Genomic DNA, 40,550 nt, shown 5'->3' on the forward strand with positions numbered 1-40,550 from the left:
AGTGTGATTGGTATAACGCCTAACTATGAGTCGATGTAAAGGTTAACCCGGATGACCGTCTTTTCTTGGCGTCGCTAGCATTTTAGCGAATTTTAATAGATACATACCAAAGCTAATCATCCATAACACAGTCGCCACATCAAGCAGTTGCATCATGTATTGTGGGAATAGACCGACGCCAACACTTCTTACTAACGCTGATAAAATCAAAGAGATAAAGGCAATGCGCATTTGCGGGCCTTCATAAATATTACGTCCAGTATGGCCCATAGTTACGCGAGTGATCATCGCTAAGATCAAACCCGCCAAAGCGCCAATGGCAAATAGATGCAGTGAAGTGTGTGCCAACCACGCGTTTGTGGTCAAGCCTTTAAGTAGCAAGTAGGCTGGGATACAAGCATAAGATGCGTGCAGAGACCATACTAGAGGCTCACCAAAGGTGGTCCATGGTTTCCAGCGCAATACTTTAATCAGTTGGAATACACCTGCCCAGATAAACAATGGCGTTTCTAATTGGCTCAGTGTCAGCGGGAAGAAGCTCAATATAAAGAGCAGAACAAGTGGCAGGTTACCGGCTAATTCAACCCATAGAATAGGGGTTGGTTTTTCAAACTTCATACGAAGTGAAGTAAAGAACGGAATTACACGTCCACCCATTACCGATAGCAGTAACATAAACCACCACAACATGGCTTGCCATACTGCGCTAGAGGTAAATGGTGCTACACCTTTAATGGTTGCGTAGCTGGCAAAGTTTGCCACTATAGCCAGTAGAAATAGCGGTACAAAAAATAGGTTTCTCCAACCTTTTGATTTAAATACGCGAATAGCCACTTCATAAGCTACAGCCAATAAGAACAAGCTCTCAATAATCGAGATCACCCACAGTGGTGTCGCAGTCCAAAATAGGATGCGTGGCGCCAGCCACAAAGCCACAATCAAGCCTAAACGTGAACCTTTGGTACCATTTACTCCAGTCCAGTTTTGTACTGCAGTCAGCACAAAGCCCGCTACGATTGCCATTGAGAATCCGAACAGCATTTCATGAGCGTGCCACCAAAGGGCAGGAGCGGCTAGTGCGTCAGGTTGACCATTTTGATAGGCGTAGATCCAAACTGGGATGGCAATAAAAGCGTATAACGCGCCTAATAGGAAAAATGGACGAAACCCTAGTCTTAGCAATGGTGTGATTGCTTCTTCTTTTGCTTTGTCGGTAATGTTTAACATGCTAAAACCTTAAAGATGTAAATTAGATGCAACTTTAAAATACAGAGGCTGATAATGCAAGTATAGTTAGGTTTTATCTGAGAGGTGTTTTATAAGAAAGGGCGCTGTCTAGTGAGCAATTAATTCGTCGTATTGTTGGTTTTCTACTTTAAAAACAATGTATTACTGTTGGTTGGTTGGTTTTTCCTATTATATGCAACCGCCGAAGAAATGTATGTTTTCATAAATTCAACCAATTACACTCATTTTCCTCAAGCAATCAAACTCAGGTGCAATTGGCATTTATAGGGTAGGTGGTCGAACTTCTTATTAAGCGCGGAGCGGGTCTTGGCAATGTCCTTTGGTGCGATAGACTGTTGTTGGTCTAGGTGCATATCGATATCAATGCGCAGCTCTCCGCCGACTTTGGTGACTGCAGCAACCGTAAGATCAACATCGCCATCGGCGGGTAAATCCGTGACGCATTGATGCACTTGCGAACATAATTTATGGTCAGCGGTCATATTTAGCAGTTCAGATAGGGCTTGTTTAAGCATCATAGCCGGAACTTTTAAAAAATAACCAGCCATTAACAGCATCATTGCAGGGTCGGCATACACCGCATAGGCCGCAAAAGGTGTTTTGAGCAATAGCCATGCACTAATAAAGCCGACTAACACTGCAATACTGATTAAGGTGTCCATTTGCCATTGTTTTACTTCAGCGGCAATAAGTCCTGAGCCAATGCGCTCATTCTTACGAGCAATAAGCGCCCAACCAAAGGCGCAACCAATCACATTGATAAGGCCAAATAGGGTTGCGACAAAAGTATTGATTTCATGGCCGCCACTTAATAGATCGTCAATAGCGGAATAGATGGAAATACACACTAACGCCAAAATGACGGTGGCTTTAATGGCAATAACAATAGGCTCAAGAGCGGCTAGACCGTGCGGAAAACGTGTTGATGAAGGGCGAGCGATTAAGGTGGCGGCAAGCAGTGACAATAAAGTTAACACTAGGCTAATTAAAGAATAAGCCCCATCAAAGATGATAACCATTGAGCCAACCCAACTACCAAGAGCAATACCACCAATGGCAAACCCTAGAGTTAACAAGGCTGAATAGATTAAAATATCACGCTCAGAGGACGTTTCCCTACCACTCATAACAAACCTTTCTACAAATTAGTTATTTGCATTGTTCGTTAGCATGCTGAGTTTTTCAACGCACGAATACTGTTTAACAGCATTGAAAGAGGCTGACAATAAAATAACCTGTTAAATATCAGTGTTTTATTTTATTTTTTAAGTGTCAATAATATTGACACTCACTGCTGTAGTTAGAAATCAAACAGATAATCACTGAGTTTATCGCACAGCCATACCATACCTGGGTGTGCTTCCATGCCAGATGAGGTAAACATGCAAAATTCTTCTTGGGTGAGGCCGTAAGTGTGTTTAATAACGGATAAGGTTTCGTTTCTAAGTAGATGACGAATTAACGGCTCAGGTAATACGCCCCATGCTGCTTCGGTGCGTATCGTGCTTAGAATGTAGTCAAAGCTAGAAAAGCCAATGTGTTTAAGGGAAAACGGCAGTAATTCGGGGTTATCTTTCTCGTTTAGGTAGGCCAACGTCACTTGCATGGCATTGCGCAGTTGTTCATCGGACACTCGGCGTAACTGACCTAAAGGGTGATCCGCATTACACACCGACATCATGCGTATCTTGCCAATCGGAGTAAATTCGATTCTGGGGTCATCGACACGTTCATAATCGATACCAAAGGCAAAATCGACCTGTTTGGTTTCAACCAAGTTTGATAGATCGCCACTAGATGCCAACACCGTATTGAAGGTGGTGGCAGGGTATTTGTTATTTAAACGGTGTGATAGCTCTTGCCATGTGGCATCGGGTATAGCGTCATCTCTAGCAATCCAAACCTCGGCGGTAAAATCTCCGCGAATATGTTGGCAGGTTTGTTTAATGCGTGAGGCGGTCACTAACATCGATTCGCAATCTTTGAATATCGCCTTGCCGGCTTCAGAGAGTTCAAGGTTATTGCCACTGCGAATAAATAGCGCAGTCTCAAGCTCTTTCTCTAAGGCTTTGATTGCCATACTGAGCTTAGTACGGTTACAGTTTAATTGTCTGGCGGCTTCGGATACAGAGCCGTGTTGCGCGACCTGAACAAAGGCATCAATATGAGAAAGATTCATTGGATCTCTTTTGCAAATATGTAAATATCCAAACTACCTGATTGGATGCTGAAAAATCAAGCAAGGCATGATCTAAAGCTGATATCTCCTTGTATTAAAGGTAATTTGGTATCTTTTTTTATCAAGATTTGCTTTACTCAGCTTAAGAAACAGTTTTAAGGATGGATAGTCACATGGTGCACAATTGGGATGATTATGCTACTGAGTGGGAAGCAAACCCAGCAACCACTCAATTTTCAGACCTAGTATTTGCTGAACTGCAAGCGCTTCATTCATTGAAGGGCGCTAATGTATTAGATTTTGGTTGTGGTACTGGCTTGTTGAGTCAACAAATGGCTCCTTTGGTGCGCAGCATTGTTGCTCTTGATGCTTCAGAAGCGATGATTGAGGAGTTGGATAAAAAGACCTTGGCTAATGTAGAGCCAGTGGTTGATTACTTAACTCGTGGTTTAGTGGCACAACATCCAGCCTTTAGAAAACAATTTGATCTTGTTGTTGCTTCATCCGTATGTGGCTTTGTGGCAAGTTTTCAAGAAACGGCAACCATTATTCATTCCCTATTAGATGAGCAGGGTATTTTTGTTCATTGGGACTGGTTAAGTGAGGATGGTAGCGACGGTTTAACTCAAGAATCGGCGCACACTATGCTGCATAGCGCAGGCTTCAACGATATCGAAATTTCAATCCCATTTGAGATTACACTGGCTGACGGCACATCAAAACCAGTATTAATGGGTGTGGCGTATAAGTAACCAGATAACTTTAGGGCTTGGGCTTGTATCTTTTCATTAAAAAAGAGCAAGTCCTAAGGGTTTAACCAAGCATTCGATCTTTTTTTGAACTATTCAAATTTATATGCGGTGATTATGTATATCGTATATAAAAATATCCTACTCCAAAAATACCTATTTTCGCTCAATTAAAGTTAACTTTTTATCGTGATTATTCTTGGTGTTTCTAGCCGAAATATTGCAGCCTTATTCTAGATAATAGCAACTGATTTCTATCTTAAAATTATTTTTCTGATTTCTCATTACTTCTATTAATCCGCCAAATAAAGGTAACGGCCTTAATAATTAAAGTAACAAATGCTGCATAACATACATAATGTGTGATCTATGCACGCTTTTTATTTGGTTTATTAAAGAAACGTTACTACGCTTTTACAAAAGGCAATCTGTAATTCTGACCATTATATAGCGCATTGTTTTATATATTGACTAAAAATCAAAGGAGGGGAAAGGGTATTTATCTTCTGCAGTAAATTGCTGAAAGCAAATGAGCGGTTAGCAATTTTCATATAATCATAAATAAATCGATTAAGATTTTCGATATTAACAGTGTTTTAAAACAACTTACAAAACTATACATACTTTTATACACATATCTTTATACACATATTTTTATACACATAGGTAAACGGAAAGACATTATGAAAAAGACAGTATTAGCAAGTGTAATTGCAGGTATCGCATTTAGCGGTCAGACTTTCGCTGTAGAGTTGTATAATAATAGCGGTACTACTTTCTCCTTAGGCGGACACGTTTCTGTTGGTTTAGGTAATCCAGATTCAAATGATGATGCATATATTACCGATGATGATTTAGTCATTGAGTCTTTGTCACCTCGTATCAACTTTAATGCAACTCAAGACCTTGGTGGAGGCTTTACCGCTGACGCAAAGGGTGAGTGGGCTTTGAATATGCTTGAAGGTGGTGGTGAATCATTTAAAACTCGTTTGGGTTACATCGGTGTCACACACGAAATGTGGGGTCGAGTGGTAGGTGGTACGCAATGGTCACCATACTATGACGTGGGTGGTATTGCGGATATGCCAATCGCGTTTGCCAATGACTTCTTATATGTTGATGGCGGTAATCTAGGTACGGCTCGTGCTGAAAGAATGCTCTCGTATCGTAAAGGCTTAGACTTTGATTCATTTGGCTTAGACTTTGGTTTAGGTTGGCAGGGGCAAAATGGCAACTACGGCGATCGTGCTCAGGTAACGGTGTCGGCTAATTTCAGCAAGTTTATGGTCGGTTATGGTTTCACCACTGGCTCTAAAACAGGCCAAGACGATGCAATGGCAAACCTATTGTCGGCTAAATACGGCAGCTACGGCGACGGTCTGTACGTAGCGGGTGTATATGAAATGGGCAGTAAGTTCTATGGTGATTTTGATACAACCAATATCGAAGCCATCGTTGCTTATGCATTGGCAAACAGCCTTAACTTCTCTGTTAACTATGAGAGCATTGAAGATGACGACAACAACGAAACTCAGTTGAGTCAGATGGCGTTGCAGGTTGAATATGACTTTACGCCAACATTTGTCGGCTACGCTGCTTATCAAATTGATTTGGGCGATGATATCTCAAGCGATGATGATCGCTACGCACTAGGTGTTCGTTACTATCTATAATTCTTTTTCTTAGAACATCTTTTGTCACCCCCATCAAAGCAGAGCTATTATTAGCTCTGCTTTTCTATTTGATACCAATAATTCGCTGGGCAGACAGCCAATTTTGATTGGGGGTTTTGTGTAAACTTGCTACAATTCGTGCCCTTATCTTTTTGTTCAAATTGACTCAACTTACAGAAGACCCCAATGACTACTGAAATCTACAAAGAATTTATGTTTGAAGCGGCCCACAAATTACCTCACGTACCTGATGGGCACAAATGTGGACGTTTACACGGACATTCATTTTTAGTTCGCCTTTATTTAAAAGGGGAAGTGGATCAACATACAGGTTGGATTATTGATTTCGGGGATGTAAAACAGAGCTTTAAACCGATTTATGACCGTCTTGACCATCATTACCTAAATGATATTGAAGGGTTAGAAAACCCAACCAGTGAAGTGCTGGCAAAATGGGTCTTTGAGCAAACTAAACCATTATTGCCGCTTTTGAGCAAAGTAGAAATCAAAGAAACGTGCACTGCTGGTTGCATTTACACGGGCGAATAACGTGTTAAAAATTAACGAGATCTTTGAAACTATCCAAGGTGAAGGCTTCTTTACCGGTGTGCCGTCTATTTTTATTCGCTTGCAAGGTTGCCCTGTAGGCTGTGCTTGGTGTGACACTAAGCAAACTTGGGATGTACTGGAAGAGAAACAAACTGATTTTGGAACCATTATTGCTAAATCGGGCGATGATGAGTTTTGGTGCCAGCAGTCAGAACAAGATTTAGTAACTTATTGTTTGGCAAATTATAGTGCCAAACATGTAGTTATTACCGGTGGCGAGCCGTGTCAGTATGACTTGTTGCCCCTCACCACTAAATTAGAAGAACACGGGTTTCGTTGCCAAATTGAAACCAGTGGCACCTTTGCCATTCAAGCAACTGCAAATACTTGGGTGACGGTTTCGCCGAAAATTGGCATGAAAGGTAAATTACCTATTCAAGCTAGTGCGATGGCGAGAGCCAATGAAGTAAAACACCCAGTGGGCACGCAATCGGATATTGAAGATTTAAAAGCGCTATTGGCAAGCAGTCAGTTACAGCCCAATACTGAGATTTTGTTGCAACCAATTAGCCAAAAACCGAGAGCAACTAAATTGTGCATCGATACCTGTATTGCCAATAATTGGCGTTTATCGGTACAAACGCATAAGTATTTGAATATCGCTTAGCTAAAGCTTAAAGTCGTAAAATATATAAAGAAACAGGGGTCTAAGCTAAGCTTTAGAACCCTGTTTTTGTTTTCAATGTATACAATACAGTATCGTGCTTACCAATTTCTATATCCGCAAGTATCTATGTGAAAACGTACCCCAGAATAGAGTCCCATTCCCATATCATTCTTTTTACCTTCACTTTTGTAGATCCCCCACAACTTTTTATGTAGCTCTTCACGACTGATATCGTTGATCGGCACCAGATCGAGAGCGCAGAAGCTCAAGTGCTTACTCTTGGTCGCCCCGCCAGAAGTTTGGTTGTAATACTGAGTTCTATCGCCAGAAACCGGCACCAGAGGCCCTAATACAGGCTCGACATGTTGCTGGATAAACTTCACAGTGCGCACCATATTCGGTACTAGCTTACGATCTGGGATGTTAAAGACGGCGGTTCCGTTCATGGCCCAGTTAGTGCCTTGTAAGAGAATAAGGTGCATGGGCATGGTTTTTAGTGGGACTTCGGTAATGCCGGCATCTTTAAGTTGTTGGGCAATTTCTTTTACCCTATCTTCGGCGCGATTCATTAACATCCAGCCTCTAAAGGCGGCGCGAGTGGGCACTTTATATCCTTTCACACTTATGACTAAGTCATTGTATTCTAGTTCATTTTCCGATTCGTACAGCTTAAGATAATCATTGGAATAAACACTAAAACTAAGGGCACAAAATAACAGGCAGACAAGACGAATCATGATACTTCTCCTTTGTATCTAGTGTTTGGAGTATAGACGGAAATAAGAATTTTGATCTAACTCACGAATTAAATAACGCACTACACATTGCTTAAATAACAGCAGGGGATTTAAAACAGAATGCACTAGATTTACTAATGTATTTATCGATGTATTGACTTAAGCATTTATCAATAAAGGCAAATTCAATGTCCGAACATATTTTGTATCGCGCAGGTTATAAGTATCAATTAGCCGAGCAGTTTGTGATTAAATTAGAGATATTTCCGTCGCAAGCCATAGAGATGGAATTTATTAGTTTAAACCTAGATGGATGACTAACTATTCGTTCAGGATATGCTTGGGATGGTCCGTCTGGGCCTGTAGTTGATACCACGCAAAATATGCGAGCATCATTAGTGCATGATGCGCTTTATCAGTTGTTACGCTGTGAATATTTGCCAGCAACCGCCAAAGATGCAGCGGATAAAATATTTGAGCAGTTATGTATTAATGACGGCGTAAATGAGTTTACCGCGCATATGTATTATTTGGGCTTAAAGTTGGGAGGCAAACCTGCCAGCGATCCCAGAAATCAAAAACCAAGGTTAAAAGCGCCGTGGCGTTAATAAACATACTTTGAGTTATCTCCCGCCGGTCAATAAAACCCAAATTCAGATAATAAGTGCGGTGATAGTTACGTTTTTTGGTGGCTAGAGAGAATTTAGCCAGTGACATTATTATCTGAATTGTAGGTGTTGCTATGCACAGTGTCACTATAGATGAGATAATATAAAGACAAATGTGCTAACTAAGCCCTCTTCTCATACTTTATAGACAAAAACGAATGAGCCATTTCCACCCTATACAATCATTCATCCACCCTATGAATAATGAATTTAGGATGATTTTCGCTATGGCATGCATCTTGTAGGGTATAGTAACTGGCTGAAAACAGCTTAAGTTGTAAAAGGTGTTTTATGTTGAACCCAATTACTTTGAATCAGAACTCTGCGCAGGCGACGGATGTTATCTTACATGCGTTTGATTGGCCTTATAAAACGATTGCAGAGCGTGCCGAGCACATTAGTCAGCTTGGCTACAAAACGGTGTTAGTGTCTCCACCGATGAAATCCTTGAAGCACAAAACAGGTACAGCATGGTGGCAACGCTATCAGCCTCAAGATTATCGAATCATTGATAACGAACTGGGCAATACTCTAGATTTTCGCTCTATGATGACTTGCTTAAATGAACAGGGCATCCGCGTGTATGTGGATGTGGTGTTTAATCACATGGCCAATGAGGCTTATCTGCGCTCGGATTTACAATATCCGAGTCAGAAAGAGTTGCAAGCGTATGCCGATGATCCTGAATATTATGAATCGTTAAGATTGTTTGGCGATCTTAGCCGTCCGCTGTTCACGGAAAACGACTTTGTAGAAGCGTTTGGCATAAAAGATTGGCGCGACAAATGGCAAGTGCAAAATGGCCGAATCACTGGAGGGCCGCACGATGCAGGCTTGCCGACGCTGCGTGATTGCGAACATGTGATTGAGCAGCAGCGCGCCTATTTACTGGCTATGAAAGAGATGGGCGTAAAAGGCTTTCGCATTGATGCGGCCAAGCATATTTCTATTGAGCAATTGCGCAAGGTGTGGACTAAAGAAATCACCGAAGGGGTGCACATTTTTGGTGAAATCATCACCGATGGCGGTGCAACTAAACAAGAGTATGAGCTTTTCCTTAAGCCTTATTTAAATAAGACTCGCTTAGGGGCATATGATTTTCCGCTGTTTAATACTGTTCACCAAGCCTTACAGGGGCAAGGGCGCATGTCGGCGTTAATTGACCCGTATAACGTGGGTGAAGCGTTAAAACGTCAGCGTGCTATTACCTTTGTGATTACCCATGACATCCCTAATAACGATGTGTTTCAAGGGCTGATCATGGCTGAGGAATATGAGTGGCTAGGGTATTGCTACATATTGTGCCGCGATGGCGGGGTGCCTTTGGTGTATACCGACCTTGATACTAGCGGAATAAATGATAGCAGTGGTCATCCGCGCTGGATGAATGCATGGCAAGACCCCAGAATGAAAACCCTGATTGATTTTCACAATCATGTGCACAGCTTACCGATGACAGTGCTAGAGGTAAGCGACGAACATATTGTGTTTAGCCGTGCAGAAAACGGCTTAGTGGCAATTAATAAGTCAGATGTTGCGATTAACGTACGCATTCGTTGGCAGAAAGCGATGTTTGATTTAGTCGAACAACAAGCGCTTTATCCAGAAGATGGCAGGCTTGAATTTACGGTGCCCGAGAAAGGGTATCGCTGTTTAGTTGGCGATGGCATAGAGTAAAAAATGCGGGTGAATGGCATTCATTCACCCGCATATTTTACTTATTCTTGCGTGACCGATTCTCATTTTGTACAGAGCGAATCATTTTGCCCAACTGCTTATCTTGCGAACGAAGCTGAGCCAGAGAAGCACTGTTGCGCGCTTGTTCACGTTGCAATTTTAAGTAGTTGTTAAGTCTCCTTTCATCTAATTGATCCGCTTGTAGCGCTTTTTGAATGGCGCAACCGGGTTCATTTTGATGAGAGCAGTCAGAAAAACGGCATTGCGTGGCAAGCTCTTCAATTTCAGCAAAAGTTTCACTGAGCCCTTGACTGACGTTCGCCAGTTGCAGCTCACGCATCCCTGGGGTGTCTAATAACACGCCGCCACTTGGCATAGTGTGGATCGTACGCCCAGTGGTGGTGTGGCGTCCCTTACTGTCGTCTTCTCGAATTGCGCCCGTTTGTTGCGTCTGTTCTTGCAGCAGTGTATTCACCAGTGTTGATTTACCTACCCCTGACGAGCCCAAAAACGCCACGGTTTTTCCCGTTTTACACCAAGGGGTGAGAGCCTTAACGCTGTCGTAATCGAGCGCATTTACCGTTTCGATGAGCAGCATAGGATCAAGCGACTGCACTTGCTGTTTTAAGCTCTGCGCATCTGGGCAAAGATCGGCTTTAGTCAATACAATCACTGCTTCAACTTGCGCTTCGTTGGTGAGAGCTAAATAACGCTCCACTCGGCTCAAATTAAAATCATCGTTGAGTGACATGACGATAAAAACGGTGTCGATGTTCGCAGCAATTTTTTGCTCTGCTAATTTCGAGCCTGCTGCTTTACGAGAAAACAGCGAGCTTCGCTCAAGACAGCGCTGAAACTGCAATTGGTGATCAAGGAGTACCCAATCACCCACTGTCATAGCGGGCAGTGAGTCGTGCATAGGCAGTGAGACTTCTTCACTCTCGGTTAATAGTTGATAACCGGAGCGGTGGTGCGCGCTAACTCTGGCAACAATAGCCTGTTCATAATCATCCAGCGTTAATTGTTGCTGGAAAAAGGGTTGCCAGCCAAGATGTTGTAAATTCATTAGTGTTTCATCATTTTCATTTTTTTAACCGGTACAGATAGGTTCAGCGTACGTCCGCTATCAAAGGTTAATGTAAGAGGGATCACCATACCTTCTTTTAAAGGCTCTGTGATATCAAATAGCATAATGTGCAAGCTGTGCGGCTTTAATACCGTTTCAGTTTTGGCAGGCAATGCAATGCGTTCTAATTGGCGCATTTTCATTACTCCATCTTGCATCGCATGGGTATGCAGTTCAGTGATCTTAGCCGCAGGAGTGCTAGCAGAAACTAACGCGCGGTCTTCACTGCTCGGGTTGTCAATTTTTAAGAAAATTGCGCTGGTGGTTGATGTTGGCGGCGTTTCTTTAACAAATGCATCCGAGACGGTAATTGCATTGTGCGCGTAAACCAGTGGCGAAAGTAGTAACAAAATAAGGGTCGAAATTCGTGCGATCATGCTGGTGTCTCCGTAGTGATGTCGTTGATAGCTTTAATCAGTGGCGCAGGGGTAAGAGTGTGCGGAACCTTGAGTATTTCTGTGCCGTCAGGAGCCAGAAAGTAAAAATAAGAACTGTGGTCTACGGTGTATTCCAGCGCCGAGTTTTCTAGTTCTGTTTTGATATGGATTACGCCATATTTTATGGCTAAAGCATCAAGGATGTCAGGTTCAGCTCGATAGCCTTCAAAGCTGTTATGGAAATATTGGGCGTATTGAGCCACGTCATCACCAGAATCACGATCAGGATCTAAGGTAATTAAAATAGGGCGAATTTTGTGGCGCGTTTCTTCGGAGACTTGATTCAGTGCCGCGCTGAGCATAGCCAATGAAGTAGGGCAAACGTCAGGGCAGCGAGTAAAACCAAAATACACCACGTTAATGCGCGGATCATTGGCATTAAACAATGGCATTTGCTGATTGTCTTTTCCGGTGACTATCGGGTTATTGGCTTGCTCGCGAATGAGTTGTTGCTGCTGTTGAGTTTGCGCATCAAGGTAGCTTTTTACGCCAAAACCGAGTGCGGCGGCGATAATTAGGGTCAGAACCCAATTTCTACTCATCTTTGCATCCTTACTGAGATGGGAAGTTGTTCGGTTTTAGATTGAATAGAGCCAATCCACGTCATGGCATCACTGTGACAAACCGGCAGTAGTAAAGTACCCACAAAATGACCATTTCCTTGGTTGGTGAGGACAAATTTTGCCACCCCCATCGACATTTCTTTGCCCTCTAATTCAACCCATAATTGAGGTTCATTATTGGCAGGCCAAGTCACTTCAATATCAGTTGGTTGCATTGGGGAAACCACATCTTTAGCAAGGACAATGTTTACATCATCAATAGTACAAGCAGTGGTAGAAAGTGGGCAGGTTTGACTGAGTTCAATGGATGCGTTATCCGCATTCATTGATTGGATAGTGCGATAAATATCTTGAGAAAAAAAGCCTAGTCCGAGCGCGCAAAGCACCGCTAGGCCTTTTAATAATTTATTCATTACTTGTCTTCGGCAAATTTCTCCAACGCCAATACTAAACCAATTGCAATGCACATCATGACAATTGCTAAGACAAGTTGTGACGAAGTCCCCGTTATCGACTCAAAACTGTGAGGCATGAGGTTTTTTTGTAACAAAGGCACTTGTTCGCCACTGGAGTTGACGCGCCAGCTAAGCGTTTGTTTCCAAGGCCAAATTTTTGGCAGTGTACCGACCATTAAACCCACTAAGAACATTAAGGTAATGTCTCTAAAGCGTTGTAATAGCCAAGAAAGCAGATGTGAAAAGCTCAGCAAACCACACAAACAACCGCCAATAAACAGCACCAAAAAGCCCATGTCTAGGCTTTTTAATGCGCCGAGAACAGGGCTATACATGCCAATTAACAGCAAAATAAAACTGCCTGAAATGCCCGGTAAGATCATCGCACAAATAGCAATCGCGCCGGATAGCACAATGTTGATGGCGGTCGGTTCAAGATGCAGTGGGTTTAATACTGTCATGGCATACGCCAAGCCCACGCCCAATGCAAAGCCAATCCAACGAGTCCATGCAAAGGACTTTATCTGACGCATAATGTGCCAAACCGAGACTAAAATAAGGCCGAAGAAAAATGACCACAGCGGTACCGGATGGGTAACCAGCAACCAAGAGATAAGTTTGGCTAGGGTTAGCAGGCTGGTAAGAATACCAGCGAATAAAGAGATCAAAAATAAGCCGTTAATATGCGCAAAAGCGCCTTTAATTCCCTTTGTGCGCAATACGCCAATCAGCGAAGGATTCACGCGTCGGATACTTTCTAGCAAGGTGTCGTAGATACCGGTAATAAAGGCAACCGTACCACCAGACACACCAGGTACAACATCGGCTGCACCCATAGCCAATCCTTTCAGGAAATTGGTGAAGTAATTCATAAAGTTATTTTATACAACTGAGTCTATTAATGGCTCCATTGTAAGGGAAAGGAGAAAGAGGGGGAAGAGCGGAAGTTTATAGCGCTAGGGCTATTTTATGGGCTAATCATAAAACCTATAGAGATTGATAATATTCTCTATCTACTTTTGGCATCATTTCGACATAAAATGGGCGTAAATTAACCGCAGAATTAATATTATGGAGACCCAATGCTGTCATCTTTACCCCCTTTATTAGCACTGTCGATGGCGATTGTTTTGGAAGTCATTGCCACGTCTTTATTACCAAAAACCAATCAGTTTACCTCATTACCTGCCACCCTAACGGTATTGGCAAGTTACGGCTGTGCCTTTTATTTGTTGTCTTTGACCGTCAAAAGCATGTCACTGGGCGTTGCGTACGCGATTTGGTGTGGCTCAGGCATGGTATTGGTGGCCTCTATCGCATGGATGTTTTACGGGCAAAAATTAGATATTTATGCCGTGGTGGGTATTGGCTTCATTTTAACGGGAACCGTGATCATTAATGTGTTCTCTAACTCGGTAACTCATTGATAAAACGATTTTTTAAGTGCTAGCAATGGCGACTTTGCCTTGCTAGAGACACCTTCCTTATTTAGTGTCATTCATTTTTCTGTCATTAAAGTGGCAAATTTATGCAACCTAATTGAAGTAATTTCTTCTTTTATTTCGATTAGGTAAAGCTATGTTACCTCCATTGCGCGCTCTGGTCGCATTTGATGCGGTTGCCCGTCTTGGCTCTATTGGCGCGGCTGCTCGTGAACTTTGCGTTACTCAAGCCGCCGTCAGTCAGCAACTTAAAAGTTTAGAAGCCTTTCTAGATACAACCTTATTTGAACGCAGTTCAAAAGGGGTAAAGCTGACCTCATCGGCGCAGCAATATCAGCCGATTGTGTCGGGATCGCTTGCTCATCTCAAATTACAAACTCAAATACTGTTTGGCGAAAAAGAAACTGATGTCCTGAGTTTGCGCGTCAACCATACCTTTTGTCACAGCTGGCTACTGCCTCGCTTATCTTCTTTTTATAAAAAGTATCCGTTTATTCGCTTAGACATTCAGCAAGTTGACTGGCCTTCAACAACGCCTTGCCAGAGCGTCGATATTGAATTGACCAATGGCAAAGTCGAAAGCGAAGACACCCATTGCGAGCGCTTGTTTCAAGAGCATTGGCAGTTGGTGTGCAGTCCTGCTTTTAAAGCGCAACATCAGCAGCAGTTGAGTCAGCATGACTTTTCCTCACTAGCCACCGTGCAGGTGAAGGGCTATCGAGAAAACTGGCTGCAATGGCTAAGCCACAATCAATTTGAAATGACGATGCCGAAGGTTCTGTTAGAGGTGAGCAATTCCCTACATGCCTTAGAAGCGGTCAAGCACGGCATTGGCATGTTGTTGGTGCGCTCGCTGGTGGTGTCGCAATTGCTGGATAAAGGCGAGCTCGTACTGGCCTGCGATTCAAGTATGCCGGCTGAGTCTGCCCACTACTTAATCACCAAAAACCGCCGTAATGCCAAAGTGAATTTCTTCTGTGATTGGCTGTATCACCAAATGCAAGAGGGAGAAGCCGAGTAAAGATTTTCTTATGGATACCCATAAAAAAAATGAAAGGCGCTTCTACGAAGTTGTCATAAACAAAATGTAATTTGTACCCATACGAAACAAGAACGAGGTCACCATGAGTGCTTTCTCTGAACCACTGAAAAATCGCTTAAAGGTGCTGTTATTTACCGCGCCATTGCTGGTGCCATTGTTTACTTTTTGGCTGATGCCATTTGGGTATTCAATTTACATCAGCTTCACCGATTGGGACTACATTTCGCCAGACTATTCATTCATTGGTTTAGAAAACTATGAGTACATGGTTGAGGATTTTGAATTTGTGCAAGCGGCGCTGAATACCTTTTGGTTTTCCCTTGGTGTCGTGATTCCGACCATCATCTTAGGTTTGGTTTTTGCGCTGTTACTACACAAAAATTTTCACGGTAGTCAGTTTTATCGTGCGGTGATCTTTTCTCCTTGGATCACGCCAACTGTGGCGGTGTCGATTGTTTGGTCATGGGTGTTTGAAACCAAATCAGGGCTGGCAAATCATCTTTTAGAGTCGATGGGTTTTAGCGCTATTCCGTGGTTGGAAAACGGCAATATAGCGTTGGTGGCGGTCATTATCGTGACAGTGTGGCAGGCGATAGGTTGGACCATGCTGTTCTATATCAGCGCTCTGAACAAGATCCCGCACTCTTTATATGAAGCGTCGTTGATTGATGGATGCAGCAGCTTGACGCGTTTTTTAAAAATCACGCTGCCACTGATATCACCGACCACGTTCTTTTTGGTGGTGGTCAATATCATCACTGCTATGCAGGCGTTCGATCAGTTTCAAATACTGACTCAAGGCGGGCCGGGCGGAGAAACCAGAACACTGCTGTATTTGTTCTATCAACAAGCGTTTGAGCGATATGAAATGGGGCCTGCGGCGGCAACATCATTAGTCATCTTCTTGATTACCGGATTACTGGCACTGGCGAATACCTATATCGGTAAACGCTGGGTGTATTACTAAACAATTTTTGAGGACGAAATTATGAGCACGCAAGTGTTAGAGGCAAGTGAAGAGCTCCGTCACATCGCACTCAACAAAAGAATAAAGTCGTTATGGATGGGTACAACTCAAGGGTGGGCATTGCAGGCACAGCGTCTGTCGTTTCTGGCGTTAGCCAAGCATCTGTTCTTGTTGGTATGCGGAACCATTATGGTGTTCCCGTTTTTGTGGATGCTATCGGGTTCGTTAAAAACCAATGACGAAATCTTTGCCAATCCGTTGGATTTAATTCCGGCGCAGTTTCGCTGGGAAACCTTTGTCGAGACGTTCCATAGTGCGCCGTTTGGTTTGTATATTTTTAACAGTTTTAGCGTGGCGCTGTTCACCACTTTATTGGTGATTGTTAACTCAGCGATGTTTGCCTATGCGCTGACACAGCTAAAGTTTCGCAGCAAAACCGTGCTCTATTTTGTGGTGATGGGCTGTTACATGTTGCCTGGCGCAGTGACTTACATTCCGTCGTACATCACCTTGGCAAAATTGGGTTTGATTGATTCGCACTTGGGCTTGATTGCCTCTAACGCCGCCTCAGTATTTGGCGTGTTTTATCTACGACAAGTGTTTATCAAAGTTCATCCGTCTTTAATCGAGGCGGCAAGAATTGATGGTGCAGGTGAGCTTAAAATTTTATGGGCAATCATCTTACCGCAATGTAAAGCGGCAGTGGCAACGCTGTTTCTGATCACTTTTATTACTAACTACAACAGTTATATGTGGCCAAGCTTGGTGATTACCTCTCAGGAATTAAACCTGATTGCCACCGGGATTCGTCACTACTTTATTGCCGAGGGTAACTACGGCTTGAACTGGTCGCAAATTATGGCCGCCAGCACCATAGCCGTATTGCCTTTGTTAATTTTATTCGTCATTTGTCAAAAGACGATTCTTTCAGGTATCGCCGATAACGGCGTAAAAGAGTAAATAGAAATGAAACTAAAAACCTTAGCACTCGTGTGCGCAAGCGCAGCAACCGTTGCAATGTTTTCTAGCAATGTTCTGGCTGCTACAGAAGTTAACTTCTGGTACTCAGGTGGTACTAAACCACAGAAGATGATGAATGAGTTAATTGCAGAGTTTAATGCCAGCCAAGACCAGTATGTGGTTAAAGGGGCGTTGCAGGGTAACTATTCAGAAACGTACCAAAAACTACAAGCAGGTTTAGCCTCTAAAACGGCGCCAGAGTTAGTACTGCTAGATTCAGGTCGAGCGGTAGCAATGCATAACCGTGGTTTGAGCCGAGATTTGACCAGCTTTATGGACGCGGAATTTAATTTCTCTGACTTCATTGGCGCATTTAAAGATCAAGTTACCGCAGAAGATGGCTCTGTGATTGGTTTGCCTGCATACGGCACTACACAAGTGTTTTACTACAACAAGCAAGTATTGGCTGATAACGGTTTTACTGAAAAAGACCTAAGCACATGGCAGGGCGTGGCAAAAGTGGCAGAAAAAGTTACTCAACGTGATGCGAAAGGCGATGTGACGTTTTACGGCTGGGAGCCAATGTGGGGCGCTGATAACCTAATTGATGCTGCATTTTCAAACGGTGCGAAAATCATTAGTGACGATGGCAAAACCGTTTTGATTGATTCTGCGCAGTGGGTTGAAGTGTGGGATAGCTTCCGTAAATGGATTCATGACGATCAAATCATGCGCATTCATTACGGCGGTCAAGGCTGGGAATACTGGTACAAAACCATTGATGATGTCATGAAAGACAAAGCACTGGGTTATACCGGTTCATCAGGCGATCAGGGCGACCTTGACTTTACTAAGCTGAGCGCAACGACTCAGCCAGGTTGGGGCTCACACCCAGCTGCGCCACAAGCCGGCGCTTTAGTGTACGTGATGCCAAAAGGCACTGACGACCTAGCGGCAAAAGGGGCGTTTGAATTTGTTGAGTTCTACACCAATGCGAAAAACACCGCGGCTTGGTCAATGTTCACCGGTTACATTCCAGTGCGTAACAGCGTTTCTGAAGTATCAGAATACCAAGAGTTTACTCAGCAAAACCCGCAAGCTTTGATTCCTTTAACGCAGGCGAACACGGCAACTAAAGACTTCTTAGATCCAACCAACGGCCAGATCATGGACGCATTGAAGTTAGCCGCCGATCAGGTACAAATTCAAAACGTGCCTGCGGAAAAAGCACTGCAACAAGCGGCTAAGAGAGCGCAACGTGCACTAGATAGAGCAAACCGCTCTTAGTCACGGCCTAATTATCTATGTGCGCCTAACGTGGTAAGTACATAGATTTAGCATAAAGAAGTGGTCCACTTTAGGGTGGGCCATTTTTAATTATCCCTTTTACCTTAGATGAACGTGGTGAACACAATGACCTTATTTACAGGTGAAGTCGCATTTGGCAGACAGCGCATGCTTTTTGACGTGCCTGCTGACGCTGATTTGGTAAGAGTTACCGGCACTACAGTGACTAAGGGATTCTTATACGCAGCGGTGTACGATGCAAAGCACGCTTTTCGTGGCAAAGTGTTGTTTGAAAAATCGCACAAATCTTTGCTTATCCAATCCCAAAACTCAGGTTTCGGCGCAATTGATGGTGAGATCAGCGCAGGCGAATGGTATTTGGAATTGTATAACTTAGAGGGTGAATTTCGCGGTGAGCGCGCCATGCAATATCAGGTGGTGGTGCAGTGTTTCAGTCAAGAACAGAATACCTATGTTGATGAAGCGCAAGACTACGCCGAGCATTTACAGCTCACTTCAGTCGTAACCTCAGCGCATGGCATTGATTTTGATTATTCAAATCTGCTTTGCACTGAGTCACGTTGGTATCGAGGCGATTTGCATGCCCATAGCCAACTTTCAGACGGACACAATAGCTTGCAAGCGGCGAACAATATCGTCGAAGCGCAAGGTCTTGATTTCTTCTTTTTCACTGAACACAACATTTGTCAGCCGAAACTGCCTATATCTAAGCAGTGCCTATTTTTACCTGCAATCGAAGTCACTACCGATCTAGGGCATTTCAATGTGCATGGGCCGACTAGCTCATTAGATTTAAGGGCGATTGAACACAGCAGTGTTGCCACCATACAGGCGGGTTTGGATATCGCCACCCAAGGGCATAGTTCGATAAGTCTAAATCATCCGATGATGAAACCTTGGCATTGGAAGTATCAAGATATTGCTCTAGCGCAAGTCTCTACCTTTGAAGTGTGTTGCGATCCCACTTGGTCTACCTCAGCCAAAGCGACCGACGATGCGCTATTGATACTAACGCAAATGTGGAATTGCGGCCATCGAATTACCGCAGTGGGTGGCAGTGACGGTCATTTACAGCCTCATGAGCGTAATCCAAAAGCCAGTGAGCCTTCGTTATATGGCGATCCTTCTACCTTTGTGTATAGCCACGGTTTAAGTGGAGAAGGGATATTGTCAGGGCTTAGAAATGGACAGGTTTATATCGAGCGTCGTTGCGGTTTGCAGTTTGCTATTTACTCAGGCGATAGCACGACCCAATTACAGCCGGGACAAGACTCAAAAGGCCAGGCGTTAACTTATCATTTATCGGTGACCGATAGCCATCATCCCTATTACGCAGAATGTATTGTCGATGGTGTTGTCGTGGCGCGTATTGCGCTGAGCGAGCAAGCGCAAGCGGTACGTATTGCCAAGGGATACGCTTGGTGTCGCGTTGATATCCGTCGTGGACATATGCCTGATAGCGGCAACATCGCTGCTGAACAAAATGAGTTTGAAGGATGCATTAACGCATTATTTGATGGCTCAAAACCACAATTTAACCAACCCCTAGTCGATACTTGGGGAGAACTAATGGAGCGAATAAATAGTGACGAAGTATAAAGCACTGTTATTTGACAAAGACGGTACCTTACTCGAATTTCATAATATGTGGCTCAATGTTGCGCGCGCCGCCTGTGAGCAAGTTAAAGCGTATAGCGAGCAGCATAATGCCAACTCAAATGTGACCAGTAGTGAGCTTTTATTGGCAATTGGCGTAGAAGGGGATGTGGTTGATAACTATGGATTATTGGCTTCAAACCCTGTGGAAGATACCGCGCTAGTGTGGTTTGAACTGCTGAAACCTAAAGTGACGTTAATCGAATTTACCCAAATCACGAAACTGGCCTTTAATGAGCAAGTGGAACAAAACCCGCAGTGGATCGAGGCTTTGCCGGGCATTGGTGACAAGCTGAGCCAGTTAAAACAGCAAGGTATGTTGCTCGGCGTTGCTACAGCAGATACCAAAGATTCCACCCTTTATACCTTACAGCAATCGGGGTTAGAGGGTCTGTTTGACTATGTCGGCTATTCCGATGGTGATATTGAACCAAAACCGGCTCCAGCCCTGCTCAATGCGTTTTGCGAGCAGTGCGGAATCAAGCCTCACGAAGTGATTATGTTTGGCGATACGGTATCGGACATGGAATTTGGCCGCAATGCGGGCGCAAAAAACGTCGGTGTATTAACCGGTACGGCGCAGCAACATGAGCTAGAGCCGATGGCGGATATTGTGATTGCTTCGGTGGCGGATTTTAACCCGACCGAATTTAACGAATTGATGTAAGGGTAAACCATGGCTGAAGTAACACTAAAAGGGGTAGAGAAAACCTACCCAAATGGCTTTAAAGCGGTGCACGGCATCAACCTTAATATTCGTGAAGGCGAGTTTATGGTGTTTGTTGGCCCGTCAGGCTGCGCCAAATCCACCACTTTACGCATGATTGCAGGGCTGGAAGATATTTCAGGCGGCGATATTTATATTGGTGAGAAGCGGGTTAATGATCTGCCTCCAAAAGATCGCGGCATCTCTATGGTGTTCCAAAACTACGCCCTGTATCCGCACATGTCCGTTTACGACAATATGGCGTTTGGTTTAAAACAGCAAAAATTGCCTAAGGATGAGATACAAGAGCGTATCGCAGTGGCGGCTAAAACCTTAGATATTGAACATTTATTGGATAATAAACCCGGCGAAATGTCCGGCGGGCAAAGACAGCGCGTAGCACTAGGACGCGCTATGGTGCGCAAGCCGGATGTATTTTTGTTTGATGAGCCATTGTCGAATCTAGACGCTAAATTACGCGTGTCTACGCGAGTGAGCATTTCACAGCTGCACAGTGATTTAAAACGAGAAGGGCAAAACGCCACCATGATCTATGTGACCCATGATCAGGTGGAAGCGATGACGCTCGGCGACCGTATTTGCGTGTTAAATCAAGGCAAAATCATGCAAGTGGATACGCCGATGAACCTGTATCAATACCCTGCGAATAAGTTTGTGGCAGGCTTTATTGGTTCGCCTGCTATGAACCTAATAAAAAGCAAAATTGTCGAGATTGACGGGGTGATGAGCGTCGAGTCTGAAAGTGGGGTTTGTTGGCAATTACCGCAAGATAAGCAAGCCATTGCGCGAGATAAAATCGGTCAGTGGGTGTGGTTTGGGGTGCGTCCAGAGCATATTCAATTGGCGCATCAAGACGATGATTTGGCAGTAGCCGTTAACACGCAAACCCATCCAGTCGATGTGGTGGAATCTATGGGTAACGAGCTGTATTTGTACTTCACGGTCGGTGATGACAAATTGGTGGCGCGTGTGCCGTTTGATGGTCAGCACATTGCTAAAAGTGGCGATAAAGCCTTATTGCATTTCAATACTGCTCAGTGTCATTTATTTGATTTACATACCGAGCAAAGTCTAGCTGTGAATGCAGACTAGCTTGCATGGCTCACCTACGCTTAAATGCGCCTAGGTGAGCCCTATTACTCTGTTTTTATTTGGCTAAATAGTCTTATTTGGTTAAATACGCCATTAAAAACTGCGAAATCTTACGCATGTCTTCAATAGCAATATACTCTTCAGTGGTGTGCACTTTTGCCATACCCGTAGATAGGTTAACAATGGTTAAGCCTTTCTCTGCAAAGATATTCGCATCACTACCGCCGCCTGTAGAAGTGACGATAGGCTCGATGTCTAGTTGAGTGAACACTTCTTTGACCGACTGAATATGCGGGTGTGATTCAGGGATTTGGAACGGGTTGTAGGCGCGGCTAGAAACGATATCAATTTTTGCGCCGTGCTTAGTTGCTGCCGCTTCAAAAGTCTCGACCATGTGCGACACTTGCTGCGCCAGTTTACCTTCATCCAAAGAGCGTGCTTCTGCTTCTAGGTATAGGCTTGGCATAACGATGTTGGTCGCCTGTCCGCCAGAGACTACGCCAATGTTAGCCGTGGTTTCTTCATCGATGCGAGAGAGGTTCATATTGCTGATAGCATCAGAGGCAACTGTGAGCGCATTGATGCCTTGCTCAGGAGCAAGCCCTGCGTGAGCCGGTTTACCAGTAATGGTCACTTTTAAGTTTTGCTGACCCGGGGCAACAGCAATGATAGTGCCGATAGGGCCACCTGAATCTAAAACAATGCCCACTTCTGATTCAATCTTAGCGCAATCAAATTCTTGTGAGCCGCGTAGGCCGCCTTCTTCATACACAGTGAATGCGATTTCAATGGTTTTATGGGCAAGGTTATTCTCTTGCAGAGTTTTCACTGCTTCTAAAATAGCGGCAATGCCAGATTTATCGTCACCACCTAAAATGGTTTCGCCATTTGAGCGAATGATGCCATCTTCAATGATTGGCTGAATACCGTTACCTGGAGTAACCGTATCCATATGACAGCTAAGTACGATGCTGCCGTCTAGTGTGCCCGGTAATTTTGCATAAATGTTGAAGCCATTGGACAGCGTTTCAGGCACGGCAAGGCGCTCTACGGAAAATCCCAACTCTTGCAGTTGTGATTCAATATCAAGGGCAACTTCTTTTTCGTTACCTGATTCGCTATCAATTTTTACTAAATGCAGAAAGTTATCTACTAAACGGTTTTGATCTACTTGTGTCATTGAATTACTTCTATATCTATTCATGAGCGCCTAGTTACACATATTGCGTAATGCTCATTCTTGATCTAGATCAATTTCAATTCCGATTTTAAAACAGATGCCCGTTAATCCATAAATGTGTGACGATGCTAGCAGCGTAACCTAAGGCAATCACGGGCATCCATTTTAAATGACCAAAGAAAGTATATTTGCCGTGCGCTGCGCCCATTAAGGCTACCCCCGCCGCAGAGCCGATGGAGAGCAAACTTCCTCCCACACCTGCGGTTAAGGTTACTAACAACCAGTTACCCATAGAAAGCTCTGGTTGCATGGTTAATATGGCAAACATCACCGGAATGTTATCGACAATGGCGGATAACACGCCAACCATCACATTCGCCCAAATAGGGTCCCACTGGGTATACATGATTTCAGAGACCAGCCCTAAATAGCCCAGTAAGCTTAACCCGCCGACACACATCACTACGCCGTAGAAAAAGAGTAACGTATCCCACTCGGCGTGCGACACTCGTCGAAAGACATCAAACGGCACCACTGAGCCTAAACGTTTTAGTGCGGCTTCATCGTGCCTAGCTTCCGCTAATGCTCTTTTCTTCGCCAGTGAACTTGGCAGAGTTTTGCGTAAGAAAAAGCCGAAGAATTGCAAATAGGCCAGTCCCATCATCATGCCGATAACGGGCGGGAAGTGGAATAATCCGTGAAAGGTAACCGCAGTGGCAATGGTTAAAATAAATAAGCCTACGATGCGGCGCGCGCCACGCTTTAGCTCCACATGTTCATGCACAGTATCGGGCTGAGTAGTCGGTACAAACAAAGACATAATGACCGCAGGGATGATGTAGTTCACCACCGATGGCACAAACAAGGTTAAGAACTGTTCAAAATTGACATGGCCTGCCTGCCATACCATCAGTGTTGTAATATCGCCAAAGGGACTAAATGCACCGCCGGCATTGGCGGCAATCACGATATTAACGCAGGCAATGTTAATGAATTTATAGTTCGTCCCACCAACCTTCATGACCACAGCGCACATTAATAGCGCGGTGGTGAGGTTATCGGCGATGGGGGAGATAAAGAAGGACAAGATCCCGGTCAGCCAAAATAGAGAACGCAAGTTAAAGCCTTTGCTGACCATCCATGATTGCAGTGAGTCAAACAGGCGACGCTCTTCCATTGCGCTGATATAGGTCATGGCGACCAGTAAGAATAGCAGCAGCTCGGAATACTCTAATAAATTGTGGTCAAGTGCGCTCTTGGCGACCTCTATCTCTCCGAGCCTTAAAAAAGTGAAGCCAATTAAAATCCAAATCAGTCCCGCCGCCATTAACACAGGCTTTGATTTTCTCAGCTTTAGCACCTCTTCTCCCATCACCAAACAATAAGCAATGGCAAAAATGAACAATGCTAGATACCCTACGCCAGATTGAGTGAGATCTGGCGCACTATGGCTGGTGGCAGCGTAGGTTAACGGAGAAAAAAATAGGGATAGAAAGGCCAGAAATAATATGGACGAATAAGACTTCACTGCGACTCCTTGCAGACAATAAATCAGTTCCAATAGTGGCTTTTGTTTGACTATGCTCTATGGGTAAGTGGTAACAACAGTTAACAAAAGCAACAAGTTTCACATAGCCTAAACCTGAAACTAAAACAATAGCTTGCGGTGGATCACTTTTTACGAACTCAGATGAAATAATTTAGTTAACGCCAAGTATTTATTTGGTTAACAGTCAGGTTTGGTTTGCTGAGGTGTATTTGTGTTTTATTTCAATTGTTTGAATAGATAAAGATTAAGGGATTTTATGAATAAACAAGTCGATAGCCATAGCGCAGAAGCGTCAAAAAAACGCGTTTTATTGCTATTTGCTCATCCTTCTCAAGGGCGCTCTGAAGTGAATGCCGAATTGTTTAAGCTCGCTAACACCATTACTGGCGTGACGTGCGTTGATCTATATCGAGACTATCCCAAATACGACATCGACATTGAGCGAGAACAACAAAGGTTGTTAGAGCATGACGTGGTGATCTTTCAGTTCCCTTTATATTGGTATTCAACGCCTTCAATTCTCAAAGAGTGGCAAGATTTAGTTTTAGAATACAATTTTGCTTACGGCCCTAAAGGCACAGCGTTGCATGGTAAACATTTGTTGTGCGCTATCACCGCAGGCGGCAAGGAAGATGCCTATCAATGTGATGGTTATAACCATTACACCATTCGAGAATTGCTACATCCTATAGAGCAAACCGCTTCGTTAATTGGCATGCAATATTGGGCCCCGTTTGTGTTATTTGGCGCAAGAACCGCAGTTGAAGAAGGGCGGGTGAGTGAACATATGCAACAGTGGCAATTGCTACTCAATGCCATTGTAGAAGATAGGGTGGATCTTAAAAAAGCGGGTCGGTTACCTCAATTAAGCGGGCACTTAGATTCAGCCTTGTTATTAGATGCAGAATTGTTACCTGCCGCTGATGCTCAGTCACACACAAAGGGAGAGGCGTAATGACTGGATATTTCTTACAGGCATTTATCTATTTAATTGCGGCTGTCATTGCAGTGCCGATTGCAAAGCGTCTTGGTTTAGGTTCGGTGTTGGGTTACTTAATTGCAGGGGTAGTCATTGGGCCTATTACCGGTCTGGTTGGCGCAGAGACAGCGACTATTCAGCACTTTGCTGAATTTGGCGTCGTTATGATGCTGTTTTTGGTCGGGCTAGAGCTTGAACCTAAGATGCTGTGGAACATGCGCAATCGCTTAGTGGGGCTCGGCGGCATTCAGGTGGCGGGCACAGCAGGTATTGTAATGGCCATCGCGCTGATGTTAGGGGTGCAGTGGTCAATTGCGCTGGCTATCGGTCTTATTTTCTCCCTTTCTTCTACTGCTATTGTACTGCAAACCTTTAGCGAAAAGGGGTTAAGCAAAACTCAAGGCGGACAAAACGCTTTCTCGGTATTGCTGTTTCAAGATATCGCTGTGATTCCTATGTTGGCGTTTATTCCGTTACTTGCCTTGCCTGAGTTGATTACTGCCGCTCAGTCAGCAGCGGTTGAAAGCGCAAACCATCACCCAGAATTGAGTTTAGTGGCCGGACTTCCGGGCTGGGCGTATGGACTGGTGATCACCGCTTCTATAGTTGCGGTCGTTGTAGGAGGGCATTTTGTCAGTCGTCCGCTGTTTCGCTTTGTGGCCTCATCCGGCTTACGAGAAATTTTTACTGCCACAGCATTGATGTTAGTGATAGGTATTGCCGCACTTATGGGCTTAGTGGGTTTGTCACCTGCACTAGGTACATTTTTAGCTGGGGTGGTATTGGCAAACAGTGAGTTTAGGCATGAATTAGAATCGAATATTGAGCCGTTTAAAGGACTATTGCTAGGGCTGTTTTTTATTACCGTCGGCGCTGGCATCAACTTTGGAATTTTGTTTGATGATTTTGCTCTTATTCTTGGGCTCACATTAGGCTTAATGCTACTTAAAGGGCTTGTTTTGTGGTGTCTCGCGGTGGTCTTTAAAATAAAAGGCGTCAATCGTTGGCTGTTTGCACTAAGCCTTGCGCAAGCGGGGGAGTTTGGTTTTGTACTGCTTAGCTTTACCGTACAAAACAATGTATTACCTAGTGATATTGCGAGCACCTTGTCCTTGGTTGTGGCGCTGTCGATGTTCTTTACGCCTGGCTTATTCATTGTTTATGAAAAAATTATTGTGCCTAGATTTGAAAAGCAAACCAATCAAGGCGAACAAGATGTGATTGATGAACAAGGCAAAGTGATTATTGCAGGGGTTGGGCGCTTCGGCCAGATAGTGAACCGACTGCTCGTAAATAATGGCGTAGAAACCGTAGTGTTGGATCATCAAGCAACGCAGGTCAATAACTTACGCAAAATAGGCATTAAAACCTTTTTTGGCGATGCCACTAAACCGGATCTGCTACACACTGCAGGCATAGAGCACGCCAGAGCGCTAGTGGTTGCTATTGATAATCAAGAGTCGTCAGTGCAATTGGTGAAGTACGTTCGGCACACCTACCCGCAAGTTAAAGTCATTGCTCGAGCCTTTGACCGAGGGCACTTTTATCAACTGCGTCAAGCTGGCGCCCATCATATCGAAAGTGAAACCTTCCACTCTGCACTAGAGGTAGGCACCGTCGCGTTACGTTGTATGGGTTTTCATCCTTTTCAAATAGAACAACAACGTCATTCTTATATTTACGTAGAGAAACAGAGCTCAGATGAATTATATAATGCTTGGTTGGATGATTCTGAGGGTGAGCGTTACGACAATAACTTCTTAAAGCTGTTTATTGAGCTTGAAGATAAAATACGTGATGCCATGGGCTCAGATCGTCATGACGGTGATTCGCGCGCTGAAAGAGGGTGGACGCCACCACCAAAAGGCTATGCAGACCAATTTGAGGATAAGTTTGAGTGATAAAAGATAAATCGTGGCAAACACCAAAGAATTTCTTAATTCTAATTTCTATTATTGTGCCAGTGGCATTTTCAAGCTGGATGGCACTGTTAAATAACTTTGTGATTGAAAAGGCCCATTTTAACGGTGCAGATATTGGTTTGCTACAAAGTGTTCGTGAGATCCCGGGCTTTTTAGCCTTTAGTGTTGTATTTGTGCTGTTGTTTATTCGCGAGCAGAAATTCATGCTAATTGCATTGGTGATGCTTGGATTAGGCACGCTTTTGACGGGGTTTTACCCAAGTTTAACCGGGTTATTGCTGACCACATTATTAATGTCGAGTGGCTTCCATTACTTTGAAACTTTAAAGCAATCATTGTCATTGCAATGGTTATCAAAAGCAGAAGCGCCAGAAATGCTCGGCAAGATGATTTCCATCGGAGCGTTAGCATCCCTTATCACTTACGGCGCATTGTGGGTGATGTTGCAAGTGCTTAAATTGGATTATTCCGTGGTGTACGCGATTACTGGCGGTACGACTATTGTATTAGTGGCGGTAATGGCATTTTGCTTCCCTCAATTTAAAACCGATACCGTGCAAAACAAAAAGCTAATTTTAAGAAAACGTTATTGGCTGTACTACGCTCTGACCTTTATGAGCGGCGCACGTCGCCAGATCTTTACCGTATTTGCAGGCTTTTTAATGGTAGAGAAATTTGGTTATTCGGCCGCAGATATCGCTTTGCTATTTTTGATTAATTACTCGTTTAACTTTTTGTTCGCCAAGAAAATTGGTCGTTTGATTGGCAAAATCGGCGAGCGAAAATCCATGATGTTTGAATATTTTGGTTTGATTTGCGTCTTCATCGGCTACGCCGTCGTGAAATCAGCACATTGGGCGGCCGCCTTGTACGTGGTTGACCATCTTTTCTTTGCATTAGCATTAGCTATTAAAACCTATTTCCAGAAAATCGCTGATCCCGCGGATATGGCATCAACGGCAGGGGTAAGCTTCACCATTAACCACATTGCAGCGGTCGTCATTCCGGTAACTTTTGGCATCATTTGGCTAACTTCACCATCGTTGGTCTTTGTGATTGGCGCAGTAATGGCAGGGGTTTCTTTGCTATTGTCCTTGAATATTCCAGCGCATCCGACTGAGGGAAATGAAGTGAGATTTCTTCACTGGGGTAAGGCTTAATTTATAGAAGGCTATGATGTCTTGAAGTTGTAGTCGCTCCCTCTGGACGGGGGAGTATTGAATATAGACGTATTGCTAGAAAAGATACTGTCATGTGTTTGATAGCTGCTTACTTTACCTATTGCTTGCTTAACAAGAAGTTACCAGTTCAACTTTCATAGTTGTCGCTCCAAAAGAATACTAAAGTGATACTATGCTATCACTTTGAGCTTCGTAAGTTCCGTGACCACTAACGCAGCATTAAGGTGGGTAACGGTACCATGATACCTAACGATGGAATGAAAAATGCCATGCGTTGGGAGGCCATATTAAATGCTTGTAAATGCATTTAGACGCGCACGTAAATCCACTTTACAATGCACTTTTCTTTTTCTACCCTCAAGCATATGAAGCCTAACAATATTACTGAAACCATTAACACGATCTCTTCCGATCGTCTCAATAGTTATCGTAGCTACTTTCATCTGAACTCAGATGAAGAGTGCTTAGGGCTGTATTTGTGGAATGATGCTCTTTCTGCTTCCTTTTTCAAATTAATTAGTATCTTTGAAGTAGCTCTTCGCAATACTATTCATAGGGAGCTGTCTCACCAATTCAATGCGCACCGACAGCAAGGGCATGCATTCGATAATGATTGGTATGAGTACCTGATTACCCTAGGTCAATTAAAGCCTAAGACAGTGGATATGATTCGAAAAGTGACCCATTTTCAATCACGAGGTCGCGGAAGAAGAAATCGAAATCAATTAATAGCGAAAAATCCGGCACCAACACCAGGAAAAGTAATCGCGGCACAAAGTTTTGGTTTCTGGGGGTTTTTAATTAATGATACTTCGTCGAACAACTCAATAGATTGGCAAAGCGCACTATTCAAAGGGCTTAAAGGGCACTTCGCCCTCCATTCTACTTACTGGTCTCAAAACGCACTAGAAGACTTTTTAATGCGGTTGAGTCAGGTCAATGAACTAAGAAACCGAATTGCTCACCACGAACCTATTTGGAAGTTCACTCAGATCAAACACTACAGAACCAACCAAGAAATCTATCCTGCGGCATCAACGCCAGAAGAGAGTATTCAGCGAATGAAGACTTTAAATGAGCGATTGTGCCGGATACTTGGCTGGGTATCCGAAGATAGAAAGAACGATTATTTGGACTCCCATTACAAATCACATTTTGATTGGCTTACAAGTATTGAAGCTCTAGATGTATACAAATCTCTTTCATACAGCAATATACTAACACCCGCACAAGCGAAAAGACGTTTTAATGGTATAGTAAAAAGTTCAAAGGTACATGAGGTTATTGGCAAGCGAGGCATAGTTACTATACTCCCTGGAGTTGTGTAGTTGACACTACAGTAGCTTTATACCATAATTTAGTCACTAGCTCGTTAGGCTACAGTGTTGGTAATAAAATTCTCGCCAATATCTCTAACTTGAGCATTCTAGAAAGCACCCTGCGGGGTGCTTTTCGCTTTTCTAAGAGCTAAAATCTAAAGTCAGATAATGTCCGCTTAAGCGGTGAGCAACGTAATGCAATATTTCTGCGTACCACCTAACTCACAAAATTCAACGCATGGTAAAAATGCTACGCGTTGCGAATCCGTCTTGAAATGTTTGTTGAATGAACCCGCTTTGCGGCAGAAATAAGCATAAAGTGACCATACTTCTTGTGTGTCAACGGGGTCAGGTCTTGAATTTTGCAAAGAGAAAAATTTTTCTGTGTGTCAACGGGGTCAGGTCTTGAATTTTGCAAAGAGAAAAATTTTTTCTGCGTATCTATCAGTACAACTGATGGGTCATCGGTGGGCTTGTGATACCAAGCTTTGGGACAAAACCATCGAAAAGCTTCGAGCTTTATTATCATAGTTCTAATCTTTATTGCCGAGTTTCAAACCCTAATGTTCAACGACGATTAGTAGCTCTACGTTAAACCAATTGTTTTAATCTCTATTCCAACAACTGCAGCCAATAGATTAGAAAACCCCGCTACAGATCCCTCTGTAGCGGGGTTTTTAATACATCGAATCAATGGATGATTAGTGATCCAAATACAGGTAGTTTTGCCAGCTCTTCATGCGAATCAGGATTTTACGCATGATAGAGACATGGTGAAAACTATCGGAATACACGGCAACTTCTACAGAAGCCCCTAAAGGTAATTGGTATTGAGATAAGTCATCGTGCAGTCGCAGTTTCACTAGTGCTCGGCCAGATACATTCAGTGATTGTGTGCCTAACAATCTTCCTGATGCCTGAATTTCACCTTCGGCCATAGCAGGGATGACGTTGACTACCTCGCCAGAGAAGACTCTGCCCGGTAAGCTTGGAAACATAAACTCAGCTTCAAACCCCGGCTCTAGGCGTTGTAATGAATTCTGGCGAAATGCCGCCGCATAATAAAATTCTTCAGCGTGGATAAAGACCATTGACGGTGCCAGTGGTAAAGGCACTGCCATTTGCCCCGGACGTAAGATAAGTTGCGTAACAAAGCCGTTGGTAGGGGCTCTAACTACCGTTTCATCAAGGTTAAACTCGGCTTGTCGAACTTGAGCTTGCAAGCGAGCGACAGTGGTATTTTCGCCCTCTATTTCAGATTCAAATGCCACACGAGCACTGTTTTCCATAGCGATTTTTGCTTCTAAATCAGCTTGCGCCCCTTTTAAGTTTTGACGACGAGTGTCTACTTGTTGGGCGGTAAATGCGCCTTTCTTGTAACCCGAATAATAACGATTAAACTCTTGTCGAATACGGTCACGCTCAGCGATAGAGCGGATTACATCGGCTTGAGCGGCCTTATATTCGGACTCTAACTGATAGACAGCTTGTATTGCGGCGGCCAAATCGGCCTGTTTGCTCATCAACTCTGCTTCATAAGGTTCAGATTCAATTGTGAACAAGGGCTCACCTTTCACAATAAAAGTATCTGGTTTGACGTTGACTTCAACAACTCGACCTTTCACCGTCGGCACTATCGGTGTGGTGTTGTAAACTTGGCGACCAATTTGCGTAAATGGATGGTTGTAGTTCATCAGCAGTATTAAGGTGCCAATCAAAATAACGCCACCTAACACCGCGGTAGGAACACTCCATTTGTTCAATGGGATTTTAAATATCTTGAATACAGCGACACAAAACGCGGTATAGGTCAGTATGAGTAGTAAATCCATTACACATCTCCTTCGCTAGGTTGAGAGGGCGATTTAGCTGCAGTCTGAGGTTGCACTTGTGGCTGATTTTCTTGGAGTTGTTTTAGTTGAGCAACTTGTTGGGATAAATCATTAAGCTGTTGATTAAGTTGGGTAATGTCATGATGTAAATCAGATTGCTCTTGCTTGATTTGAGTCATTCCCCATCCACGGTCTTCACGCCATAAGGTGGCCCATATCCAGAGAAACGGCCAAATAACATGTAGGGTCAAAAGGCTGATCCAGCCGGTTACGTGAATGGCGTCTTGGTGGGGATGATTTCGTTTTTTGGCAATTTCATAGGGGATATCGTGAATGACTATCACCCCATAAAAAAGGACAAGAGCGACGAAAACTAATAATCCTAAAGCTACGTAATCGAGAAGCATGTTTCATCCTTGTAATGCTTGTTCTGATATTGTTGTAATATTTTTAACTTTTATCTGAGTGAATACAACTACTTTATTGATTATATGAGCTTTTACTTGAGGTTTTGCCTGTTAAATGAAATTAACAATTGATGGATTACAGTTAACTTCTATTACTATCACTGTGCTCTAAGCACCTAGCAGAAATGTTGAATGATAAGGTTTGCCTGTTTGGGAGAGTCAGTATTTTACAATTAAAGATTAAGGGTCTGATGTGAGTTTTGTAGGCGAAATCGCTGCGGTGAGTGCGGCTATGGTGTGGGCGATCGCAACATGGATATACGGCCAGTTTAGTCATCGCTTTAGTGCGCTGCAGCTGAATATTATTAAAGGCGTTATAGGCTCGGCAATGATGTTATTGGTGTTGCCGTTGTTACCTGTGCCAAAGATAGAGATCTCTAGCCAACATGCATTAATTTTAGGGCTTTCTGGCGTGATTGGTATTGCCATTGGTGACAGTGCCTATTTTGCAGCGTTAAGGAGAATTGGACCTAATAATACCTTACTGCTTGAGTCTTTGGCGCCACCGTTATCTGGGGTGTTTGCGTTAATCTTTTTAGGCTTAGGGCTTAGCTTGCTCAATTGGGTGGGGATTCTTGTCACTACTATCGCGGTGGTGTTTGTCGTCATACAACCTTCGTCAACAGCCAAAAGTACACACTCTAAATCAGGGATTGCGTATGGCTTACTGGCCAGTGTGTGCCAAGCCAGTGGCGTGGTTATTTCGCATTTTGCTTTGGTGGCAGGGGATATTAATCCGTTGTTAGGTGCACTTTTGCGCTTGTCTATTGGTGTGCTAGCCGTGGCGATGATCATTCCTTTTTGTCAGCCCAAGCCATTTTCGCATTTGTTGAGCTCGGCGAAAAAGATGGCCAAAACAGACCGATATTATTTGTTAGCGGCGATTACGGTCGGAACATTTCTCGCATTGTGGTTACAGCAAGTGGCGTTGAAATACGCAAATCCAGCCATCGCACAAACCCTAATTGCGACCAGTCCATTATTTATGTTGGTGATTTATAAGATAAAGGGATTAAGTCTATCTGGACGTTCAATAATAGGTACGCTGGTGGCTATTTTGGGGGTGGCAATGTTGCTGATGGGCTAAGTGCTTTAGTACCAAGTATTAAGCTTTTGCTACTGGCTTTACTACGGGCGATTACTACGGACTATTATTACGGGCTATTGCAACAATTGATCCAATGATAATGGCTTCTCAGAAATGCCAGCATTCACGGCAGGTGTTTCCCCCGGATTGTTTTGATGGCAAAGGTTGTTCCATGCTTTATAAATGTCTAATAAAGGCAACAATCCTTCAGGACGGCGCTTGCGGCGAGGTTCATTTACGCTACTTTTGAAAATGACATGGAAACGTTCCATGTAATTGCTAATAGGGGTGTGCTTGGGCAGTTGATGAACCTGTTTTTGGGTAAGATTGCTTTCGATGATTTGGCAGATAGCGCGCTGCTCAGTATTGGCTCGAATGTGTTTTTGCTCAGATAGCGACCACGACACCTTGTTATGCGCAAAAATTAAAGGTTGAGGCTTACTGCCCATTCTTCCTTCTATCCATGCCGGATCATCAATTTGGTAAAGCAGATCCAGTGATTGCTTTTGACGCATTTCATTAAAACTGGTGATTGCCGCTTCTGCTAACATAGGTTCAAAAGCAAGGCTTAAGGTTAGCTTATCCATGTCCTGAAACCACTGATTTATCTGATGATAGTGGGCAGTGGCGCAGTATATTGGCGTGACCAATGATGTTTTAACAGGGTAATTAAGCTGAGTTTGATTGTGCAGAGGGTTATTGCGATGGCTTCTGGCACTATGATCGTTTAAGCGAGCCATAATAATGTCGGCCAGTTTATCGCTAGCAGGCTCTGATAGCGGCGTATTGATGCTGGCAAGGTATTCTCTGGCAATGATGCGATTGCCCGATACATTGGCTTGTTCACTGATATTGACCGATTGATGCACCACATAATGAGAGTTTAAATCTAGGGTGCATATCCAAAGCACACCATTCTCGCTGTTGGGTTGCAGGTAATGATAGTCGCTACCTAATAAATACTGCTGTGATTGGTTTTGCCAATGATGGTCAAAAACCGACGACTTATGGCGACAAATTGCAGCCATGGCTTTGATATGGTCATTCAAGGTTTTGGCTTGCATCTGCAATTTTATCGAGATTTCCTTCAAGCTAAAGCCGGTTAATAACAGCGCTAAAATAGTGACATGCGTTTTTAAGTTAGGGTTAGCAACCGAAAATCGGTCAACAACGGTCTTTTGACAACTCTTACAGCGGTAACGTTGTTTATCGCCACTAAAACCAAATGAATAGTATTTTTCTGGATAAAGCTGCACGTTGTAGCCCAAGTTGTCACACGCTTTGTTGGTACATGCAGTGAGGCCAGCTTGTAAATATTCACGTTGTGAACTTAGCTCGCTTTGCAGTTCATCAGGCCAAATGATCGGAGAGATGTTGTGACAACTGGCACAAGCAATTTGTGGGTTATTGCGTTCACTGAGAATCGAATAATTCGCCGCATTTAATGAGCCAAAATCTGCACATAACGGATTTTTGCAAAAATTAAGTTCGATGATTTGTTGGGTAATTTTCTCAGGCACGACTATCTGTTCATTGTGATTCGAACTTTGATTCTATCTAAAATTAACACAATAAACACTTTTTAAATAAAAAGATGACCTTTACGGCTGTTTTGCCCGTACAATAAAGAAATAGTTTAACAACAAATATTTAACTTTTTCTAAGGATTGAAATATGGTTAATACGCAGACAGAAAGTAAATCTAATACGTCTATTCAAATTGGAATTAGCGCTTGTGTGTTAGGGGAGAAAGTTCGCTTCGACAGTGGCAGTAAAGCCAGTAAATTTGTGACTAAAGAATTAGCTCCTTTTTTTGACTTTGTGCCTGTTTGTCCAGAGGTAGGCGTCGGCATGACTGTTCCACGCCCAACCATTCGCTTAGTCTCAGAAGAACAACGCATAGCGTTAGTTGAAACCAAAGACCCAACCAAAGACCACACCGATAAAATGATCGACTACTCCAATAATAAAGTGGATGAGTTAACCCAAACTGAGTTGTGTGGCTATATTGTGTGCGCAAAGTCTCCAACCTGCGGTATGGAACGCGTCAAAGTGTACACCAAAGCGGGGGCGAGCAATGAAGGCGTTGGGCTGTATACTGATGTTCTGATGAAGAAAATGCCATGGCTTCCGGTAGAAGAGGATGGCCGCTTAAACGATCCAGTATTAAAAGAAAATTTCATTTCTCGAATCTTCAGTTTAAAAGATTTCTACGACTGTGTAGGTGATAGCCCAACTTCTGGAAAAATAGTGGCGTTTCACTCTCGGTATAAGCTGACTTTGATGGCACATGATCCTATCTCTTATAAAGCGCTTGGTCAGTTAGTGGCTAAGGTAGCGGATTATGACAATCAAGAGTTTTATGAACTCTACCGCCTGAAATTCATGCAAGCGTTGACCAACAGAGCAAGTCGAAAAAATAACTCTAATGTTCTGATGCACATTCAAGGGTACTTTAAAAAATCGCTGTCAGGGCCAGAGCGACAAGAACTGCGCGCCGTTATTGACGAGTATCGCCAAGGCTTGCTGCCTTTGTTGAGTCCACTCACGCTGATCAGACACTATTTGTCTTTGTATCCGGATGCTTACTTACAAAGTCAAAAATTTTTAGCCCCGCATCCTCAAGAACTTCGTTTGCGTTACAGCCTATAAAAGGAGAGGTTGAATGCGAGCTTTAGTCTGGTTACGTCGTGATCTTAGAACGATAGATAATACGGCGCTGATTCGCGCCATGGATAATGTTGAACAAGCCAATAGTGACGATAAAGGCCTGATTGCGCTGTTTACGGTAACGCAGAAGCAGTGGCAAGAGCACGGTGTTTCGGCAATGCAGCAACAACTGATTTTTCGTCGTTTACAGGCATTATCTATTGAATTAGCTGAATTAAAGGTTCAGTTACACATTGAAGTCGTCGATCACTACCAAGATTGTGGCTCGTTAATTTCACAGTTGTGTGAGCGCATGTCGATAAAACATGTGTTCGCTAATGCTGACTATGAGGTGAATGAGGTACAAAGAGACCAGCAAGTTAAAAGCAAGCTTGAGTCACAAAACATTCCTTTCACGCTTTGTTCAGATAAGTGTGTGTTTGCGCCGGGAAGTATTTTAAATAAACAAAGCAGTTATTTTAAAGTATTCACCCCGTTTAAAAAAAGTTGGTTACAACGCTTTAATCCAGCTCAATTAGCGGTGCGTAAACCGATTGCGCTTACAGTTAATAAATTATTTGATGGCGAACAAGGGTTCGAACTTTGCTCAAAGATGGGAGATGCGCAACAAGCATTGTCAGCCACAACGGTGGCGTGGCACGCTGATACTCAATCCATCATTAACCAACTGCGGCTATTTTCCTTTCAAAAAGCCAATAATTATCACGACAACAGAGATGTGCCATCAGTAAACGGCACCAGTCAGCTTTCTCCTTACCTTGCACTAGGTATGTTATCGGTTCGTCAATGTATTGCTCGTTTACTTAATGGCCGCCACCCTGAACATTTAAGTGAAGGTGAGCAGACGTGGCTTAGTGAGTTGATATGGCGGGAGTTTTATCAGCATCTTATTTATTTCCAACCTAAGCTGTGCAAAGGCGCTAACTTTGTGGCGTGGTGCAATAATATTCGTTGGCAAGGCGACATTGAGCATCTTAAAAGCTGGCAACAAGGTGCCACAGGTTATCCTATTGTGGACGCGGCTATGAAGCAGTTAAACCAGACAGGTTGGATGCACAATCGACTGCGAATGATAGTGGCGAGCTTTTTAAGCAAAGATCTATTGTTAGATTGGCGCTTTGGCGAGCGTTATTTTATGAGCCAGTTAGTCGATGGTGATTTTGCCGCTAATAACGGCGGATGGCAGTGGTCAGCATCTACCGGCTGTGACGCGCAACCTTACTTTCGGATTTTTAATCCTATCTCGCAAGGCAAGAAGTTTGACCCGCAAGGCGAGTTTGTAAAACAGTGGCTACCTGAGCTGCAATCTGTGCCAGATAAATACATTCATTCGCCTTGGTTATGGGAGGAATTTGCCAGTTTGGACTATCCTGATCCTATCGTTGATCATAAAAAACAACGGCAATTGGCGCTGCAGATGTATAAGGAAGCTAAGAATAGTGAATGTTAGGTCTTGGATTAAGTGTTTAGGTATTAGCTTGTCATTGGTAATGTCGGCCTCGTTGTTTATACCAAGCGCACTGGCCGCAACCTATCGGTTACCTGTCGATGGCAGTCATGTGGCGGGGAAATTGCAACGTCACCAAGTCAAAGCGGGCGAGACCTTCGCGCTGCTTGCTAAAGATTATGATGTTGGTCTGCTTAGCTTGATTGCGGCCAATCGTGGTGTTGACCCTTTTCTTCCTGAAGAGGGGGAGGTACTCACCATTCCAAATCGCTTTATTCTGCCCTTGGCAAAACAGCAAGGGATAGTGGTTAACCTTGCTGAGCTTCGCCTTTACTATTTTGATCCTGATGGTGAGCATGTGCATGTATTTCCAGTGGGGATTGGTCGCATTGGTCGCGAGACCCCGCAAATGGTCACCTCTATCAGTTCTATGATCGAAGCGCCGACTTGGACGCCGCCAAAGTCTATTCGTATGGCTTACGAAGAAGATGGTATTGAACTGCCTGAAGTTGTCCCAGCAGGTCCAGACAATCCATTGGGCGAATACGCCATGCGTTTGCGATATGGCGCGGGGCAGTATTTGATTCATGGCACTAACAAGGATTTTGGTATTGGCCTTAGAGTGAGTAGTGGCTGTATTCGCATGGAGCCAGAGGACATAAAATGGCTATTTGAGCGGGTGGGGCGTGGCACTAGAGTGCAAATTGTTAATCAACCCATAAAAATGGCCGTTGAACCTGATAGCAGTGTTTTTATCGAATCTCATGAGCCATTAACAGCGCGAGATGGAATGAAGCAAACGTTCGATTGGCCGTTGGAGTTACAGGTCTGGTTAGATAATGATGGGTTAGAGAATTATGCTGAAACGTATTCAAAAGTGACTGGGGTGATTCAAATTCAAACGGGTATGCCGATTATGGTGCACGATGGAAGCCATCATTGATGGGTGTCATTGGTATAACCTGTCTTGAAAATCTAGCCCCACAAAAAAGCCAGCTGTAACAGCTGGCTTTGAAATTTAGTGCGTAGTGGAGACTACTTAGTATAGGATTGTGCGACGTTATCTAGGCGTTCGTTTGCACGAGCTGATTCGTCTTGTGCAGCCATAGCGGCTTCTTTAGCTTGCATCGCAGCAGCTTTGTTTTCTGCTGAGTCTTTTTCATGTTCAGCTTTCAGTGCTGCTAGATCTTGCTCTAGTTGCGATACTCTTGAATCAGTATCAGCCATTTGTGCTTTAGTCGCTTCATCTGGACCTGATGCACAGCCTGCCAACAATAATACTGAGCTAACTCCTGCTGCAAGTATAATTTTTTTATTCATACGAACTCCCTGATTTCTTTTAGTTATGCCACTTATTTCTGATGGCTTAAATAGTGTAGACGTAGAATAAAGTATGTTCGAATAATTTATAGAAATTAGGTAATTATCACGAAAACCTGCGCCAATTGCCCCTCAAATAGTGGATATTTTTGTGATCTGAGTCGTCAACTAGGGTACTATTAGCCCGATTTTTGTATAAGTTGCTTTCTCTATATCTCATTTTGGGCAGATAGAAGGCAAAATCATCCCGTTTTTTTGGAGAGTACTTTGAAGTTTAGAGAATTAGGTTTAGACAATCGTTTAATGAAGAATTTGGATCACTATTCGTTTAAGAATGCGACCGAAATTCAGCAACAGGCAATCCCTGTAGCACTTGCAGGTAAGGATTTACTTGCCTCGTCTAAAACCGGTTCTGGTAAGACTTTAGCGTTTGTTTTGCCAATGCTGCATAAAGCATTAAAAAGCAAAGCCTTCTCTGCCAAAGATCCGCGCGGTGTGATTTTAGCACCGACGCGTGAATTAGCGCGCCAAGTCTATGGCGAGCTTCGCACTATGTTAGGTGGCCTTTCTTATACGGCGACTTTGATTGTTGGTGGTGAAAACTTTAACGACCAAGTCAAAGCACTGCGCAAATACCCACGTTTTATCGTGGCAACGCCAGGACGTTTAGCCGATCACCTTGAGCACCGCTCTCTATTTCTAGATGGTTTAGATACGTTAATCCTTGATGAAGCTGACCGTATGTTAGATCTGGGCTTTGCTCCTGAGCTGATGCGCATTCACAAACTGGCAAAACACCGTCGCCGTCAAACATTGATGTTCTCTGCAACGCTCGATCACGCCGAAGTGCATGATATGGCAATGGAGATGTTAAACGCTCCAAAACGTATCTCGATTGATAGCGGTAACGCGCACCATACGGATATCGACCAGAAATTTTATCTTTGTGATCACTTAGATCATAAAGAAGCCTTGTTGCATCGCATCATTGCTGATGCTGATTACAATCAGATTATGATTTTCACCGCCACGCGCTCGGATACCGAACGTTTAACCGTTGAATTGAACAAACTGAATTTAAAAGCGGTCGCATTAAGTGGCGGCCTGACTCAAACTCAGCGTAATACCATTATGAGCCAGTTTGAGCGTACCGTATTTAAGATCTTGGTGACCACAGATATCGCCTCGCGTGGTATTGATATCGCCAATGTATCGCACGTGATTAACTTTGATATGCCAAAACATACCGAAGAGTACGTACACCGTGTAGGCCGTACTGGTCGTGCGGGCAACAAAGGCATGGCATTGTCTTTAGTTGGACCAAAAGATTGGGATAGCTTCAAGCGCGTAGAAAGCTTCTTACAACAAGAGCTTACCTTTGATGTTCTTGAAGGGCTGAAAGGCAAGTTCAAAGGCATTAAACCTAAGAAGCCGACGTTCCGCGGTAAAACGAACAAGACCAATAATAAGCCGACAGCAACCAAAAAAGTGGCTAAGAAACCGGTTAAGCGTGATAAAACATTCCACACCAATGTGGCAGTGGGCGATGCGGTATTTATACCTACAAAGAAAACGCCACCTAAAATTGACGACTAATTGAGTCTCAATTATCCCAATTCATACTAGCGAAGACTCAGGTCTTCGCTTTTTTTTGTCTTAAATCTTATACCAATCG

39 protein-coding genes are annotated in these 40,550 nt (G+C 43.7%); 24 read left to right on the forward strand and 15 right to left on the reverse strand.

The features are described 5' to 3' along the window. Positions 1-42: 42 nt before the first annotated feature. The 3 genes from VHA01S_RS06100 to VHA01S_RS06110 all read right to left on the reverse strand — a co-directional run bounded on the left by VHA01S_RS06100 (position 43) and on the right by VHA01S_RS06110 (position 3,427). Entirely contained in the window at positions 43-1,227 is a 1,185-nt protein-coding gene (locus tag VHA01S_RS06100; protein ID WP_023403478.1) for an NnrS family protein, read from the reverse strand. Positions 1,228-1,478: 251 nt separating this feature from the next. Beyond that, a complete protein-coding gene (locus VHA01S_RS06105; protein ID WP_023403479.1) occupies positions 1,479-2,375 on the reverse strand; it encodes a cation diffusion facilitator family transporter in 897 nt (298 codons plus the stop codon). Positions 2,376-2,548: 173 nt separating this feature from the next. Continuing rightward, positions 2,549-3,427, reverse strand: a complete 879-nt coding sequence (locus tag VHA01S_RS06110; RefSeq protein ID WP_023403480.1) for a LysR family transcriptional regulator — start codon at positions 3,425-3,427, stop codon at positions 2,549-2,551. Positions 3,428-3,600: 173 nt separating this feature from the next. On the opposite strand from VHA01S_RS06110, the gene VHA01S_RS06115 reads away from it, so the two are divergent. From VHA01S_RS06115 to queE, 4 genes are all read left to right on the forward strand, one after another. Next, a complete protein-coding gene (locus VHA01S_RS06115; RefSeq protein ID WP_023403481.1) occupies positions 3,601-4,179 on the forward strand; it encodes a class I SAM-dependent DNA methyltransferase in 579 nt (192 codons plus the stop codon). Positions 4,180-4,859: 680 nt separating this feature from the next. Further along, on the forward strand, positions 4,860-5,849 hold the full coding sequence (locus tag VHA01S_RS06120; protein WP_023403482.1) for a porin: 990 nt from the start codon (positions 4,860-4,862) through the stop codon (positions 5,847-5,849). Positions 5,850-6,035: 186 nt separating this feature from the next. After that, complete coding sequence (gene queD / locus VHA01S_RS06125) at positions 6,036-6,398, forward strand: 6-carboxytetrahydropterin synthase QueD (RefSeq protein WP_023403483.1); 363 nt, start codon at positions 6,036-6,038, stop codon at positions 6,396-6,398. A 1-nt stretch (position 6,399) separates the two neighbouring features. Beyond that, positions 6,400-7,065, forward strand: a complete 666-nt coding sequence (gene queE, locus VHA01S_RS06130; RefSeq protein WP_023403484.1) for a 7-carboxy-7-deazaguanine synthase QueE — start codon at positions 6,400-6,402, stop codon at positions 7,063-7,065. Between the two features lie 98 nt (positions 7,066-7,163). On the opposite strand, the gene VHA01S_RS06135 is transcribed toward queE, so the two are convergent. Further along, the gene (locus VHA01S_RS06135; protein WP_023403485.1) at positions 7,164-7,802 is read right to left on the reverse strand and encodes a D-Ala-D-Ala carboxypeptidase family metallohydrolase; all 639 of its coding nucleotides are present in this window, start codon (positions 7,800-7,802) and stop codon (positions 7,164-7,166) included. A gap of 188 nt (positions 7,803-7,990) precedes the next feature. Here VHA01S_RS06135 and VHA01S_RS18620 point away from each other — a divergent pair, with 188 nt between their 5' ends. From VHA01S_RS18620 to VHA01S_RS06145, 3 genes are all read left to right on the forward strand, one after another. Beyond that, on the forward strand, positions 7,991-8,119 hold the full coding sequence (locus VHA01S_RS18620) for a hypothetical protein (RefSeq protein ID WP_255209303.1): 129 nt from the start codon (positions 7,991-7,993) through the stop codon (positions 8,117-8,119). Positions 8,120-8,185: 66 nt separating this feature from the next. Beyond that, a complete protein-coding gene (locus tag VHA01S_RS18625) occupies positions 8,186-8,410 on the forward strand; it encodes a DUF1353 domain-containing protein (RefSeq protein WP_023403486.1) in 225 nt (74 codons plus the stop codon). Between the two features lie 351 nt (positions 8,411-8,761). Then, positions 8,762-10,147, forward strand: a complete 1,386-nt coding sequence (locus tag VHA01S_RS06145) for an alpha-amylase family protein (protein ID WP_023403487.1) — start codon at positions 8,762-8,764, stop codon at positions 10,145-10,147. 37 nt (positions 10,148-10,184) lie between these two features. Here the strand turns inward: VHA01S_RS06145 and rsgA are convergent, their stop codons facing one another. The 5 genes from rsgA to VHA01S_RS06170 are packed head-to-tail and all read right to left on the reverse strand — an operon-like array spanning position 10,185 to position 13,600. Next, positions 10,185-11,213, reverse strand: coding sequence for a ribosome small subunit-dependent GTPase A (gene rsgA, locus VHA01S_RS06150; protein WP_023403488.1), 1,029 nt, complete (start codon positions 11,211-11,213; stop codon positions 10,185-10,187). Beyond that, positions 11,213-11,650 carry a copper chaperone PCu(A)C gene (locus tag VHA01S_RS06155; RefSeq protein ID WP_023403489.1) on the reverse strand — a complete coding sequence of 146 codons (438 nt, stop codon included), beginning with the start codon at positions 11,648-11,650 and terminating at the stop codon, positions 11,213-11,215. The genes rsgA and VHA01S_RS06155 overlap by 1 nt, the downstream gene beginning before the upstream one ends. After that, a complete protein-coding gene (locus VHA01S_RS06160) occupies positions 11,647-12,252 on the reverse strand; it encodes an SCO family protein (RefSeq protein ID WP_023403490.1) in 606 nt (201 codons plus the stop codon). The genes VHA01S_RS06155 and VHA01S_RS06160 overlap by 4 nt, the downstream gene beginning before the upstream one ends. After that, positions 12,249-12,686 carry a hypothetical protein gene (locus VHA01S_RS06165; protein ID WP_023403491.1) on the reverse strand — a complete coding sequence of 146 codons (438 nt, stop codon included), beginning with the start codon at positions 12,684-12,686 and terminating at the stop codon, positions 12,249-12,251. The genes VHA01S_RS06160 and VHA01S_RS06165 overlap by 4 nt, the downstream gene beginning before the upstream one ends. Continuing rightward, entirely contained in the window at positions 12,686-13,600 is a 915-nt protein-coding gene (locus VHA01S_RS06170; protein WP_039970279.1) for a polyprenyl-phosphate transporter, read from the reverse strand. The genes VHA01S_RS06165 and VHA01S_RS06170 overlap by 1 nt, the downstream gene beginning before the upstream one ends. 210 nt (positions 13,601-13,810) lie before the next feature. Here VHA01S_RS06170 and VHA01S_RS06175 point away from each other — a divergent pair, with 210 nt between their 5' ends. The 8 genes from VHA01S_RS06175 to VHA01S_RS06210 all read left to right on the forward strand — a co-directional run bounded on the left by VHA01S_RS06175 (position 13,811) and on the right by VHA01S_RS06210 (position 21,922). Further along, positions 13,811-14,155 carry a DMT family transporter gene (locus VHA01S_RS06175; RefSeq protein ID WP_023403493.1) on the forward strand — a complete coding sequence of 115 codons (345 nt, stop codon included), beginning with the start codon at positions 13,811-13,813 and terminating at the stop codon, positions 14,153-14,155. A 151-nt stretch (positions 14,156-14,306) separates the two neighbouring features. Continuing rightward, entirely contained in the window at positions 14,307-15,191 is an 885-nt protein-coding gene (locus VHA01S_RS06180; RefSeq protein ID WP_023403494.1) for a LysR substrate-binding domain-containing protein, read from the forward strand. Positions 15,192-15,294: 103 nt separating this feature from the next. Further along, on the forward strand, positions 15,295-16,179 hold the full coding sequence (locus VHA01S_RS06185; protein WP_023403495.1) for a carbohydrate ABC transporter permease: 885 nt from the start codon (positions 15,295-15,297) through the stop codon (positions 16,177-16,179). A 96-nt stretch (positions 16,180-16,275) separates the two neighbouring features. Beyond that, positions 16,276-17,139 (forward strand): carbohydrate ABC transporter permease, encoded by an 864-nt coding sequence (locus VHA01S_RS06190; protein ID WP_373277883.1) that lies wholly within the window; start codon positions 16,276-16,278, stop codon positions 17,137-17,139. A gap of 6 nt (positions 17,140-17,145) precedes the next feature. Further along, the gene (locus VHA01S_RS06195; RefSeq protein ID WP_023403496.1) at positions 17,146-18,426 is read left to right on the forward strand and encodes an extracellular solute-binding protein; all 1,281 of its coding nucleotides are present in this window, start codon (positions 17,146-17,148) and stop codon (positions 18,424-18,426) included. Positions 18,427-18,552: 126 nt separating this feature from the next. Beyond that, positions 18,553-20,046 carry a CehA/McbA family metallohydrolase gene (locus VHA01S_RS06200; RefSeq protein WP_023403497.1) on the forward strand — a complete coding sequence of 498 codons (1,494 nt, stop codon included), beginning with the start codon at positions 18,553-18,555 and terminating at the stop codon, positions 20,044-20,046. After that, positions 20,033-20,770, forward strand: coding sequence for an HAD family hydrolase (locus VHA01S_RS06205; RefSeq protein WP_023403498.1), 738 nt, complete (start codon positions 20,033-20,035; stop codon positions 20,768-20,770). Before VHA01S_RS06200 ends, VHA01S_RS06205 begins: the two co-directional genes overlap by 14 nt. A gap of 9 nt (positions 20,771-20,779) precedes the next feature. Next, positions 20,780-21,922 carry an ABC transporter ATP-binding protein gene (locus VHA01S_RS06210; protein WP_023403499.1) on the forward strand — a complete coding sequence of 381 codons (1,143 nt, stop codon included), beginning with the start codon at positions 20,780-20,782 and terminating at the stop codon, positions 21,920-21,922. Positions 21,923-21,995: 73 nt separating this feature from the next. Here the strand turns inward: VHA01S_RS06210 and VHA01S_RS06215 are convergent, their stop codons facing one another. Then, positions 21,996-23,102, reverse strand: coding sequence for a M20/M25/M40 family metallo-hydrolase (locus tag VHA01S_RS06215; RefSeq protein WP_023403500.1), 1,107 nt, complete (start codon positions 23,100-23,102; stop codon positions 21,996-21,998). Between the two features lie 88 nt (positions 23,103-23,190). Next, entirely contained in the window at positions 23,191-24,603 is a 1,413-nt protein-coding gene (nhaD, locus tag VHA01S_RS06220; protein WP_373277884.1) for a sodium:proton antiporter NhaD, read from the reverse strand. Between the two features lie 304 nt (positions 24,604-24,907). Here nhaD and VHA01S_RS06225 point away from each other — a divergent pair, with 304 nt between their 5' ends. The 4 genes from VHA01S_RS06225 to VHA01S_RS06240 all read left to right on the forward strand — a co-directional run bounded on the left by VHA01S_RS06225 (position 24,908) and on the right by VHA01S_RS06240 (position 30,061). Next, a complete protein-coding gene (locus VHA01S_RS06225; RefSeq protein WP_023403502.1) occupies positions 24,908-25,606 on the forward strand; it encodes an NAD(P)H-dependent oxidoreductase in 699 nt (232 codons plus the stop codon). Continuing rightward, positions 25,606-27,531 (forward strand): monovalent cation:proton antiporter-2 (CPA2) family protein, encoded by a 1,926-nt coding sequence (locus VHA01S_RS06230; RefSeq protein ID WP_023403503.1) that lies wholly within the window; start codon positions 25,606-25,608, stop codon positions 27,529-27,531. The genes VHA01S_RS06225 and VHA01S_RS06230 overlap by 1 nt, the downstream gene beginning before the upstream one ends. Beyond that, positions 27,528-28,712: an MFS transporter gene (locus tag VHA01S_RS06235; RefSeq protein ID WP_023403504.1), complete on the forward strand. Its 1,185-nt coding sequence runs from the start codon at positions 27,528-27,530 to the stop codon at positions 28,710-28,712. Before VHA01S_RS06230 ends, VHA01S_RS06235 begins: the two co-directional genes overlap by 4 nt. A 356-nt stretch (positions 28,713-29,068) precedes the next feature. Then, the gene (locus VHA01S_RS06240) at positions 29,069-30,061 is read left to right on the forward strand and encodes an Abi family protein (protein WP_023403505.1); all 993 of its coding nucleotides are present in this window, start codon (positions 29,069-29,071) and stop codon (positions 30,059-30,061) included. Between the two features lie 692 nt (positions 30,062-30,753). On the opposite strand, the gene VHA01S_RS06250 is transcribed toward VHA01S_RS06240, so the two are convergent. Continuing rightward, positions 30,754-31,884, reverse strand: coding sequence for an HlyD family secretion protein (locus tag VHA01S_RS06250; RefSeq protein WP_023403506.1), 1,131 nt, complete (start codon positions 31,882-31,884; stop codon positions 30,754-30,756). Beyond that, positions 31,884-32,291 (reverse strand): DUF3302 domain-containing protein, encoded by a 408-nt coding sequence (locus VHA01S_RS06255; protein WP_023403507.1) that lies wholly within the window; start codon positions 32,289-32,291, stop codon positions 31,884-31,886. Before VHA01S_RS06255 ends, VHA01S_RS06250 begins: the two co-directional genes overlap by 1 nt. 253 nt (positions 32,292-32,544) lie before the next feature. Here VHA01S_RS06255 and VHA01S_RS06260 point away from each other — a divergent pair, with 253 nt between their 5' ends. After that, the gene (locus VHA01S_RS06260) at positions 32,545-33,438 is read left to right on the forward strand and encodes a DMT family transporter (protein ID WP_023403508.1); all 894 of its coding nucleotides are present in this window, start codon (positions 32,545-32,547) and stop codon (positions 33,436-33,438) included. Between the two features lie 74 nt (positions 33,439-33,512). On the opposite strand, the gene VHA01S_RS06265 is transcribed toward VHA01S_RS06260, so the two are convergent. Further along, on the reverse strand, positions 33,513-34,958 hold the full coding sequence (locus VHA01S_RS06265) for a hypothetical protein (protein ID WP_023403509.1): 1,446 nt from the start codon (positions 34,956-34,958) through the stop codon (positions 33,513-33,515). 154 nt (positions 34,959-35,112) lie between these two features. Between VHA01S_RS06265 and VHA01S_RS06270 the strand changes: the two genes are divergently transcribed. The 3 genes from VHA01S_RS06270 to VHA01S_RS06280 are packed head-to-tail and all read left to right on the forward strand — an operon-like array spanning position 35,113 to position 38,498. After that, positions 35,113-36,090 (forward strand): YbgA family protein, encoded by a 978-nt coding sequence (locus tag VHA01S_RS06270; RefSeq protein ID WP_023403510.1) that lies wholly within the window; start codon positions 35,113-35,115, stop codon positions 36,088-36,090. Positions 36,091-36,103: 13 nt separating this feature from the next. Beyond that, positions 36,104-37,558: a deoxyribodipyrimidine photo-lyase gene (gene phrB / locus VHA01S_RS06275; protein WP_023403511.1), complete on the forward strand. Its 1,455-nt coding sequence runs from the start codon at positions 36,104-36,106 to the stop codon at positions 37,556-37,558. Between the two features lie 40 nt (positions 37,559-37,598). Next, a complete protein-coding gene (locus VHA01S_RS06280; protein ID WP_039970294.1) occupies positions 37,599-38,498 on the forward strand; it encodes a L,D-transpeptidase family protein in 900 nt (299 codons plus the stop codon). A 92-nt stretch (positions 38,499-38,590) separates the two neighbouring features. On the opposite strand, the gene VHA01S_RS06285 is transcribed toward VHA01S_RS06280, so the two are convergent. Beyond that, on the reverse strand, positions 38,591-38,875 hold the full coding sequence (locus VHA01S_RS06285) for an Lpp/OprI family alanine-zipper lipoprotein (RefSeq protein WP_023403513.1): 285 nt from the start codon (positions 38,873-38,875) through the stop codon (positions 38,591-38,593). Between the two features lie 267 nt (positions 38,876-39,142). Between VHA01S_RS06285 and VHA01S_RS06290 the strand changes: the two genes are divergently transcribed. Beyond that, positions 39,143-40,471, forward strand: coding sequence for a DEAD/DEAH box helicase (locus tag VHA01S_RS06290; RefSeq protein ID WP_023403514.1), 1,329 nt, complete (start codon positions 39,143-39,145; stop codon positions 40,469-40,471). Positions 40,472-40,550: the final 79 nt, after the last annotated feature.

Source organism: Vibrio halioticoli NBRC 102217, assembly GCF_000496695.1.
GTDB classification, from domain to species: domain Bacteria; phylum Pseudomonadota; class Gammaproteobacteria; order Enterobacterales; family Vibrionaceae; genus Vibrio; species Vibrio halioticoli.

Coding starts and splice junctions, on each gene's coding strand:
- VHA01S_RS06100 (WP_023403478.1), bottom strand. CDS start 1,227: ATGTTAAACATTACCGACAAAGCAAAAGAAGAAGCAATCACACCATTG.
- VHA01S_RS06105 (WP_023403479.1), bottom strand. CDS start 2,375: ATGAGTGGTAGGGAAACGTCCTCTGAGCGTGATATTTTAATCTATTCA.
- VHA01S_RS06110 (WP_023403480.1), bottom strand. CDS start 3,427: ATGAATCTTTCTCATATTGATGCCTTTGTTCAGGTCGCGCAACACGGC.
- VHA01S_RS06115 (WP_023403481.1), top strand. CDS start 3,601: ATGGTGCACAATTGGGATGATTATGCTACTGAGTGGGAAGCAAACCCA.
- VHA01S_RS06120 (WP_023403482.1), top strand. CDS start 4,860: ATGAAAAAGACAGTATTAGCAAGTGTAATTGCAGGTATCGCATTTAGC.
- queD (WP_023403483.1), top strand. CDS start 6,036: ATGACTACTGAAATCTACAAAGAATTTATGTTTGAAGCGGCCCACAAA.
- VHA01S_RS06135 (WP_023403485.1), bottom strand. CDS start 7,802: ATGATTCGTCTTGTCTGCCTGTTATTTTGTGCCCTTAGTTTTAGTGTT.
- VHA01S_RS18620 (WP_255209303.1), top strand. CDS start 7,991: ATGTCCGAACATATTTTGTATCGCGCAGGTTATAAGTATCAATTAGCC.
- VHA01S_RS18625 (WP_023403486.1), top strand. CDS start 8,186: ATGCGAGCATCATTAGTGCATGATGCGCTTTATCAGTTGTTACGCTGT.
- VHA01S_RS06145 (WP_023403487.1), top strand. CDS start 8,762: ATGTTGAACCCAATTACTTTGAATCAGAACTCTGCGCAGGCGACGGAT.
- rsgA (WP_023403488.1), bottom strand. CDS start 11,213: ATGAATTTACAACATCTTGGCTGGCAACCCTTTTTCCAGCAACAATTA.
- VHA01S_RS06155 (WP_023403489.1), bottom strand. CDS start 11,650: ATGATCGCACGAATTTCGACCCTTATTTTGTTACTACTTTCGCCACTG.
- VHA01S_RS06160 (WP_023403490.1), bottom strand. CDS start 12,252: ATGAGTAGAAATTGGGTTCTGACCCTAATTATCGCCGCCGCACTCGGT.
- VHA01S_RS06165 (WP_023403491.1), bottom strand. CDS start 12,686: ATGAATAAATTATTAAAAGGCCTAGCGGTGCTTTGCGCGCTCGGACTA.
- VHA01S_RS06170 (WP_039970279.1), bottom strand. CDS start 13,600: ATGAATTACTTCACCAATTTCCTGAAAGGATTGGCTATGGGTGCAGCC.
- VHA01S_RS06175 (WP_023403493.1), top strand. CDS start 13,811: ATGCTGTCATCTTTACCCCCTTTATTAGCACTGTCGATGGCGATTGTT.
- VHA01S_RS06180 (WP_023403494.1), top strand. CDS start 14,307: ATGTTACCTCCATTGCGCGCTCTGGTCGCATTTGATGCGGTTGCCCGT.
- VHA01S_RS06185 (WP_023403495.1), top strand. CDS start 15,295: ATGAGTGCTTTCTCTGAACCACTGAAAAATCGCTTAAAGGTGCTGTTA.
- VHA01S_RS06190 (WP_373277883.1), top strand. CDS start 16,276: ATGGGTACAACTCAAGGGTGGGCATTGCAGGCACAGCGTCTGTCGTTT.
- VHA01S_RS06195 (WP_023403496.1), top strand. CDS start 17,146: ATGAAACTAAAAACCTTAGCACTCGTGTGCGCAAGCGCAGCAACCGTT.
- VHA01S_RS06200 (WP_023403497.1), top strand. CDS start 18,553: ATGACCTTATTTACAGGTGAAGTCGCATTTGGCAGACAGCGCATGCTT.
- VHA01S_RS06210 (WP_023403499.1), top strand. CDS start 20,780: ATGGCTGAAGTAACACTAAAAGGGGTAGAGAAAACCTACCCAAATGGC.
- VHA01S_RS06215 (WP_023403500.1), bottom strand. CDS start 23,102: ATGACACAAGTAGATCAAAACCGTTTAGTAGATAACTTTCTGCATTTA.
- VHA01S_RS06225 (WP_023403502.1), top strand. CDS start 24,908: ATGAATAAACAAGTCGATAGCCATAGCGCAGAAGCGTCAAAAAAACGC.
- VHA01S_RS06230 (WP_023403503.1), top strand. CDS start 25,606: ATGACTGGATATTTCTTACAGGCATTTATCTATTTAATTGCGGCTGTC.
- VHA01S_RS06240 (WP_023403505.1), top strand. CDS start 29,069: ATGCACTTTTCTTTTTCTACCCTCAAGCATATGAAGCCTAACAATATT.
- VHA01S_RS06250 (WP_023403506.1), bottom strand. CDS start 31,884: ATGGATTTACTACTCATACTGACCTATACCGCGTTTTGTGTCGCTGTA.
- VHA01S_RS06255 (WP_023403507.1), bottom strand. CDS start 32,291: ATGCTTCTCGATTACGTAGCTTTAGGATTATTAGTTTTCGTCGCTCTT.
- VHA01S_RS06270 (WP_023403510.1), top strand. CDS start 35,113: ATGGTTAATACGCAGACAGAAAGTAAATCTAATACGTCTATTCAAATT.
- phrB (WP_023403511.1), top strand. CDS start 36,104: ATGCGAGCTTTAGTCTGGTTACGTCGTGATCTTAGAACGATAGATAAT.
- VHA01S_RS06280 (WP_039970294.1), top strand. CDS start 37,599: ATGTCGGCCTCGTTGTTTATACCAAGCGCACTGGCCGCAACCTATCGG.
- VHA01S_RS06285 (WP_023403513.1), bottom strand. CDS start 38,875: ATGAATAAAAAAATTATACTTGCAGCAGGAGTTAGCTCAGTATTATTG.